The organism is Stenotrophomonas sp. YJH_SMC_127 (assembly GCF_059372445.1).
In genome coordinates, this window is sequence record NZ_JCAFVO010000011.1 from 56,112 (window position 1) to 109,557 (window position 53,446).

58 protein-coding genes and 1 pseudogene (2 of these 59 only partly in view) are annotated in these 53,446 nt (G+C 67.3%); 23 read left to right on the forward strand and 36 right to left on the reverse strand.

Annotated elements, in window-relative coordinates; all coding sequences use genetic code 11:
• Window positions 1-435, reverse strand: the 5' portion of a protein-coding gene (locus AC5QAB_RS18835; protein WP_495233555.1) for a hypothetical protein. Its footprint begins 129 nt before the window's first position; 435 of the gene's 564 nt are visible here — the first part of the coding sequence; the start codon lies at window positions 433-435; the stop codon falls past the left edge of the window.
• Window positions 436-487: 52 nt separating this feature from the next.
• Window positions 488-895 (reverse strand): hypothetical protein, encoded by a 408-nt coding sequence (locus tag AC5QAB_RS18840; protein WP_206631860.1) that lies wholly within the window; start codon window positions 893-895, stop codon window positions 488-490.
• A gap of 566 nt (window positions 896-1,461) precedes the next feature.
• Here AC5QAB_RS18840 and AC5QAB_RS18845 point away from each other — a divergent pair.
• Window positions 1,462-1,842 (forward strand): tautomerase family protein, encoded by a 381-nt coding sequence (locus AC5QAB_RS18845; protein ID WP_150827622.1) that lies wholly within the window; start codon window positions 1,462-1,464, stop codon window positions 1,840-1,842.
• A gap of 34 nt (window positions 1,843-1,876) precedes the next feature.
• Here the strand turns inward: AC5QAB_RS18845 and AC5QAB_RS18850 are convergent, their stop codons facing one another.
• Together AC5QAB_RS18850 and AC5QAB_RS18855 are read right to left on the reverse strand one after the other, a co-directional pair.
• A complete protein-coding gene (locus tag AC5QAB_RS18850) occupies window positions 1,877-2,974 on the reverse strand; it encodes an XVIPCD domain-containing protein (protein ID WP_495233556.1) in 1,098 nt (365 codons plus the stop codon).
• A gap of 40 nt (window positions 2,975-3,014) precedes the next feature.
• A complete protein-coding gene (locus AC5QAB_RS18855) occupies window positions 3,015-3,590 on the reverse strand; it encodes a hypothetical protein (RefSeq protein ID WP_495233557.1) in 576 nt (191 codons plus the stop codon).
• A gap of 241 nt (window positions 3,591-3,831) precedes the next feature.
• Between AC5QAB_RS18855 and AC5QAB_RS18860 the strand changes: the two genes are divergently transcribed.
• The 3 genes from AC5QAB_RS18860 (at window position 3,832) to AC5QAB_RS18870 (ending at window position 8,012) form a co-directional block, all read left to right on the forward strand.
• Window positions 3,832-4,227, forward strand: coding sequence for a DUF2946 family protein (locus AC5QAB_RS18860; protein WP_495233558.1), 396 nt, complete (start codon window positions 3,832-3,834; stop codon window positions 4,225-4,227).
• Window positions 4,228-4,356: 129 nt separating this feature from the next.
• Complete coding sequence (locus tag AC5QAB_RS18865) at window positions 4,357-6,495, forward strand: TonB-dependent receptor (RefSeq protein WP_495233559.1); 2,139 nt, start codon at window positions 4,357-4,359, stop codon at window positions 6,493-6,495.
• Between the two features lie 11 nt (window positions 6,496-6,506).
• Window positions 6,507-8,012 carry a PepSY domain-containing protein gene (locus AC5QAB_RS18870; RefSeq protein WP_495233560.1) on the forward strand — a complete coding sequence of 502 codons (1,506 nt, stop codon included), beginning with the start codon at window positions 6,507-6,509 and terminating at the stop codon, window positions 8,010-8,012.
• Window positions 8,013-8,021: 9 nt separating this feature from the next.
• On the opposite strand, the gene AC5QAB_RS18875 is transcribed toward AC5QAB_RS18870, so the two are convergent.
• Together AC5QAB_RS18875 and AC5QAB_RS18880 are read right to left on the reverse strand one after the other, a co-directional pair.
• Entirely contained in the window at window positions 8,022-9,155 is a 1,134-nt protein-coding gene (locus AC5QAB_RS18875; RefSeq protein WP_495233561.1) for an MFS transporter, read from the reverse strand.
• 11 nt (window positions 9,156-9,166) lie between these two features.
• Window positions 9,167-9,943 (reverse strand): DeoR/GlpR family DNA-binding transcription regulator, encoded by a 777-nt coding sequence (locus AC5QAB_RS18880; protein ID WP_032958522.1) that lies wholly within the window; start codon window positions 9,941-9,943, stop codon window positions 9,167-9,169.
• Window positions 9,944-10,105: 162 nt separating this feature from the next.
• Between AC5QAB_RS18880 and smqnr the strand changes: the two genes are divergently transcribed.
• A complete protein-coding gene (gene smqnr / locus AC5QAB_RS18885; RefSeq protein ID WP_478440142.1) occupies window positions 10,106-10,753 on the forward strand; it encodes a SmQnr family pentapeptide repeat protein in 648 nt (215 codons plus the stop codon).
• A 3-nt stretch (window positions 10,754-10,756) separates the two neighbouring features.
• Here smqnr and AC5QAB_RS18890 read toward each other — a convergent pair whose 3' ends face one another.
• Both AC5QAB_RS18890 and AC5QAB_RS18895 read right to left on the reverse strand, forming a co-directional pair.
• Window positions 10,757-11,431 carry a class I SAM-dependent methyltransferase gene (locus AC5QAB_RS18890; RefSeq protein WP_164109383.1) on the reverse strand — a complete coding sequence of 225 codons (675 nt, stop codon included), beginning with the start codon at window positions 11,429-11,431 and terminating at the stop codon, window positions 10,757-10,759.
• Between the two features lie 98 nt (window positions 11,432-11,529).
• Complete coding sequence (locus AC5QAB_RS18895) at window positions 11,530-12,909, reverse strand: aminotransferase-like domain-containing protein (RefSeq protein WP_495233562.1); 1,380 nt, start codon at window positions 12,907-12,909, stop codon at window positions 11,530-11,532.
• A 133-nt stretch (window positions 12,910-13,042) separates the two neighbouring features.
• On the opposite strand from AC5QAB_RS18895, the gene AC5QAB_RS18900 reads away from it, so the two are divergent.
• Window positions 13,043-13,906, forward strand: a complete 864-nt coding sequence (locus AC5QAB_RS18900; RefSeq protein WP_197561205.1) for a DMT family transporter — start codon at window positions 13,043-13,045, stop codon at window positions 13,904-13,906.
• A gap of 49 nt (window positions 13,907-13,955) precedes the next feature.
• Here the strand turns inward: AC5QAB_RS18900 and AC5QAB_RS18905 are convergent, their stop codons facing one another.
• Complete coding sequence (locus tag AC5QAB_RS18905; protein ID WP_495233563.1) at window positions 13,956-14,879, reverse strand: LysR family transcriptional regulator; 924 nt, start codon at window positions 14,877-14,879, stop codon at window positions 13,956-13,958.
• A 106-nt stretch (window positions 14,880-14,985) separates the two neighbouring features.
• On the opposite strand from AC5QAB_RS18905, the gene AC5QAB_RS18910 reads away from it, so the two are divergent.
• Window positions 14,986-16,503 carry an MFS transporter gene (locus AC5QAB_RS18910; RefSeq protein ID WP_495233564.1) on the forward strand — a complete coding sequence of 506 codons (1,518 nt, stop codon included), beginning with the start codon at window positions 14,986-14,988 and terminating at the stop codon, window positions 16,501-16,503.
• 278 nt (window positions 16,504-16,781) lie between these two features.
• Here the strand turns inward: AC5QAB_RS18910 and AC5QAB_RS18915 are convergent, their stop codons facing one another.
• The gene (locus AC5QAB_RS18915) at window positions 16,782-17,186 is read right to left on the reverse strand and encodes a GFA family protein (RefSeq protein WP_014646209.1); all 405 of its coding nucleotides are present in this window, start codon (window positions 17,184-17,186) and stop codon (window positions 16,782-16,784) included.
• A 171-nt stretch (window positions 17,187-17,357) separates the two neighbouring features.
• Here AC5QAB_RS18915 and AC5QAB_RS18920 point away from each other — a divergent pair, with 171 nt between their 5' ends.
• Together AC5QAB_RS18920 and AC5QAB_RS18925 are read left to right on the forward strand one after the other, a co-directional pair.
• Window positions 17,358-18,332, forward strand: coding sequence for an Lnb N-terminal periplasmic domain-containing protein (locus AC5QAB_RS18920; protein WP_014646210.1), 975 nt, complete (start codon window positions 17,358-17,360; stop codon window positions 18,330-18,332).
• Window positions 18,332-20,353 (forward strand): esterase/lipase family protein, encoded by a 2,022-nt coding sequence (locus AC5QAB_RS18925; protein ID WP_046429242.1) that lies wholly within the window; start codon window positions 18,332-18,334, stop codon window positions 20,351-20,353. Before AC5QAB_RS18920 ends, AC5QAB_RS18925 begins: the two co-directional genes overlap by 1 nt.
• Before the next feature lie 87 nt (window positions 20,354-20,440).
• Here AC5QAB_RS18925 and AC5QAB_RS18930 read toward each other — a convergent pair whose 3' ends face one another.
• Complete coding sequence (locus AC5QAB_RS18930) at window positions 20,441-21,862, reverse strand: MFS transporter (RefSeq protein WP_197561206.1); 1,422 nt, start codon at window positions 21,860-21,862, stop codon at window positions 20,441-20,443.
• Window positions 21,863-21,891: 29 nt separating this feature from the next.
• Between AC5QAB_RS18930 and soxR the strand changes: the two genes are divergently transcribed.
• A complete protein-coding gene (gene soxR / locus AC5QAB_RS18935; RefSeq protein ID WP_021202603.1) occupies window positions 21,892-22,326 on the forward strand; it encodes a redox-sensitive transcriptional activator SoxR in 435 nt (144 codons plus the stop codon).
• Window positions 22,327-22,398: 72 nt separating this feature from the next.
• On the opposite strand, the pseudogene AC5QAB_RS18940 reads toward soxR, so the two are convergent.
• Window positions 22,399-23,028 (reverse strand): annotated as a pseudogene (locus AC5QAB_RS18940) (short chain dehydrogenase); the annotation flags it as partial.
• A gap of 71 nt (window positions 23,029-23,099) precedes the next feature.
• Between AC5QAB_RS18940 and AC5QAB_RS18945 the strand changes: the two are divergent.
• Entirely contained in the window at window positions 23,100-23,975 is an 876-nt protein-coding gene (locus AC5QAB_RS18945; RefSeq protein ID WP_032958506.1) for a LysR family transcriptional regulator, read from the forward strand.
• A 59-nt stretch (window positions 23,976-24,034) separates the two neighbouring features.
• Here AC5QAB_RS18945 and proC read toward each other — a convergent pair whose 3' ends face one another.
• Window positions 24,035-24,856: a pyrroline-5-carboxylate reductase gene (gene proC, locus AC5QAB_RS18950; protein WP_032958504.1), complete on the reverse strand. Its 822-nt coding sequence runs from the start codon at window positions 24,854-24,856 to the stop codon at window positions 24,035-24,037.
• Window positions 24,857-24,874: 18 nt separating this feature from the next.
• Window positions 24,875-25,552, reverse strand: a complete 678-nt coding sequence (locus tag AC5QAB_RS18955) for a YggS family pyridoxal phosphate-dependent enzyme (protein ID WP_197556784.1) — start codon at window positions 25,550-25,552, stop codon at window positions 24,875-24,877.
• An 87-nt stretch (window positions 25,553-25,639) separates the two neighbouring features.
• Between AC5QAB_RS18955 and AC5QAB_RS18960 the strand changes: the two genes are divergently transcribed.
• The 3 genes from AC5QAB_RS18960 (at window position 25,640) to AC5QAB_RS18970 (ending at window position 29,024) form a co-directional block, all read left to right on the forward strand.
• Window positions 25,640-26,677: a type IV pilus twitching motility protein PilT gene (locus tag AC5QAB_RS18960; protein ID WP_004147099.1), complete on the forward strand. Its 1,038-nt coding sequence runs from the start codon at window positions 25,640-25,642 to the stop codon at window positions 26,675-26,677.
• A gap of 78 nt (window positions 26,678-26,755) precedes the next feature.
• Entirely contained in the window at window positions 26,756-27,919 is a 1,164-nt protein-coding gene (locus AC5QAB_RS18965) for a PilT/PilU family type 4a pilus ATPase (RefSeq protein ID WP_042358565.1), read from the forward strand.
• A gap of 121 nt (window positions 27,920-28,040) precedes the next feature.
• The gene (locus AC5QAB_RS18970) at window positions 28,041-29,024 is read left to right on the forward strand and encodes an aldo/keto reductase (protein WP_049405029.1); all 984 of its coding nucleotides are present in this window, start codon (window positions 28,041-28,043) and stop codon (window positions 29,022-29,024) included.
• 62 nt (window positions 29,025-29,086) lie between these two features.
• Here AC5QAB_RS18970 and AC5QAB_RS18975 read toward each other — a convergent pair whose 3' ends face one another.
• A complete protein-coding gene (locus AC5QAB_RS18975) occupies window positions 29,087-29,983 on the reverse strand; it encodes a LysR family transcriptional regulator (protein ID WP_049405028.1) in 897 nt (298 codons plus the stop codon).
• A gap of 298 nt (window positions 29,984-30,281) precedes the next feature.
• On the opposite strand from AC5QAB_RS18975, the gene AC5QAB_RS18980 reads away from it, so the two are divergent.
• From AC5QAB_RS18980 to AC5QAB_RS18990, 3 genes are all read left to right on the forward strand, one after another.
• Complete coding sequence (locus AC5QAB_RS18980; RefSeq protein WP_014646220.1) at window positions 30,282-30,494, forward strand: DUF4287 domain-containing protein; 213 nt, start codon at window positions 30,282-30,284, stop codon at window positions 30,492-30,494.
• 95 nt (window positions 30,495-30,589) lie between these two features.
• Window positions 30,590-31,039: a GNAT family N-acetyltransferase gene (locus AC5QAB_RS18985; RefSeq protein ID WP_032958497.1), complete on the forward strand. Its 450-nt coding sequence runs from the start codon at window positions 30,590-30,592 to the stop codon at window positions 31,037-31,039.
• 92 nt (window positions 31,040-31,131) lie between these two features.
• Window positions 31,132-31,839: a YitT family protein gene (locus AC5QAB_RS18990; protein WP_014036228.1), complete on the forward strand. Its 708-nt coding sequence runs from the start codon at window positions 31,132-31,134 to the stop codon at window positions 31,837-31,839.
• Window positions 31,840-31,899: 60 nt separating this feature from the next.
• Here AC5QAB_RS18990 and AC5QAB_RS18995 read toward each other — a convergent pair whose 3' ends face one another.
• Window positions 31,900-32,445 carry a DNA-3-methyladenine glycosylase I gene (locus AC5QAB_RS18995; protein ID WP_495233565.1) on the reverse strand — a complete coding sequence of 182 codons (546 nt, stop codon included), beginning with the start codon at window positions 32,443-32,445 and terminating at the stop codon, window positions 31,900-31,902.
• Window positions 32,442-34,229 carry a DUF4153 domain-containing protein gene (locus AC5QAB_RS19000; protein WP_495233566.1) on the reverse strand — a complete coding sequence of 596 codons (1,788 nt, stop codon included), beginning with the start codon at window positions 34,227-34,229 and terminating at the stop codon, window positions 32,442-32,444. The genes AC5QAB_RS18995 and AC5QAB_RS19000 overlap by 4 nt, the downstream gene beginning before the upstream one ends.
• A 91-nt stretch (window positions 34,230-34,320) precedes the next feature.
• Here AC5QAB_RS19000 and AC5QAB_RS19005 point away from each other — a divergent pair, with 91 nt between their 5' ends.
• The 3 genes from AC5QAB_RS19005 to AC5QAB_RS19015 are packed head-to-tail and all read left to right on the forward strand — an operon-like array spanning window position 34,321 to window position 36,340.
• A complete protein-coding gene (locus AC5QAB_RS19005; protein WP_014646224.1) occupies window positions 34,321-34,887 on the forward strand; it encodes a YqgE/AlgH family protein in 567 nt (188 codons plus the stop codon).
• A complete protein-coding gene (gene ruvX, locus AC5QAB_RS19010; RefSeq protein ID WP_046429259.1) occupies window positions 34,880-35,374 on the forward strand; it encodes a Holliday junction resolvase RuvX in 495 nt (164 codons plus the stop codon). Before AC5QAB_RS19005 ends, ruvX begins: the two co-directional genes overlap by 8 nt.
• Window positions 35,375-35,389: 15 nt before the next feature.
• Window positions 35,390-36,340: an aspartate carbamoyltransferase catalytic subunit gene (locus tag AC5QAB_RS19015; protein WP_014646226.1), complete on the forward strand. Its 951-nt coding sequence runs from the start codon at window positions 35,390-35,392 to the stop codon at window positions 36,338-36,340.
• Between the two features lie 92 nt (window positions 36,341-36,432).
• Here the strand turns inward: AC5QAB_RS19015 and AC5QAB_RS19020 are convergent, their stop codons facing one another.
• The 17 genes from AC5QAB_RS19020 to AC5QAB_RS19100 form a co-directional block, all read right to left on the reverse strand.
• Window positions 36,433-36,924: an REP-associated tyrosine transposase gene (locus AC5QAB_RS19020; protein ID WP_069117530.1), complete on the reverse strand. Its 492-nt coding sequence runs from the start codon at window positions 36,922-36,924 to the stop codon at window positions 36,433-36,435.
• 171 nt (window positions 36,925-37,095) lie between these two features.
• Window positions 37,096-37,896: a carboxylesterase family protein gene (locus tag AC5QAB_RS19025; RefSeq protein WP_180835094.1), complete on the reverse strand. Its 801-nt coding sequence runs from the start codon at window positions 37,894-37,896 to the stop codon at window positions 37,096-37,098.
• A 71-nt stretch (window positions 37,897-37,967) separates the two neighbouring features.
• Entirely contained in the window at window positions 37,968-38,234 is a 267-nt protein-coding gene (locus AC5QAB_RS19030) for a hypothetical protein (protein ID WP_495233567.1), read from the reverse strand.
• Between the two features lie 106 nt (window positions 38,235-38,340).
• Window positions 38,341-39,702, reverse strand: coding sequence for a magnesium transporter (mgtE, locus tag AC5QAB_RS19035; RefSeq protein WP_008266103.1), 1,362 nt, complete (start codon window positions 39,700-39,702; stop codon window positions 38,341-38,343).
• A gap of 228 nt (window positions 39,703-39,930) precedes the next feature.
• Entirely contained in the window at window positions 39,931-41,700 is a 1,770-nt protein-coding gene (gene ptsP / locus AC5QAB_RS19040; RefSeq protein WP_495233568.1) for a phosphoenolpyruvate--protein phosphotransferase, read from the reverse strand.
• Between the two features lie 2 nt (window positions 41,701-41,702).
• Window positions 41,703-41,972 carry an HPr family phosphocarrier protein gene (locus tag AC5QAB_RS19045; protein WP_005408385.1) on the reverse strand — a complete coding sequence of 90 codons (270 nt, stop codon included), beginning with the start codon at window positions 41,970-41,972 and terminating at the stop codon, window positions 41,703-41,705.
• On the reverse strand, window positions 41,965-42,357 hold the full coding sequence (locus AC5QAB_RS19050) for a PTS sugar transporter subunit IIA (protein ID WP_032958481.1): 393 nt from the start codon (window positions 42,355-42,357) through the stop codon (window positions 41,965-41,967). The genes AC5QAB_RS19045 and AC5QAB_RS19050 overlap by 8 nt, the downstream gene beginning before the upstream one ends.
• A 500-nt stretch (window positions 42,358-42,857) precedes the next feature.
• Window positions 42,858-43,742, reverse strand: coding sequence for an RNase adapter RapZ (rapZ, locus tag AC5QAB_RS19055; RefSeq protein WP_495233569.1), 885 nt, complete (start codon window positions 43,740-43,742; stop codon window positions 42,858-42,860).
• Between the two features lie 27 nt (window positions 43,743-43,769).
• Window positions 43,770-44,720 (reverse strand): HPr(Ser) kinase/phosphatase, encoded by a 951-nt coding sequence (hprK, locus tag AC5QAB_RS19060; RefSeq protein WP_005408388.1) that lies wholly within the window; start codon window positions 44,718-44,720, stop codon window positions 43,770-43,772.
• On the reverse strand, window positions 44,717-45,169 hold the full coding sequence (locus tag AC5QAB_RS19065; protein WP_032130191.1) for a PTS sugar transporter subunit IIA: 453 nt from the start codon (window positions 45,167-45,169) through the stop codon (window positions 44,717-44,719). Before AC5QAB_RS19065 ends, hprK begins: the two co-directional genes overlap by 4 nt.
• Window positions 45,170-45,190: 21 nt before the next feature.
• Entirely contained in the window at window positions 45,191-45,508 is a 318-nt protein-coding gene (gene hpf, locus AC5QAB_RS19070) for a ribosome hibernation-promoting factor, HPF/YfiA family (RefSeq protein WP_005415556.1), read from the reverse strand.
• Between the two features lie 58 nt (window positions 45,509-45,566).
• Window positions 45,567-46,988, reverse strand: a complete 1,422-nt coding sequence (locus AC5QAB_RS19075) for an RNA polymerase factor sigma-54 (protein ID WP_014646233.1) — start codon at window positions 46,986-46,988, stop codon at window positions 45,567-45,569.
• 40 nt (window positions 46,989-47,028) lie between these two features.
• Window positions 47,029-47,748, reverse strand: a complete 720-nt coding sequence (gene lptB, locus AC5QAB_RS19080) for an LPS export ABC transporter ATP-binding protein (RefSeq protein ID WP_005415558.1) — start codon at window positions 47,746-47,748, stop codon at window positions 47,029-47,031.
• The gene (lptA, locus tag AC5QAB_RS19085; protein ID WP_032959333.1) at window positions 47,748-48,314 is read right to left on the reverse strand and encodes a lipopolysaccharide transport periplasmic protein LptA; all 567 of its coding nucleotides are present in this window, start codon (window positions 48,312-48,314) and stop codon (window positions 47,748-47,750) included. The genes lptB and lptA overlap by 1 nt, the downstream gene beginning before the upstream one ends.
• A gap of 101 nt (window positions 48,315-48,415) precedes the next feature.
• The gene (gene lptC / locus AC5QAB_RS19090) at window positions 48,416-48,991 is read right to left on the reverse strand and encodes an LPS export ABC transporter periplasmic protein LptC (protein WP_014646235.1); all 576 of its coding nucleotides are present in this window, start codon (window positions 48,989-48,991) and stop codon (window positions 48,416-48,418) included.
• Entirely contained in the window at window positions 48,988-49,536 is a 549-nt protein-coding gene (locus tag AC5QAB_RS19095) for a KdsC family phosphatase (RefSeq protein WP_014036245.1), read from the reverse strand. The genes lptC and AC5QAB_RS19095 overlap by 4 nt, the downstream gene beginning before the upstream one ends.
• 67 nt (window positions 49,537-49,603) lie before the next feature.
• Window positions 49,604-50,605, reverse strand: coding sequence for a KpsF/GutQ family sugar-phosphate isomerase (locus tag AC5QAB_RS19100; RefSeq protein ID WP_014646236.1), 1,002 nt, complete (start codon window positions 50,603-50,605; stop codon window positions 49,604-49,606).
• 54 nt (window positions 50,606-50,659) lie between these two features.
• On the opposite strand from AC5QAB_RS19100, the gene AC5QAB_RS19105 reads away from it, so the two are divergent.
• Genes AC5QAB_RS19105 through AC5QAB_RS19115 form a run of 3 tightly spaced genes read left to right on the forward strand, consistent with a single transcriptional unit; the run spans window position 50,660 to window position 52,497 of the window.
• Window positions 50,660-50,890, forward strand: coding sequence for a BolA family protein (locus tag AC5QAB_RS19105; RefSeq protein ID WP_005408396.1), 231 nt, complete (start codon window positions 50,660-50,662; stop codon window positions 50,888-50,890).
• Window positions 50,891-50,911: 21 nt separating this feature from the next.
• Window positions 50,912-52,183: a UDP-N-acetylglucosamine 1-carboxyvinyltransferase gene (murA, locus tag AC5QAB_RS19110; protein WP_014646237.1), complete on the forward strand. Its 1,272-nt coding sequence runs from the start codon at window positions 50,912-50,914 to the stop codon at window positions 52,181-52,183.
• Complete coding sequence (locus tag AC5QAB_RS19115) at window positions 52,180-52,497, forward strand: hypothetical protein (RefSeq protein WP_032957609.1); 318 nt, start codon at window positions 52,180-52,182, stop codon at window positions 52,495-52,497. The genes murA and AC5QAB_RS19115 overlap by 4 nt, the downstream gene beginning before the upstream one ends.
• A 139-nt stretch (window positions 52,498-52,636) precedes the next feature.
• Here AC5QAB_RS19115 and AC5QAB_RS19120 read toward each other — a convergent pair whose 3' ends face one another.
• Both AC5QAB_RS19120 and AC5QAB_RS19125 read right to left on the reverse strand, forming a co-directional pair.
• Entirely contained in the window at window positions 52,637-53,320 is a 684-nt protein-coding gene (locus AC5QAB_RS19120; RefSeq protein WP_014036249.1) for a DUF3108 domain-containing protein, read from the reverse strand.
• 2 nt (window positions 53,321-53,322) lie between these two features.
• On the reverse strand, window positions 53,323-53,446 hold the 3' end of the coding sequence (locus tag AC5QAB_RS19125) for a DUF3108 domain-containing protein (protein ID WP_049405384.1). 704 nt of this gene lie beyond the right edge of the window; 124 of the gene's 828 nt are visible here — the last part of the coding sequence; its start codon lies off the right edge, out of view; its stop codon occupies window positions 53,323-53,325.

Below are 53,446 nucleotides of genomic sequence, written 5' to 3' on the forward strand. Positions count from 1 at the left end.
CATCTCGCCTTCAAAGCACAGATCGGCCAACCATTCGTGGGCCTGCTGCAGCCCGCGCTTGCGGACGCGGCGGAACTCCGCGAGCAGCTTCGCCTGGCCGGCCTCCTGCTCACCGTCGGCCAGCAGGCCGATGGCACCACCGTGCGCCGCGCGCCAGATCGCCGGCAATGGGCGACCGTTCGCGTCCACCACGTCCGGCGAGAACTGCGCGCAGTACATTTCGTAGCGCTTGCCCGCTGTGCTGCGGGGCACGATGCCGGCCTCGGCCAGCAGGCGTTCGGCTTCATCCAGTGTGCTGAACTTCAAGCGCAGCAGTGCAGGGCGGCTCAGCTGTTGTGCCAGCGCGTGCTGGTTGGCGGCTAACCAGACGTTCCAGCCCACGGTTGCGCGGCCTTCCAGTGCGGCCTTGAAGTACTCCAGGTGTTCGGCGTCCATTGCGGTCTCCTGCGCTCCCTGCGCGATTGTAGCGGGAGCGTGTCCGGGCCGGTCAGGCGTCGCCGCTGGAGAGGCAATGATGTGCCTCGCGCACCAGTTGTCGTGCGGCCACGATCAGTCCGTCGATATGGAAGGCGCCCAACTGTTCGTCCGGGCCGCCTTCGTTGCGCGCATGGTCGGCGGCCTGCAGCAGATCGAGCAACGCGCCGAGCCCAGATAGCGAGCGGCGCAACGAAGCGTGATTGCTGGCGCCGAGGGTGAGGCTGATGCACGGCTGTCCGTCATCACCGTCGGCATGGTTGATCGCATTGAGACGGGCGAAGAACGTGGCCGACTGCGTCGGAAGGTTCTGTTCGTTCAGGGCGCACTCGATCTCGCGTGCGAGGTCCCCGGGCACGTCGGCTGCGACGTCGCCGATAAGCGAATGCAGGCGGGGATGGATGGCGGTGCGGTTGGTCATGGCGAAACCCTCACTGGCGTGAAGCCACCTTCCGAAGCGAAGGTGGCGGACGGTGCGGGTTGGCGTACCAAGGCACGAAAGCTCACTGGGAGAAAAAGCCTGGCGGATCTTCCGATCCCCACGCACCGCCCGCCATGGAAGGCAGTCGGTGCATTCTCTTTGCTGCGATCAAGATCGCAACTTCCAGTAGCTTGTTCGTTTATTCGAGACGCCAATCCCGGCCAAGACGTCTTGCCTCGGCGCGGCGATCATCAAGCCGGGTAATCACATCGGTCTGTAAGGAAAGTTCGCAACTGTCCCTAGGCAGGCCAGGCGTTTCCCGTTGTGTGTCGTCCGACACCCGCGAGTAGTGCCGCCCATCACTGATGGCGCACATCGCCGCCCCTGCCGACCGTGCACATTACGACTCCGCAGGAACGCCACCATGGCGATCGCGTCACCTCGCGCAGTTCTGGCGGGAACATGTCACGGATGGAGGCAGAGGGTTCCATCCCTGCGCTGTTCCGGCGCCCAGGGCAGGCGTAGTCTCAGCCCGTTGCCGTGCCCATCCACTCTGGAGTGCCACCATGCCGCTCGCCCGCATCGATCTTCGCAAAGGTAAATCCGCCGACTACCTGCAACGCGTCGGCGAAACCATCTACCAGGCCCTGCGCGCGGTGGGCGTGCCGGAGAACGACCGCTTCCAGATCTTCCAGGAACACGCGCCGGGCACATTGATCTACGACTCCGGCTACCTGGGCGTGGACCGCACCGACGATTTCATCTGCATCCAGATCACCTGGAACGAAGGACGCACGCTGGAGCAGAAAAAGGCGTTGTACCTGGGCATCGCCGATGGACTGCATGCGGCGGTGGGCATCCGCCGCGAGGATGTGTTCATCAACCTGGTGGAGGTGAAGAAGGAGAACTGGTCGTTTGGCAATGGGCAGGCGCAGTACGTGAGTTGATGCGGGAACGGTGTCTGCGCCTGATGCGGCTGGGTCAGGCCATGCGCGGCGACGCCTGCTGTTGTGCCTGTTGCTCGTCCTGCGCCAGCCGGCTTGCGTCGCGGGATTGCTGCTGCACGTTGGCCTGCTGATACAGCGTATCCGCGTCGCCCTGCTGCGTATCGAGCAGGGACAGGCGCTGCCGATTGGCGGCAGGGTCCGGCGAGGCGGTGTCGCCGCTGCGATGCAGGAATACGTAGCCGGGTGCCTCGGCGGTGCTGTTTGAACTGAATGCCACCTGCAGCGTGTCCTTTTCGCTGAAGCCGGCCTGCACTGCCGCGTGGGTCAGATGGCCGGCCAGGCGTTCATGCTCCTGTCCGGGGGGCAGTCCCTGCTGTTCGCTGGCCTGGGCGAGTGCGGTACGCACTTTCTGGTCCAAGGCATGAAGGCTATGCCCCGGCGTGCGCGCATCCGCGGCCAGGCGCTCGCCGATGCGACCATCGACATTATCGACTTCGCTGAGCAGGTGCTGCTTCAGGGTGCGCTCGGGCAGGGGATGAGTGGTTGTGCGGTTGAGTTCACTGTTGGGGAAAGGGGGCTCAATGCTGTCCACGCCATGGATGTTGCGCAGCGGACGATAGCCGTCCTTGCCCTGTGACTGGATGCCCAGCGGAATGCGGACATCGGGCAGCAACTGGCCGACGGGGCCGCCGATGCTGTTCACGTCCAGGCTGTGCTTGCGCTGGATGCCGGCATGATTCAATGCGCCCCAGGTGAAGTCCACGCAGTTGTGACGCACGTCGGCATAGTGCTTGCTGAAGCCGTGCGCCACTGGATCGTCGCCGAACGCTCTGAGCTTGTTGTACTGAGCTTCGGTGATTTCCAGCGAGCGCGTGTAATGCGGGTTCTTGTAGGTCTTTGCATCGCTGTCTACGATGTCGCCCGGTCCGTTCATGCTGCCGTGCTCGATCGGTGCAAAGCCGTAGCTCGCCGGATCTTTTCCCGGTGCTCGCAGGACGTAGAACATGTGCCCCGGCCCGGATGTCTGCGGGGAACCATCCGGATTACGCAGCGGCTGCTGCGTTACCGGGTCGAGAAGCGGTGTTCCCGGTGCCGCAATGACGATATCGACGATGTAGCGTGGCTTGTCCATGTGCGTGTGATCCTCCTGGAAGGTGTACGAAGGCGCTGCGCTACTTGGCGAGCGGACGCGATTCGTGAATCAGTATCCTGGCGCTTGCGCCACGAAGCGGTGCGATGTCTTCAACCGTGCTGATCTGGACCCGATAGCGGCTATGCGCCTGCAACGGCAGCAACGCGACATGCAATCGGTATGCGCCATCGCCGCCCCGTTGGGTCTGGGCATAGTTCAGTCCCGCATCGCGGTGCCAGTCTGGGAGTGGCTGGCCAGATTGCGACTGTGCGATCTGGTAGGCGTCGGGGCTTGCCAGCGACTGCCACGTGCCGCCGGACCATTGCTGAAGTCCAACGCGTAAAGGAATGTGCAGGTCGCGCGGAGAAGCAGCATCTGGCGATGGGGAAACGTGCTGTAGATCCAGCTCCACCGCATAGGTACGGTAGCTGGCAAAATTGCGCGCCGTGGTTTCGAACTCGAACTGCACCTGCTGGCCCGGCGTGTCCACGGCGATGGGCTGTGAGAGTTCCAGCGGCTCTGGCGGTGGGGGCGGCCCCTTGTCGGCGCAGGCGGCGAGCAGCGCGACCAGGCCGAGCAGGCTGATGCGCAGCCGGTGTGTGATGCGAGTGGTCATGCGGATCCCTCTGGCTCCTTGCCGTGGCCATCTGAACCCTAACGTTGGCGAGGCGGGGCCTGCAAGCGTAGGGACCGCGGTGCGGTGCATTCACATGTCGCCGCTGGAGGCGAGCCCCTGCGTCACCGTGTCGCAGGGGCCAAACCCTGAACGGGGTCCAAGGTTGGCCATCGCCCCGTAGAATGGCGGCGTGCGCCGTTGTGCTCTCCACCGCCGGTTCCAGGCCCTGGCATGGCTTGCCATGCTGCTGGTGCTGCTCGCCCCGCTGGTGAGCCGCTGGCTGGCGCATGGTCACGTGGCTGCCGCTGCGCCGGTGGCGGCCATGGACCACGTAATGCACGCAGAGCATGCGCTGCACGCGATGGACGGGCAGCACGACCATCACGCGATGGCGATGCCGCACGGCGAGGCCGCAAAGAAGCCGCCCGCCGATCCACATGCCGATCATAAGATGGGTGTGGACTGCGATTACTGCCTGATCGCTGCACGGCTGATCACCCTGCTGGTGGCGGCCGTGCTGCTGTTGGCGCCGATGGCGCCGGTGTGCCGCGCACTGCGCGGCGCGGTGCGGGCGTTGCCGCAACGGATCAGCGGCACATTGGGCGCGCGTGGGCCGCCGGCACTGATGGCCGCCTGAGCCGCACGCGCGCTGCATTGAACGTTCTTCCATGAGGTTGCCGGCCACGGCCGGTGCCCGCACGCGCGTGTCTGTCCCTTTCTGATTGCTGCCCTGCCATTGCGGGGTGGCCTTGCATGCCGTGAAAAAATGAAAACGAACCCCAACTCCGCGCGCCTGCGCCGAGCGACGCTGCCTGTCCTGTGCGCGTTGCTCCTGCACACCGCCCCCGTACTTGCCGCTGACGCGGCCCCACCGACCACGCTGGATACCGTGCGGGTGGTCGATACCCGCAGCGGTGAACTGTCGTCCACCGCCAGCGCGGGCTCTGCGTTGGGCCTGAGCGTGTTGCAGACACCGGCCAGCCTGACGGTAATTTCGCGCGAGCAGCTGGAGCAGCGCGGCGACAGCAACCTCAACGATGCGATCAGCCGAGCGGGTGCGATCAGTGCCATGCCGCATCCGGGCAATGGCCTGAGTGCGCTGTCCAGCCGCGGCTTCACCGACGGTGCCTCGGTGATGCGGCTGTACGATGGGCTGCGCCAGTACGGCGGCGTGGGCATCACGTTCCCGTTCGATACCTGGTCGATCGAGCGCATCGAAGTGCTGCGCGGCCCGGCCTCGGTGATCCATGGCGACGGGGCGATCGGCGGCGTGATCAACATCGTGCCGAAGAAGCCCACGCGTGGGGCGATCGAGAACGAGATCAGCGTGACCGTGGGCAGCGAGGACACCGCGCGCTTGGGTTTCGGCAGCGGTGGCGCGCTGACGCCTGAGCTGGCCTACCGGCTGGATGTGAGTGGCAACTACAGCGGTGGCTGGGTCGACCGTGGCCGCAACAACGATGCGACGTTCTCCGGTGCGTTGCTGTGGCAGCCGCGTGCGGACCTGCAGCTGACGCTCACCCATGCGCAGGGCTACCAGCAACCGATGCGCTACTTCGGCACGCCGCTGGTCGAGGGCCGCCAGCTGGAGGCGCTGCGCCACCGCAACTACAACGTGGACGACAGCGAGATCCGCTTCCGCGACCGCTGGACCCAGGTCGATGCACTGTGGACGCCGAACGCGAACGTGGAATGGCGCACGCGCGTCTACCAGATCGACAGCCAGCGCGATTGGCGCAATGCCGAAGCCTATGTCTACAACCGCGCTACCGGCCTGATCGATCGCTCGGGCAATACCGAGATCACCCACAACCAGGACCAGACCGGACTGACCTCGACGCTGCGCATGCAGGGAACGGCGGGTGGCCTGCAGAACAACTTCGTGGTGGGCCTGGATGCCAACCGCGCGCACTTCAAGCACACCAACAACACCTATGCCGGCAGCTCGGGCCCGGTCGATCCGTTCGATCCTGTCCCGGGCCAGTTCGCGAGCGACGCGCCGAACCTGCCGCGCTACCGCAACCGTGCCGAGCAGTACGCGCTGTTCGTGGAAGACCGGCTGGCGCTGAGCGAGCGCTGGTCGGTGCTGGGTGGCCTGCGCCACGACCGCGCGCGCATTGATCGCACCGATCTGATCAGCGGCCAGAACGCGTTCTCGAAGACCTACAGCAGCACAGGCTGGCGTGCGGGTACGGTACTCGCGCTGCGGCCGACGCTGAGCCTGTATGCGCAGTATTCGCAGGCGGCGGACCCGGTCAGTGGCCTGCTGATGATCAGCCCGGCCAACGGCGCCTTTGACCTGGCCAAGGGCCGGCAGATCGAGGTTGGCCTGAAGCAGGCCTTCGACGGTGGCGAGTGGACGCTGGCGGCGTATCGCATCCGCAAGACCGGGCTGCTCAGCCGCGATCCGCTGGTGCCGGATCGCCGGGTGCAGGTGGGCGCGCAGACCTCGCGCGGTATCGAGGCGTCGCTGAACTGGAACTTCGCGCCACACTGGACGCTGGATGCCAATGCGACGGTGCTGAAGGCCGAGTTCGAGGACTTCCTGGAAACCACGGGTTCGCCGCCGATGCTGGTGTCGCGCGATGGCAACGTGCCGCCGAACGTGGCCGAGCGCCTGGCCAGTGTGTGGCTGGGCTGGCAGTTCGCGCCGGACTGGAGCGCGGCGGGTGGCGTTCGCTATGTCGGCAAGCGCTACGCCGATAATGCCAACACGCTGGAGTTGCCCGGTTACAGCACCACCGACCTCGCCCTGACCTGGCAGGCGGCACCGCACACGCGATTGTCCGCACGCCTGTTCAACGTGTTCGACAAGGCGTACTACGCCACCGCGTACTACACCAGCACGCAGTGGCTGCTGGGGGCGGACCGGCGCGTCGAATTCACCGTCGATCATCGCTTCTGAGGGCGCGGGCGATGACGCTGCGTTCCACCGCCAAGCGCTGGACCTACCTGGTGCATCGCTGGCTGGGCATCGGCGGATGCCTGCTGATGCTGCTGTGGTTCGTCAGCGGCATGGTGATGCTGTTCATTGGTTACCCGAAGCTGACACCCGGCGAGCGGCTGGCGGCGTTGCCGTTGCTGGGTGATGCCCGCGACCTGCAGGGGCTGTCGACACTGCCTGCCGCCGTGCAGGCCGAGCCGGAGGCTGTGGCATTGACCACGCTGCGTGGCGAGCCGGCGTATGTGGTGCGCAGTGGCAGCAACGTGGGCGCCTGGTCTGCCGTGACCGGCCAGGCGCTGCTGCCGGTGTCGGCACAGCGCGCCGAAGCATCCGCTGCGCAGTTCGCGGGCGGCCAGGCCTTCGTGGGTGCGATGCGCGTGAATGAGGATCGTTGGACGCATTCGCGTGCACTGGACGCGCATCGGCCGCTGTATAGGGTGGAGGTGGGTGGTGCGCAGCCGGGCGACCTGTATGTGTCCTCGCGTACCGGTGAAGTGGTGCTGGACGCTCCGCATGTGCAGCAGCGCTGGAACTATGTGGGCGCCTGGCTGCACTGGCTGTACTTCCTGCGCATGCAGTCGGTCGACCCGGTGTGGACGTGGGTGGTGATCGTGCTGTCCGCACTGTGCACGGTGGCGGCGATCAGCGGCATCGTGGTGGGCGTATGGCGCTGGCGTTTCCGTGGGCACTATCGTTCCGGTGCGAAGACGCCGTACGTGGAGTCGTGGATGCGCTGGCACCATCTGCTTGGCCTGATGGCGTCCGCCTTCGTGTTCACCTGGATCTTCAGCGGGCTGATGTCGATGAACCCGTTGGGTGTCTTCAGCAGTACGGGTGAAGCGATCGATGTTGAGCACTACCGTGGCGGCGCGGTGGCGGTGGATGGTGCGCTGGGTGATCCTGCGAAGCTTCTGGCGATGGCCGAAGCTGCGCGCTTCCAGCCGGTGGAGATCCAGTGGCGACGGATCGGTGGTGAGCTGTTCGCGGTGTTGCTGGACGGGCAGGGTGATACGCGCATCGTGTCCGGCGGCAATGGGCACCTGCATGTCGCACGGTGGCTGCCGACCGCGTGGTTGCAGCAGAGGGCACGTGCGCTGTCCGCTACACCCATGCAGGGTTTCGTGGTGCAGCATGCAGCGGATGCGTACTTCTACCCGCGTGCGCCCGAGGCCATGAATGGTGCAGCGGTACGTCGCTTCCCGGTGGCAGTGGTGGATTTCGGTGATGCCGAGGCGACACGCCTCTATCTCGATCTGGCGACCGGCGATCCGTTGCTGACGATGGGGCATCGTGAGCGGGTGGGGCGCTGGCTGTTCTACTTCCTGCATAGCTGGGACCTGCCGGTGATGCTGCGCCAGGAAGGTGCCCGGTTGGTGGTGTTGCTGCTGCTGAGCGCTGCCGGCACCGCGTTGTGTGCCACGGCGACAGTGATCGGCTATCGGCGATTGCGGATGAAGCTGCGGCGCAGGCGGCGCTGATGCCCTGGGCTACACCCGCAGCCAACGCGTGGACATCGCCACCAGCAACAAGGCCGTGGCCACGCCGATGAATGCAGCGATCAGGCCGAAGTGGTTGGCGGCAAAACCGATCAGTGCCGGGCCAGCAAGGATGCCGGCAAAGCCCAGCGTGGAAACGGCGGTGATGGCCAGCGCGCCGGGCATGCGGGTCTGGTGGCCAGCCAGCGAGAACAGCGCCGGTGCGATGTTGGCGCAGCCGAGGCCGACCAGCACATAGCCGATCAGCGACGCCTGCCACGGCGTGACCAGGGTCAGCACCAGCACGCCCGCGGCGGCAAGCAATGCGCCGAACACGATCGCGCGCTGGCGGCCCACGCGTGCCACCAGCACATCGCCGAACAGGCGTGCGACGGTCATGGTCAGGGTGAAGGTCACATAGCCGACGCCGGCGAGGCTGGCATCGACGCGGCGCACATCGCTGAGAAACACTGCGCTCCAGTCCAGCATCGCACCTTCGCCGAGGAAGGCGACGAACGCCAGCACGCCGATGAACAGCACGATGCCGTGTGGCAGCGCTAGCATCGGTGTGTCATGCGGCATGCGTTCGCTGTGCCAGTACGACGCCGACAACAGCATCACCAGCAACATGGCGCCGACGCCGACCAGCACGGATGCCAAGGGCGGCAGCTGTGCGGACAGCAGCACGGTCATGGTGGCCGCGCCGAGGAAGCCGCCGATGCTGAAGAAGGCATGGAAGCCGGACATCATCACGCGCCGTGCTTCGCGCTCGACGATGACGGCCTGTACGTTCATCGTGCAGTCCATCGCGCCCACGGCGGCGCCGAACACGAACAGGACCAGCCCGAGTGTCCAGGCCGAACCGGCCAGCGCCAGGCCGGGCACGGTCAGGCAGATCAGCAGGCTGCTGGCCACCATCACCCGCCGGCAACCGAGGCGCGCGGCCAGCACGCCGGACAACGGCATCGTCAGCAGCGAACCGGCACCGAGGCAGAGCAGCACCAGCCCCAGCGTGGCGTCGTTGATCCCGGTGCGTGCCTTTGCGAACGGCACCAGGGTGGCCCACAGCGCGGTGGCGAAGCCGGGAATGAAGAACGCAGCGCGGGTCGCGTGCTGTTCGGCACGCGCGCGGTTGGCAACGGACATGAGCGGTACGGTCAGGGGGGAGTGGGGTGTACCGCGATGCCTGCGGCGCGGAAGCGTGCCGCCAATGCGGGCGGTGCGGTGGTGGTCAGCACCAGGTCGTCGATCTCGTCGAGGCTGGCAATCTGCCAGTTGCCGCGTGCACCCAGCTTTTCAGTCGTGGCGGCGACGATGACACGGCTGCTGCAGGCCACCATCGCGCGCTTCAGCGTGGCTTCTTCCGCATCCATTGCCCACACGCCGGTGTCGCCGTCCACCGCGCAGGGGCCGGGCAGGTACACATCGGCGCGCAGGCGCTGCACCTGGGCCAGTGCTTCGGCGCCGACCGCGCCGCCACCGCTGGCCAGGCGCCCGCCGATCAGCTGCACCGAGGTGCCTTCAAGCAGGCTGGCGGCCGTGGCGATCTGTGGCGCGTTGGTGATCACCGTCAAGCCGAGGGCGGCCGGCAACTGCTGGGCGATCACCAGGTTGGTTGAACCGGCGTCGAGCAGTATGACCTGGCCGGGTTGCAGCAACGCGCAGACGCGGGCGGCCAGCTCGGCCTTGTCGCCGCGGTCGCGGGTCAGCCGCTCGCGCAGCGGGCGTTCCTTGGGCGGTGGCAGCACGGCGCCACCGTAGACGCGCTGGCACAGGCCCTGCGCGGCCAGCTCGCGCAGGTCGCGGCGGATCGAATCTTCGGACACGGCATAGCGGCGCGCCAGCTCGGCGGCAACCACGCGGCCCTGCTGGCGCAGTTCCTCCAGAATCTGCCGGGTGCGCTGGGCGGGGAGGGGGCTGGGATCGGAGCTCATGCTGCAAGTCTGCACGTTCGTGCATTAACGTGCAACAACGTGCATGCTGCGTTTGGGCGGGGCACAGGGCGGCTGGACTGCCGGTGAATCCGCCCGCGCCCACGTCTATGGATCGCCCTCGCGGCCCGGCATGATGGCGGGGCACCTGGCATGGAATCCCTGATGTCCCCCACCGTTCACCGCAAGCTGCGCATCGGCGCGGACCAGTACACCGGCCACAAAGTGGTCGAGCAGCAGTTCCATGAGTGCGATTTTTCCGGTGCCGACCTGACCGCCACCGAGTTCATCAACTGCAGCTTCTACGATGCCGACAGCCGCAGCGGCTGCCGCTTCAATGGCGCCACATTGAAGGAGGCCAGCTTCCGCAGCTGCGACATCAGCATGTGCCACTTCAACTTCATCAAGGCGCTGGGCCTGGAGATCAGCGAGTGCCGCGCGCAGGGTGCGGATTTCAGCAACGCCAGCTTCATGAACCAGATCACCACGCGCAGCTGGTTCTGCAGCGCCTTCATCAAGAAGTCGAACCTGCGCTATGCCAATTTCTCGCGGGTCACGCTGGAGAAATGCGAACTGTGGGAGAACCGCTGGGACGGTGCAAACGTCAGCGGCGCCAGCTTTGCCGGCTCGGACCTGTCCGGTGGCCAGTTCGAGGGAATCGACTGGAACAGCGCCAACTTCACCGACTGCGACCTGACCAATTCCGATCTGGGCGAGCTGGACCTGCGCAGCACCAACCTGCGTGGCGCCACGCTGGATGTCCAGCAGGTGGCGCTGTTGATGCAGCGCATCGGCATCACGGTGGTGCCGTAGGCATCAGCCGGCGTACGCCACCCAGCCCTTGAAGCTGAAGCCCGCATAGAACAGCTCCACATCGTCGAAGCCGGCCTCCTGCAGCAGGGCGACCTCCTGTTCGGGGGCCAGCAGCGGCAGCCGCTCGGCAATGGCGTCGATCGCGCGCTGTGCATCGGCGTGGGCAACGCCGGAGGCTTCGGCGAACGCGGCGTAGCGCTGCAACCAGCGCAGCTTGCCGGCCGGATCCTGCGGCACGCTGTGGTGGGCCACCACCAGCGGCGCGCCGGGCTGCAGGCGCCTGTGCAGCTCCCGCAGCGTGTGCAGGCGCTGCGCGCCGTCGAGGAAGTGCAGGGTCAGCAGGCAGCTGGCACCATCGAAGCGCACGTCGGGGGCATCGTCGATGTAGCCTTCCAGCAACTGCACGCGCGACATCAGCTGGCCCAGTGTCTGTTCGGCCAGGGCCAGCATCGGTGCAGCCGGGTCCACGCCCAGCAGCTGCCAGCCCGGCTGCGCCTCGGCAAATGCCTTCAGCTCCAGCCCGCCACCGGCGCCCAGCACCAGCACGCGGCCCTGCGCAGGAACGTGTTCGGCCAGCAGCAGGCGACTCATCTGCTGCAACGCGAGGAAGCCCGGCACCTGGCGCAGCGGGCCCTCGGCATAGCGGGCAACGGCCTGCGGATCGGAGAACGAAGACATGCGTGCATTCCTGCAACAGGGACATACCACTGTACCGTGGCATGCAAGTGCCTTTGCCGCGGGTCGCTCCTGCCTGCGCTGACCGGCTTGCATCCAGCTCAGCGCAACGCCCGCGCCAGCACCTGCCAGATCCTCGGGTCCTGGCACTGCGAGACGTTGAAGCGCAGATAGTCGGCCGCGCGCTGCGACTGGCTGAACGCGTTGCCCGGCGCCAGCACGATGCCCTCGCGCAGGCATTGCCGCGCCAGTGCGGCGGCGTCGCGGCCGTCGGGCAGCTGGCACCACAGGAACAGGCCGGCTTCCGGCTGCAGCCACGGCGTGATGCCCAGCGCCTGCAGTTTCCGCAGTGTGTGCCGGCGTGCATCGGCCAGGCGCGAACGTATCGACTGCATGTGGCGGCGGTAACCGCTATCGGTCAGCGCGATGTGCATCAACTGCGCGGCCAGATGGCCGCCGCCAAAGCTGGTCGCCAGCTTCAGGTCGGTCAGTGCTTCTATCCAGTCGTGGCGCGCAGCGATGTAGCCGCAGCGCGACGCTGCCGACAGCGTCTTGGAGAAACTGCCGACGTGGATCACCCGTGACAGTCCATCGAGCGCGGCCAGCCGCGGTGCCGGCTGCAGTTCGAAGTCGGCGAAGATGTCGTCCTCGACGATGATCAACTCGCTGCGTTCGGCCAGGCCCAGCAGGCGGTGCGCGGTGTTGGCCGAAAGCACCGCGCCGGTCGGGTTGTGCAGGCCGGAATTGGTGATGTACAGCCGCGGCGAATGCGCCTGCAGGGCTTGCGCGAACGCCTCCAGGTCCGGGCCGCTGTGCGTGTACGGCACGCCGATGGCCTGCACCTGGTGCGCCTTGAGCAGCGCGTGGTAATTGAAGTAGCTCGGGTCATCGACCAGCACGCAGTCGCCGGGCTTGAGCAGGAAACGGCAGAGCAGATCGACCGCGTGCGTACCGGATTCGGTCAGCAGGATCTGCTCCATCGGTGCATCGATGCCAAGCGTGGCGCTGCGCCTTTGCAGCAGCTGGCGCAACGCGGGCAGCCCGAGCGGACCGGCGTAGTCCACCAGTTGCATGGCATCGGCACGCGACAGCCGGCGCAGGCCGCGGCGCACGCCATCGTGATACAGCCAGTCACTGGGCATCCAGCCGCACCCTGGCTTGAGATCGCCCGCGGGCGTTTCCAGCGATTGCCGTGACACCCACAGCGGATCCACCGCGCGATCCAGCCGCGGCTCCATTTCGGCCAGCGCCAGCGGTGCGGCCGGGCCACTGACGTAGAAGCCCGAGCCTGCGCGCGCACTGATCAGGCCTTCGGCCGCCAGGCGCTCGTAGGCCTCGACCACGGTGGAGACTGAAACCCCCATGGTCGCCGCCTGCGCACGTACCGAAGGCAGGCGGGAGCCGGGGCCATCCACCCGTGCACTGATGCGGGTGCGGACGGTCTGGATGACCGATTCGACGCGGGTGAGCGGGCGCGGCATGGTGGAACCGTAGTGGAAGTGTGGGCAGTACAGTTACTTGCGGCTGTACTGGATTGTAGCTGGGGTCGTTCCGCGCCGGATGCTTCCATACAGGTGCAGCCGGGCATCGTCCGGCACCTTCAGGAGTACAGGCGTGGAACGGTCGGCGAGTGGTTGGATCAATGGCTTCATCGGTGTGGTGATCTTCGCCGGCTCATTGCCGGCCACCCGCCTGGCGGTGCTGCAGCTGGATGCCGGGTTCGTCACCGCCGCACGCGCCACCATCGCCGCGGTGCTCGGTCTGGGGCTGCTGCTTCTGCTGCGCCAGCCATGGCCGCGGCGCGGCGACCTGCCGGGGCTGGTGGTGGTCAGCCTCGGCGTTGTGGTCGGCTTCCCGCTGCTGACCGCGCTCGCGCTGCGTCACGCGTCGTCGGCGCACACCATCGTGTTCCTTGGCCTGCTGCCGTTGAGTACAGCGGTGTTCGGCGTGCTGCGCGGTGGCGATCGGCCGCGCCCGGCGTTCTGGCTGTTCTCGTTGCTGGGCAGTGCCTGCGTGGTCGGCTATGCCGCGCGCAACGGAATCGAAGCCTCGTTGCAGGCCGACCTGCTGATGCTGGCGGCGATCGTGGTGTGCGGGCTGGGCTACGCGGAAGGTGGTCGGCTCGCCCGTCATCTGGGCGGCTGGCAGGTGATCAGCTGGGCACTGCTGCTGGCGTTGCCGGTGATGCTGCCGTTGACGGTGCTGATGCGCCCGGCCTCGTTCACTGCGGTCGGTGCCTCGGCGTGGTGGGCACTGGGCTACGTGGCAGTGTTCAGCATGCTGATCGGCTTCTTGTTCTGGTACCGCGGGCTGGCCCAGGGCGGCATCGCTGCCGTCGGCCAGCTGCAGCTGCTGCAGCCGTTCTTCGGCCTGGCCCTGGCCGCGCTGCTGCTGCACGAATCGGTCAGCCTCAGCATGGTGCTGGTGACCGTGGTCGCGGTGATCTGCGTCGCCGGCGCGCGCCGCTTCAGCCGCTAGGAAAAAGGGGACGGAGGGGATTAAGTCGTTTCAGGCACAGCAGGACCAATTACGACTTAATCCCCTCCGTCCCCTTTTCCGGCGGGCTGCGGAAAAGGTGCGCAACGGCATAGTCGATGAACACCCGCAGGCGTGCACTGGGATGGCGCCCGCCGGGCCACAGCAGCGAGAACTGCCCCTGGTGCGTGGGCAGTGTGGGCAGCACCTGTTGCAGGCGGCCATCGGCCAGCGCGTCAGCGGCGAGGAAGTCAGGCATCCAGGCCAGGCCCATGCATCCGATCGCAGCGGCCAGCACGGCCTCCATGTTGTTGCAGGTCATCGCCGTGGGAAGGCGCGCCCCGGCGTCGCCTTCGATGCCGGGCAGCTGCCACGGATGCAGCTTTCCGGTGGTGGGGTAACGGAAGCGCAGCGCGGTATGTATGCGCAGGTCGCCCACATCGCCGGGCGTTCCATGCATCTGCAGATAGCCCGGCGCCGCACAGAGGATGAAACGAAAACCCCCCAGCCGCCGTGCGGTCAGGCTGGAATCAGCCAGTTCGCCACTGCGTATCACCGCATCCAGGCCTTCGCTGACCACATCGACGATGCGGTCGTTGAAGTCCAGTTCCAGCTGCACCTGCGGATAGCGTTGCTGGAAGCCGGGCAGCACCGGCAGCAGGAAGCGGTAGCCGATGGTGGGCAGGCCGATGCGCAGCAGCCCGCTGGGGGCGTGCTGTCGCTGCGCCAGGTCCGCCTGTGCTTCGGAAAGCTCATCCAGCGCACGCCGGCAGCGTTGCAGCAGCAGTTCGCCTTCGTCGGTGAGATGCACGCGGCGGGTGGTGCGCTGGAACAGGCGCGTGCCGAGTTCCTGTTCAAGCCGGGCGATGCGCTTGCCGACGGCCGAGGCTGACAGGCCGAGTACGCGGGCGGCACCGACAATGCTGCCTGACTCCGCGGTGCGGACGAAGGCGAGCAGGGCGGAGATGGAGTCCATGCTTGGATGATTGCGGAACATCTGGCCGCAATCAACATCCACCGAGCCTGTTTTTCTGGAATAGCGGCCTGTCCATCATCAATGCCCCTGATGGATGGAGGCCCGCATGGCCCCGGATTCGATGCTCCCTGTACCTGTCCGCGCGCAGCAGCGCTGGGCGCTGCTTGCGGTCTGCCTGGCCGCGCTGGCGTTGCCGTTGTCCTTCTCTGCCGGTGCAGTCGCGGTGCCGGCGCTGGCCCGTTCCGCGGCGGCATCGCCCACCGCGCTGGCCTGGGTGACCAACGCCTTCATGCTCACCTTCGGCAGTCTGTTGCTCGCTGCGGGCGGCTTGGCCGATCGATATGGCCGTCGGCGGCTGTTCCTGCTGGGCACGGCGGGCTTCACCACCGCCACCGCCGCCGTCTGCCTTGCTCGCACGCTGCTATGGCTGGATCTGGCGCGCGGGTTGCAGGGCGTTGCCGCGGCGGCGGCGCTGGCATCCGGCACGGCGCTGCTGGCACAGGCCTGGCAGGGGCCGGCGCGTGCCCGTGTCTTCGCCCTGCTGGGCACCACGTTCGGCATGGGGCTGGCGCTGGGGCCCCTGCTCGCGGGCCTGCTGCTGCAGACCTTGGGATGGCGCAGCGTGTTCGCCGCGGGCGGTGTGCTCACGTTGGTGGCCTTCGGCCTGGGGGCACGCGCGTTGCCTGAAAGTCATGGCGAGCGCCGACCACTGGATATCGGCGGCATGCTGAGTTTCAGCCTGACGCTGGCGACGTTGACCCTGGCGCTGCTGTGGCTGGGCGAGTGCGGCCTGCATGCCGCGCGCGTGCGGCTGGCGCTGCTGGTGACGCTGCTGTTGGGCGGGGTGTTCGTCTTCATCGAACGGCGGCACCCCTCACCGTTGCTGGACCTCTCACTGTTCTCACAACCGGCGTTCCTCGGTGTCCAGCTGCTGCCGGTGGCGACCTGCTTCGGCTACGTGGTGCTGCTGGTCGTGTTACCTCTGCAACTGCTGGGCGTGCATGGCCAGAGCGCGACGCTGGTGGGACTGCAGATGCTGGCGCTGTCCGCGCCGATGCTGGTCCTGCCGATGCTGGCCGCGCGTTGGGCGGACCGCGTGGGAAGTGCGCGGTTGTGCACGCTGGGTCTGCTGGTGTGCGCCGCCGGCCTGTACCTGTTGTCGCGGCAGGCGTCGCACCCGTCGCCCGCGCAGTGGGTGCCGCTGCTGATGCTGGTCGGCGCAGGCACGGCTTTGCCGTGGGGGCTGATGGATGGACTGTCGGTGAGCGTGGTACCGGTGCAACGTGCCGGCATGGCCGCAGGCATATTCGGAACCGTGCGGGTGGCCGGCGAAGGCATCGCGTTGGCCGCAGTCACTGCCTTGCTTGCGCTGCTGATCGGCCATCAGCTGCAGGGCGCGTCGCCGGCATCGCTGGTGCGTGCCGGTGCCTATCTGGCCACGGGGGCGCGGGAACAGGCGCAGGCACTGCTACCGACGATGAGCCGCATGCAGCTGCAGCACGCCAGTAGTGAGGCGCTGGCGACACTGCTGCGTGTACTGGCGCTGCTGACCGCCGCCTGTGCCGCCGTGTTGCGCCTGTTGCTGCGGAAACGCACAGGTGCCTTGGTCGGGGACATGGTGTAGCAGGCTCATCGCCGCCTCCGCCGTCATCCCGCTGTCGTGTCCCGCTCACGCCGCCTATGCCCACCCGGGCCTAGTGTTGATCGTCCCCGTCCCCCACGGAGACCCGCCATGTGGCTGCTCGACCATCTCTGGCCCAGCCGTCGACCCCTTCCTCCCCCGGTCGAGGACGCGCCACAGGCACCGTCACGCCGGCCCTGGCTGAAACGCCCGGCGCGGGCCGGGCGCAGCGGCATGGCGCCCTGGCAGAAGGTGGCCACGCCACCGCGGCGCACGCGTCACTAGCCGGTGCGGTCTGATGGGTGGTTGACCCCGTCGCTGACCGGGATCACCCCAAGCGCGAACGGGTCGATGCCCTCCAGGCAGGCCACGTTGTAGCCGTACTGGTCGGGGTTGGAGCGGCGCCGGTGATGGGTGTAGATGCCGCACACCCCGCAGAAGTAGTGCTCGGCCACATGGGTGTTGAACTGGTACTTCTGCAGGTGATGCTGCCCGCGCACCACCTGCAGGCCCTGGCGGGGGACGCTGGCGGCGATGGCACCCCGGCGCCGGCACATCGAGCAGTCGCAGCGGCGCGGGTCGACGATGCCGTCCGGGAGGTCCAGCAACAGCTCGACCGTGCCGCAGTGGCAGGTGGCGCGGTGCTGGGGTTGGACCGGAACGCCGGCCACGGAAGTGATGCCCATCGTTGCTCCTGTGAGGTGAACCTGGCCGCATGGACCGCCGCAGACGGTGCGCCGCGGTCCCTGAACGGGCCGTAGATGCCACGGTGAACCCGCTTGTGGCTAACTATGCGGCTTCGGGACCGCGACAGGATGCCAGTGAGAGCCGCAGGACGTTGGATGACAGGAAGTGCCATGGCGCTGGCAGCGTTGTGGGTGACCGGGCTGCTGGCCTATCAGATGCCGGGGCCGGGCTGGCTGGCCAATGGCATTGCGGTGCTGTGGCTGCTGGTTGCGCTGTGGGCGTCGTGGCAGGTCGCGCGTGGCCGTGGCCATCGTCGCCTGGGCATGGCGTTCGGCGCGTCGCTGGCGCTGGCCGGCCTGTGGTGGCTGCTGCTCACCCCGCGCCAGGACCGCGTCTGGGCCGATGACGTGGCCCAGCGCCTGCACGTGGTGTCCTTCGACGGGCGCCACGTGGTGCTCGACAACGTGCGTGATTTCACCTGGCGCAGCGAGACCGACTACGACGCGCACTGGGTGCGCCGCGCGTACGACCTGGACCAACTCCGCTCGGCCGATCTGGTGCTGTCGTACTGGATGGGCCCGGCGATCGCCCACACCCTGATCTCGTTCGGTTTCGAGGATGGGCGCCACGTGGTGTTCTCGCTGGAGATCCGCAAGGAACGCGGCGAATCGTTCTCGGCGCTGGGCGGCTTCTTCCGCAAATTCGAGATGACCCTGGTGGCCGCGGAGGAGACCGACATCATCCGCACCCGCACCAACGCGCGTGGCGAGGATGTCTACCTGTACCGCCTGCACGGCATGGACCAGGCGCAACTGAAGCAACTGTTCGCCGCGTACATCGCGCAGGCGCGCGAACTGGATGCGAAGCCGGGCTTCTACAACACGCTCACCAGCAACTGCACCACCATCGTCTTCGATCTGGCCCGCCACATCGCGCCGCGCCTGCCGCTGGACTACCGCCTGCTGCTGTCCGGCTACCTGGCCGAATACGCACAGGAGGTCGGCGCGCTCACGCCGGGCGTGCCTTATGCCGAACTGCATGACAAGGGCCGCATCACCCAGCGTGCGCTGGACCTGGGCAGCGGCGACCACTTCTCCACCGTGATCCGCCAGGGCGTGCCCGGCACCGAGCAGGACCCGCAGTAATGACCCGACTCTTCCTGATCCGCTGGCAGCGCGTGCTGCCGGTGTTGTTCGCCGCCTTCCTGCTGCTGGGCAGCAGCGGCTGCGCGATGGTGACTGTCAAGCAGGTCAAGTCCAGCGATTCGCTGGTGAACAAGCGCGCCGATGTGCTCAACACCGGCAAGCTCAGCCCGGCCGCGCGCGAGACGCTCAGCGCGGCGGGCCTGGATGAGTCGCAGTGCGAGAAGGACTTCCTGGTCTGCCGCAGCACGTTGTTGATGACCGATGACCTCAATGTCGAGCAGCGGCTGTCGGCGCTGTCCGAACTGTGGGTGAAGGCCGCGCTGGCGCTGACGCCGAAGAAGACCGCCGCCGGCGATCCGCCGATGAGCGATGCGGCGCTGGATGCCTGGCTGGAAGCCGCGCGCTATGCCTATGCCTACCTGTTCTACAGCGGCCGCTCGCCGTCCGACCGCGCCTTCGAGGACCGGCAGACGCAGGTGCGCGACTACTACAACTACGCCGCCGAGAAGGCGGCGGTGGTGCTGTTCGTACGCGCGCGTGCAGCGGCACTGGCCGGCGAGGACTATACGAAGCCGATCTCGGTCGGCAGCTGGTCGCTGGCCTCCAACTACCAGCAGTTGAACCTGAAGAGCATTCCGGCGCAGTTGGTGCCGGCCGGCACGGTCAGCTTCGTCGGCCTGCGCAGCACCTATCGCCGCGATGGCTTCGGTGCCGAGCTGGTGATGGTGATGGACCCGCCCAAGCTGGTCGCGCCGGTGATCGCGGGCGATGGGCCGAAGGCGGAAACAGCGGCGGATGATGCTGACGACGAGCGCCGTGGCCGCCGCCATCGGCATGACGATTCGGTGCCGGAATTCAGCGAGATGTCCTCGATCAACGTCACCGCGCTGCTGCGTTTCGAAGGCAGCAGCCTGGAAGACGTGATGCGCACGCGCCGGGTCGAGCTGGACGCCTATTCGCCGGAGGCCACTGAACGCATCACCCTGCACGGCGAACAGGTGCCGCTGGCCGGCAATTTCACCGCTGCCTACGGCCTGTGGCTGGCGCAGAGTGGCTTCGCCCGGCAGTCACTGCGCACCCTGTTCGGCATGAGTGAGGGCATCGGCGAACCGCACATCTACCTGATGCAGCCGTGGGACCCGAACCGCCGCATCATCTTCATGCTGCACGGCCTGGCCAGCAGCCCGGAAGCCTGGGTGAACCTGGCCAACGAGATCATGGGCGACCCCGAGCTGCGCCAGCAGTTCCAGGTGTGGCAGGTCTACTACCCGACCAATGCACCGATCGCGCTGAACCGCTACGAGATCGCCAACGCGTTCAATGACACGCTCAAGCACTTCGACCCCAACGGCAGCACGCGCGCATCGAAGGACATGGTCTATATCGGCCACAGCATGGGCGGCGTGCTCGCGCGGCTGCTGGTGAGCGACTCGGGTGATGTGCTGTGGGATGACCTGCTGGCCAACTATGACCTGAAGGGTGAGCGGCTGAAGCGGGTGCAGGCCAAGCTGGGGCCACTGCTGCATTTCAAGGCGCAGCCGAACGTGGAACGCGCGATCTTCATCGCCGCGCCGCACCAGGGCACGGATATCGCCGGCAACAAGGTCGGGCGGCTGATCGGGCGCCTGGTACGCCTGCCGCTGACCATTCTCGGCAAGTTCGAGGACGTGTTCATGGCGCTGGCACAGGCCGAGCAGCAGGTCGACGGCACCGCCAAGCCGAAGATTCCCAACAGCATCGACAACCTCAAGGCCAGCGATCCGTTCGTGAAGGCCGCCGCACAGCTGCCGATCGAAGCGGGCCTGAAGTACCACTCGATCATCGCCCAGCGCAAGCCGGAGCTGCCGGTGGAGAAGTCCGATGACGGGCTGGTGCCGTACTGGAGCGCGCATCTGCCGGGCGCGCTGTCGGAGAAGGTGATCATTTCCGGCCACAGCGTGCAGGAGACCCCGCAGGCCGTGCTGGAAGTGCGCCGCATCCTGCATCGGGATATCGATGATGTGGGGGCCGGTACACGGTAATGCCGGCCTCTGGCCGTCGCCATCATGGGATTCCCGCGTGCGCGGAGGTTGCCGGCCAGCGGCCGGCACTACCGGAATCCGGCGGCGCTACACCCGCCGCGCGATCACTGCGGCCAGCACCGCCAGACCGAAGGTGATGGCCAGGCACAGCAGGTAGCCGGTGTGCGGCGCGCTTTCCACGAACATGGCGAACAACGCGCCGGACACCGCCAGCGCGGTGGTCACCGAAAACGCCTCGCTCAGCTGCAGCGCCGAGGTATTGGCACCCTGCTCATGCGGTGCTGACAGCGACAGGGTCAGCACCGACAGGCTGGCGTAGATCATGCCCATGCCGAAGCCGGTCACGGCCCAGCCGACCAGCGCGACCGGCAGCGGCATCGGGTTGAACAGCACCGACAGCGTTGCGGCGATGCCGACCGTCATCATCACCGTGCCAACGCGCAGCAGCTGCTGGCGTGACCAGCCACGCTGCTGGTGGCCCTGCAGCCATGAACCGGCGAACCAGCCCAGCGCACCGAGGCTGAGCACGGCGCCGGCCCAGCTGGGCGAAAGCCCGCGTTCGCGCTGCAGCAGCAGGGGCAGATAGGCCTCGCAGGCGAAGAACGCCGCTGCAGCGATGCCGCGCAACGCGATCACGCTGGGCAGGCCGCGGCGCAGGATCAGGGTTCCGGCCGGCAGCAGCCGATGCACGCAGAACAGCAGCGCCAGCATCGCCACGCCGATGCAGAGCAGGGCGGCCATGCCCTGTTGCTGGCCGCCGACGTAGAGCAGTAGTGCGGCCAGTGAGGCGCCAGAGGCCCAGCGCACCACGTTGCTGCGCTCGCCATCGTTGCAGACCGCAACAGGAGGTTGCATGCGCGCCAGTGCCGGGCGCAGCAGCAGTGCGGCCGGTATCGCCAGCAGTGGCACTGCCAGGAATACCCAGCGCCAGCCCAGGTGCTGCACCATCAGGCCACTCAACGCCGGGCCGACCATCGAGGGCACCACCCAGCCTGCGGAGAACGCCGCGAACACCTTCGGCCGCAGGTGTTCGGGGTAGCTGCGGCCGACCATCACGTACAGCGAGACCGAAATCGCGCCCGCGCCCAGGCCCTGCATCAGGCGCCCGGCCACCAGCATGCCCATGCGCGTCGCAAAGCCGGCCAGCAATAGGCCCAGCACGAAGCAGCCAAGGCCGTACCAGAGTGGCCGCGCGGGGCCGTGGCGATCGGCCCAGCGCCCGGCCAGGGTCATGCCGATCACACTGGTGGCTAGGGTGCCGCCAAAGGCCAGCGCGTACAGGCGCAGTCCATCGAGTGCTTCGGCCACGGTGGGCATCGCGGCCGCGACGGCCAGTGCTTCGAAGGCGTGCAGCGCGACCAGCGCGACCATGCCGATGGTCGTGGCGCGGTAGCGCGCGGACAGGATCGAGCTGTCAGCCGGCAGGTGGGTGTCGGCGGGAGAGAGGGTCGGGGTCATACGGGTCAGGTGCAGGCCGCGCTTGTCAACGGGCGGCGAAGATAGCAGCATGCCACCTCAACTGTAGTTGAGGTCAAGCAATGGCATCCCAGGAACTCAGCGTTGGCGAGGTCTCCCAGCGCAGTGGCGTGGCCGTTTCCGCACTGCATTTCTACGAGCGCAAGGGGCTGATCAGCAGCCTGCGCACCTCGGGCAACCAACGGCGTTACAGTCGGGACGTGCTGCGCCGGTTGGCGGTGATCCGCGTGGCGCAGCGGGTGGGCATGCCGCTGGAAGCAGTCGGCCGTGCCTTCGAAAGCCTGCCTGACGGACGCGCACCGACCAAAGCGGATTGGGCCAGGCTGTCCGCGCGCTGGCGCACCGAGCTGGAAGAGCGCATCCACATGCTGCAGCTGCTGCGCGACGAACTGACCGGCTGCATCGGTTGTGGCTGCCTGTCGCTGCAGCATTGCCGCCTGGCCAATCCCGGCGACGTCCTCGGCGAACGCGGCGACGGCCCGATGCGCTGGGAGTGAGCGACAAAAAGGGGACGGAGGGGATTATGTCGTTTGTGCACTTGCGACTTAATCCCCTCCGTCCCCTTTTTCTTACCATACCGTGATGGTTTCGCCGCTCTGGATGCCTTCCACCGCGCGCTGGAAGGCCAGTGCCGCGCGCTGTGCGCTTACCGCCTCGAAGCCCGGGAAGTAGGGGCCGTAGGCGGCCATCGATTCGATCAGTACGTTCGGGCTGACCACGTTGATGCGCAGGCCGCGCGGCAGCAGCTCCAGTGCGGCTGCGCGCACGAAGCCTTCCAGTGCGGCATTCACCGAGGTGGCGTTGACGCCGTCGCGGATCGGTTGTGCGCTGACGATGCCGCTGGTCAGGGTGATCGAGCCGCCGCTGTTGAGATGATGCTGCGCGGCCAGTGCCAGCCTCACCTGGCCCAGCAATTTGTCCTGCAGGCCGAGGTTGAACTGCGCCGGCGTCATCTGCTGCAGCGGGCCGAAGTGCAGCTTGCCGGCGGTGGAAATCACCGCATCGACCGGGCCGGTACGTGCGAACAGTTCGGCGACGCTGGCGTCATCGGTCAGGTCCACGCGCAGTTCGCCGCTGCTGCGGCCGGCGGCGAGAATCTGATGCTGTTGGCCGAGCTGGCGGGCGACTGCCTGGCCGAGGGTGCCGCTGGCACCAACGAGTAGGATCTTCATGGCTGTTCCTTGCGTAAGGGAGTGAGCGCAGTCTGCGCCCTCACAATGGGGTTAGGTAAGCGGCGTATGATTCGCAGATTCCTAACTAAGGATTAGTAATGGATACCCTTCGATGCATGCAGGCCTTCGTTGCCGTGGCCGAGCGTGGCAGCTTCGCCGGCGCCGCCGAACAGCTGCAGGTCTCGGCGGTGATGGTGGGCAAGTACATCCAGCAGCTGGAGGCGCATCTGGGTACCGCGCTGCTGCAACGGAACACCCGCCGCCAGCGCCTGACCGAAGCCGGCAGCGCCTATCTGGCCGGCTGCCGGCAAGTGCTGGAGCAGGTGCAGCAGGCCGAGGCCGATGTGGCCGGTCTGCAGGTACAGCCGCGTGGCCTGCTGCGGGTCAGTGCGCCGACCACCTGGGGCAGCTGCGTGCTGGCGCCGCAGCTGGCCGGCCTGCTGCGCGCGCAGCCGCAGTTGAACATCGAACTGGATCTGAGCAACCGCCGTGTGGACCTGATCGAGGACGGCTTCGACGTGGCGATCCGGGTCGGGCCGTTGCCATCGCAGGAGGTCGTGGCGCGGCCGCTGCCGCCGTATGCGATGAGCCTGTGCGCGGCGCCGTCTTACCTGCGCAGGCGCGGCACGCCACGCACGCCGGCGGACCTGCAGGGGCATGACTGCCTGAGCCATCTTGCCTGGCGTGGTGGCCATGGCTGGCAGTTGGCCAACGGTGAACAGGTGGATTGGGAGGCGCGGCTGACCTGCAACGACGGGTTCGCGCTGCGCGAAGCCGCCGTGGCCGGGGCCGGGTTGGTGCTGCAGCCGACCGCACTGCTGGCCGGCGAGATCGCGGCCGGGCGGTTGAAGCCGCTGCTGCGCGACTACCTGCCCGAACCGCGACCGATGCACCTGATCTACCTGCCCGATCGACGCCCGCGCCCGCGGCTGCAGTGCTTCGTCGATTTCGTCATGACCACATTGGGGCAATGAGCATCCACGCCATGCGTGGATGATGGTAGGTGCCGACCGTTGGTCGGCACACATCGGGATCAATCATTCGCCGCAGACAATTCCTGCCCGCGCACCTGCGCAGCACGCAGCGCGTTGTCCACCAGCACTTCGAAACCTCCGGCTTGGAAGCTCTCGATCGCGGCCTGGGTGGTGCCGTTCGGCGAGGTCACACGGCGGCGAAGCTCGGCCGGGCTTTCGCCGGCTTCATCCAGCATGCGCGAGGCGCCCAGCAGGGTCTGCACCACCAGCGTGCGCGCGGCGTCGGCCGGCAGGCCCTGGGCAATGCCCGCCGCTTCCATCGCTTCGGCCAGCAGGAACACGTAGGCCGGCCCGCTGCCGGACACGGCAGTGACCGAATCCATCAGCGCCTCGCGCTCGATCCACACGGTACGGCCGGCACTGGCCAATACGTGTTCGGCCTGCGAGCGCTGCTGTGCATCCACCGACGGCGTGGCATACAGGCCGGTCACGCCGGCGCCGAGCAGGGCCGGCGTGTTGGGCATTGCACGCACCACCGGCAGGTTGCCGCCCAGCCAGCGTTCCAGCTGCGCGCTGGTGATGCCGGCGGCGATCGACACCACCAGTGGCCGGCTTGCCTGGGCCAGTGCCTGCAGCGACTGGCAGACCTCGCGCAGCACCTGTGGCTTCACCGCCAGCAGCCAGGTGCGGCCCTGTGCGGCGGCATCGGCGGCATTGTCGTGCACCTGCACGCCGAAATCGGTGGCCAGCGACTCGCGCAGTGCTGCAACCGGTTCGGCCACGTGGATGTGTGCGGCGGGCACGCCCTGGCGGATCAGGCCGGCGATCAGGCTGCGCGCCATGTTGCCGCCGCCGATGAAGGTGATGGAATCAGCTGCCATGAAACTCTCCTTGCAAGATCAGGCCGGGCGCGGGCGCGCGCCGAACAGGGCGGTGCCGATGCGCACCAGGGTGGCGCCCTCGGCGATGGCGTCGGCGTAGTCGCTGCTCATGCCCATCGACAGCGTGTCGACCTGCGCGTGCTGGGCGGCCAGCGACTGGAAAAGTGTGCGCATGCGCACGAACGCATCCCGACGGCGTTCCGCCTCGGGCCATGGCGCGGGAATCGCCATCAGGCCACGCAGGCGCAGGGTGGGCTCGGCGGCAATCGCAGCGGCCAGCACCTCGACATCCTCCGACGCACAGCCGTGCTTGCTGGATTCATCGTCGATGTTGACCTGGATCAGCACATTCAGCGGACCACGCGCTGCCGGGCGATGGCGCGCCAGCGCCGTCACCAGCTTGGGCCGGTCCACGCTCTGCACCCAATCGAAGTGGGTGGCCACGGCCTCGGCCTTGTTCGACTGCAGGTGGCCGATCAGGTGCCACTCCAGCGCCAGGTGCTGCAGCGCCTGCATCTTGGCCAGCGCTTCCTGCACATAGTTCTCGCCGAAGGCCTGCTGGCCCTGCGCGGCCAGCGCGGCCACGGCCTCGGCCGGTTGGGTCTTGGAAACGGCCAGCAGGCGCGGATCGGGCCGGCCGGCCGCCTCGGCGGCGGCATGCAGGTTGCTCAGGATCTGGGGCAGGGGAGTGGCCACGTAACGCGTTCCGTTGAATCAGGAGGCTATACTGCCGCCCGGGGAAAGATCCTTCCAGTCGAAGCCGTTATTGGGGAGTAGCCGCTCATGGATATCGCCGAACTGCTGGCGTTTTCCGTAAAGAACAAAGCGTCCGACCTGCACCTGTCCGCAGGCCTGCCGCCGATGATCCGCGTGGACGGCGACGTTCGCCGGATCAACATCCCGGCCCTGGACCACAAGCAGGTCCATGCGCTGGTGTACGACATCATGTCCGACAAGCAGCGCCGCGATTACGAGGAATTCCTCGAAGTGGACTTCTCCTTCGAGATCCCGTCGCTGGCGCGCTTCCGTGTGAACGCGTTCAACCAGAACCGTGGCGCCGGTGCGGTGTTCCGTACCATTCCGTCCGAGGTGCTCACCCTCGAGGACCTGGCCTGCCCGCCGCTGTTCCGCGAGGTGATCCAGCAGCCGCAGGGCCTGATCCTGGTGACCGGCCCCACCGGTTCGGGCAAGTCGACCACGCTGGCGGCGATGATCGACTACATCAACAAGAACGAATACGGCCACATCCTCACCGTCGAGGATCCGATCGAATTCGTGCACACCTCGCAGAAGTGCCTGATCAACCAGCGCGAAGTGCACCGCGATACGCATGGCTTCAACGAAGCGCTGCGCTCGGCACTGCGTGAGGACCCGGACATCATCCTGGTGGGCGAACTTCGCGACCTGGAAACCATCCGCCTGGCACTGACCGCCGCGGAAACCGGCCACCTGGTGTTCGGAACCCTGCACACCAGCTCGGCGGCCAAGACCATCGACCGCATCATCGACGTGTTCCCGGCCGGCGAAAAGCCGATGGTGCGTTCGATGCTGTCCGAGTCGCTGCGTGCGGTGATCTCGCAGGCGCTGCTGAAGAAGGTTGGCGGCGGTCGTACCGCAGCGTGGGAAATCATGGTCGGCACCCCGGCCATCCGCAACCTGATCCGCGAAGACAAGGTGGCGCAGATGTACTCGGCCATCCAGACCGGCCAGCAGTACGGCATGATGACCCTGGACCAGCACCTGCAGGACCTGGTCAAGCGCAGCCTGATCACCCGCAACCAGGCCCGCGAGTACGCCAAGGACAAGCGCCTGTTCGAGTAAGGCGGGACAACCACGGGCGGCGTGCACCAGTGCGGCGCCGTCTCCGTGCCGTTTCCTCCACCGACCGTTTCCTGGTACATGCCCTCTTGGGAGCCCGCCGTGAACAGCACCGCGACCACCATCGATTTCACTTCGTTCCTCAAGCTGATGGCGCACCAGCGCGCCTCGGACCTGTTCATCACGGCCGGCATGCCGCCGGCGATGAAGGTCAACGGCAAGATCTCGCCGATCACCCAGACCCCGCTCACGCCGCAGCAGAGCCGCGACCTGGTCCTCAACGTGATGACCCCGGCGCAGCGCGAGGAATTCGAGAAGACGCACGAATGCAACTTCGCCATCGGCCTGTCCGGCGTCGGCCGCTTCCGCGTCAGCTGCTTCTACCAGCGCAACCAGGTCGGCATGGTGCTGCGTCGCATCGAGACGCGCATTCCGACCGTGGAAGAACTGAGCCTGCCGCCGATCATCAAGACGCTGGCGATGACCAAGCGCGGCATCATCCTGTTCGTCGGCGCCACCGGTACCGGTAAATCGACCTCGCTGGCAGCGATGATCGGTTACCGCAACCAGAACTCGACCGGCCACATCATCACCATCGAAGACCCGATCGAGTTCGTGCACAAGCACGAGGGCTGCATCATCACCCAGCGCGAAGTCGGCATCGATACCGACAGCTGGGAAGCCGCGCTGAAGAACACCCTGCGCCAGGCGCCGGACGTGATCATGATCGGCGAGGTGCGTACCCGCGAAGGCATGGATCACGCCATCGCGTTCGCCGAAACCGGCCACCTGGTGCTGTGCACCCTGCATGCGAACAACGCCAACCAGGCGATGGACCGCATCGTCAACTTCTTCCCGGAAGACCGCCGCAACCAGCTGCTGATGGACCTGTCGCTGAATCTCAAGGGCGTGGTCGCGCAACAGCTGGTGCCATCGCCCGATGGCCGCTCGCGCAAGGTGGCGATGGAGATCCTGCTGGGCACGCCGCTGGTGCAGGACTACATCCGCGACGGCGAGATCCACAAGCTGAAGGAAGTGATGAAGGACTCGGTCCAGCTGGGCATGAAGACCTTCGACCAGAGCCTGTTCGAGCTGTACCAAGCCGGCGAGATCAGCTACGAGGACGCGCTGCGCTACGCCGATTCGCAGAACGAGGTGCGCCTGCGCATCAAGCTCAGCCAGGGCGGCGACGCACGTACCCTGTCGCAGGGGCTGGACGGCGTGGAGATCTCGGAGATCCGTTGACCTGGCCGGCATCGGTCGTGGCTGGATTGATGAATTCCGGTCATGACCGACTGCGGCCGGGCTGGCTCAATCCAGCGCCACGACAGGCGTATCGTCATCACTCCCCCTCTGGAGCACGACGATGCAGACACGCGAACTGGGCCGCAGTGGCCTGAAGGTTTCCGCCCTCGGCCTGGGCTGCATGGGCCTGACCCATGCCTACGGTCAGCCGGTGGAGCAGGGCCAGGGCATCGCCCTGCTGCAGGCCGCCGTCGAGCGCGGCGTGACCTTCTTCGACACCGCCGAGGTGTATGGTCCGTACACCAACGAAGACCTGCTCGGCCGGGCGCTGGCGCCCTACCGCGACAGGCTGGTGATTGCCACCAAGTTCGGATTCAAGGGCGCGCGCACCGATGACGGCCTGGACAGCCGCCCCGAGAATATCCGTGCCGTTGCCGAAGCCAGCCTCAAGCGCCTGCGCACCGACCATATCGACCTGTTCTACCAGCACCGCGTCGACCCGAACGTGCCGATCGAGGATGTGGCTGGCACCGTGCGCGACCTGATCGCCGAAGGCAAGGTCGGCCACTTCGGGCTGTCCGAGGCGAGCGCTGCCACCGTGCGCCGCGCGCATGCGGTGCAGCCGGTTGCCGCCGTGCAGAGTGAGTACTCGCTGTGGTGGCGCGAACCGGAGCGCGAGTTGTTGCCGACGCTGCAGGAGCTGGGCATCGGCTTCGTGCCATTCAGCCCGCTTGGCCGCGGCTTCCTCACCGGCACGATCAACGCCGACACCACCTTCGACGCCAACGATTTCCGCAACAGCGTTCCGCGTTTCGAAGTGGAGGCGCGCCGCGCCAACCAGGCGCTGGTGGATCGCATCAGTACGATTGCCGCAGCACGGGGCGCGACGCCGGCGCAGGTGGCGCTGGCCTGGCTGCTGGCACAGGCGCCGTGGATCGTGCCGATCCCAGGCACCACCAAGATCCATCGCCTGGAAGAAAACCTGGGCGCGGCCGACCTGCAGCTGGCACCGGAGGAGCTGCAACGCATCGCACAGGCGCTGGACGAAGTGTCGATCGTCGGCGAGCGCTACAACGCGCAGCGCGCCGCCCAGGCCAAGGGCTGATCAACAGCTGGGTGCGGACCGTTGGTGGTGGGTGCGCACCGTTGGTCCGAACGCCTCGACCCTCACCCCAGCGGCCCGCGCAGCGCATCAAGCACCGTGCGCATCGCCACGGTGACGTGGCGGCGCGACGGGTAGTACGCGTAGTAGCCATCGAAGTGCGGGCACCAGTCGTCCAGCACCGACTGCAGGCGGCCATCGTCCAGCATCGGCTGCACCTGGTCTTCCGGCAGCCAGGCCAGTCCGCTGCCGGCCAGCGCAGCGGCGCGGGTCATGCCCATGGTGTTGAACGTCCATTGCCCGCCAACGCGCACACTCAGTTCGTTGCCATCCTGGCCGAAATCCCACGGCATCAGTCCCCCATGCGTAGGCAGGCGCAGGGTCACGCAGTTGTGCTTGGCCAGGTCGTCCGGATGCTGCGGCACCACGTGCTGGCGGAAGTAGCTGGGTGCACCGACCACGCGCATGCGCAGCGGCGGGCTGATCGGCACCGCGACCATGTCGCGCGCCAGGCGCTCGCCGAGGCGGATGCCGATGTCGTAGCGCTCGGCGACGATGTCGGCCAGGCCGTAGTCGGTGGTCAGTTCCACCTTCAGGTCCGGATAACGCTGCAACAACGGCGCCAGCCGCGGCCAAGCGATGTACTCGGCGGCATGGCCGGTGGCATTGATGCGGATGGTGCCGGCCGGGCGTTCGCGGTACTCGGCCAGTGCGGCCAGCCCGTCCTCGATCTCGGCCAGGCGTGGGCCCAGGGTGTCGAGCAGGCGGGCACCGGCTTCGGTGGTCGATACGCTGCGGGTGGTACGGGTCAGCAGGCGCACGCCCAGGCGCTGTTCCAGGCCGCGCATGGCATGGCTGAGCGCGGACTGGGACACGCCCAGCTGGGCGGCCGCCTTGGTGAAGCTGCCCTCGCGGGCAACGTGGACGAAGGCCTGCAGGTCGTTGAGGTTTTCGCGGGGCATGCTGGAATGATACGGCCGGGCTGCGCCCGGCACCTGCCGAAGCAACGTCAACGGCCACGTCAACTTCAAAAACTGGCTATCCGTGAGATGGCGGGGTGGGCCCGGTTGAGGGGGACGCCGTAAACCCATCCATGGGGGCTTGGTCGCGGCATCCATGCCGCTTACACCCCCTCAACCGGACCCACCCCGCCTTCGACAGTTGGCTGCGGCCTGTCGGGCGAGGCGGGGTCGGACGTTTGGGTGTGTCGATTTCTGCGTCTGTGGTTCGTCGAATGAATGACTTCAACGGGAGCTGCACATGAGCACTGACACCAAGCCGAAAGGCCCGGCCTCGTATTTCCCCTCCATCGAGAAGACCTACGGGCAGCCGGTGGCGCACTGGTTCGGGTTGCTGGCCGGGAAGAAGGGCCTGAAACACATGGAACTGGTCAGCTTCCTGAAGAGTGAACATGGCTTGGGCCATGGCCATGCCAACGCACTGGTGGCTCACCATCTGGCCGGCAAGGGCTGAGCAGGCAACCCCGCGCTGAACGGTTGTCGGCGGCCTTGCTCCACCGGATGCTGGGGCGGGCAGACTGGGCGTCCATCCCCAGGCAGGACGCCCGCATGCAGGTCACGCTGGAAGCGATCACCCCCGACAACTACGAAGCGGTGTGCGACCTCGACGTCAGCGATGCGCAGCAGGGCTTCGTGGCCAGCAATACCTGGTCGCTGGTGCAGGCGGCGTTTCATCCCGGCTACCAGACCCGCGCCATCCAGGCCGATGGCGAGCTGGTCGGGTTCTTCATGTGGGTGCCGGAGACGCCGCAGCGGATGTCGATCTGGCGCTTCATGGTCGATCAACACTGGCAGGGCCGTGGCATCGGTCGACGCGCGCTGGAACTCGCGCTGGCGCAGATCCGGGCCACGCCCGGTCTGGCCGAGATCGAGATCTGCTACAACCCGCGCAATCCGGTGGCCGGCGCCTTCTACGGCAGCTTCGGGTTCGTCGAGACCGGGATGGACGACGACGGAGAGGACATGCTGGCCGTGCTGCCTGTAGCGGTCCCGGGATAACCTGAATGGGCGAATCTGACTGAACGATTTCATCTGCAACTGTCATGCAGATCGTGTCTAATACCGCTCCCCACCCGCTGTTCCCCACCCGCATGTCCCTTCCTTCCCATGGCCCCGCGCCGTGCGACGACGCTGACGGCCACCTGGTCACCGCCGGTCCGCTGACCCCGCCGCCCGACAGTGCTGGCACCACCGCCGACGAAAAAGCGCTGCGTCACTCGATCGCCGAGGACGTGCAGGGCATGGTGCTGGCCACGATGGTGGCCTCGCTGGGCTTGGCCATCTTCGCCAAGGGCGGGCTGATGATCGGCGGCATGGCGGGCATGGCCTTCCTGCTGCACTACGCGATGGGCTGGAACTTCGGCCTGGTGTTCGTGCTGGTCAACCTGCCGTTCTACTGGGTGGCGCTGCGGCGCATGGGCTGGGAATTCACCCTGAAGACCTTCGCTGCGGTCACCGCCTGTGGCGTGCTGACCGACCTGCTGCCGCGCTGGATCGACTTCTCGCACATCAACCCGCTGTATTCGGCGATCGTCGGTGGTGCGCTGTCAGGCCTGGGCATCCTGTTCTTTATCCGCCACCGCGCCAGCCTTGGCGGCATCGGCATCCTGGCGGTGTACCTGCAGCGCACCCGAGGCTGGAGCGCCGGCAAGGTGCAGATGTCCTACGACGCCTGCCTGATGGTAGCCGCGTTTTTCGTGCTGTCGCCATCGAAGGTGCTGTACTCGGCCATCGGCGCGGTGGTGCTCAGCCTGGTGCTGATGTTCAACCACCGCCCCGGCCGTTACATGGGCGTGTGACCGTTCAACGGGGTTGCCGGCCAGCGGCCGGCACTACCGGCACCCACGCGCGGAGATCCCTCAGCGGGCGGCGGCTTGCAACCACGGCGGCGACAGCTTCAGCAGCCGCGCATGCACCGGGCAATCCTCGGCGTGCGCGCCGGGCAGGTAGCCCAGGCTCATCAGGAACTCGCCGGTGATCTCGCCACCGGTGAAGCGGAAGGTCTTCTTGAACAGCTTCACCCAGTCGGCCTTGCTGCGCGGGTGATGCGCATCCAGCCACGCCGCGAAGCTGCCATGACTGGCCCGCAGCTGCTGGATCACCTGCGCGTTGTGGATGGCGGCCAGTACCTTCAGCCGGTTGCGGATGATGCCCGCGTCCGATAGCAGGCGCTCGATGTCCTGCTCGGCATAGGCCGCCACGCGGTCGACATCGAAGCCGTCATAGGCCGCGCGGAAGCCCTCGCGCTTTTTCAGGATCGTTTCCCAGCTCAGCCCGGCCTGGTTGATTTCCAGCACCAGCCGCTCGAACAGCTCGCGCTCGTCACGCTGCGGGTAGCCGTATTCATTGGCGTGGTAGTAGTCGTGCACCGGATGGCCCGGGGCGAAGAGGCAGTAGCCGCTCATGGGGAAGACTCGCTGGATTCGGGTTCGGGATCGATGGCCACTCCGGGGCGCCCACCAATGGACAGCATCGGCCAGCGCGGCGGTTCAAGAGTGAGTTTGCCATCACGCAGCGCCTGGTTGATCGCCTCGGCCTGGCCGCTGGCGGTGCCGAACAGCGAACCGGCCCGGCGCCAGTGGGTATCCCTGCCACGTGCGTACAGCACGCAGTCCGGCCCACGGATGGTGTACAGCTCGCACAGCAGCACGTCGGTGTTCCCGTCGCCATCCAGATCGCGATGCACGATCAGGCAGTCGCGCTCGCTCTGGGCGCAGGATTCGCCATCGATCGCGCGCGTGGCCAGTGCCTGCCACCAGTCGTCCGGTGGCGAGCTGGATCCCTTGGCCAGCTTCAACGCGCGCTGCAGGGCGACGACGTCCTGCGGCCCCTTGTCGAGGCGCTGGCCGTCATCCCAGCGCGAGGTACGTGCCAGCGCGGCAGCGATCACCTGTGGCGCGTTGGCATCGGCGGTGATGGCTGGATCACGCTGCAGTTCGCGCAGCGCCCGCACGCCGCGGTGGCCAAGATCGAAGCGCAGCACGTTGACGTCACTGCTGGTGATCGCGGGCGGGTCGGCACGCAGGCGCGCCAGCTGGCTGGACAGGGCAAGCCGCACCGGGTCCAGCAGCGGCGAATTGCCCAGCAACGCCAGTGCCAGCACCGCCCAGCACATCCAGCGGTTGACCGGCTCCAGCATCTGCAACCAGCGGCGCTGCCGGCGCAGCACCGCCAGCGCGTAGCCCACGGCATAGCCGGCCACGGCCACTGCGACGAGTACCGCCCAGAACCGGTCCAGGGTCCAGCCGTACTGCACCACGCGCAGCCCCAGTGCGTACAGCGCCAGTGCGGCGTAGACCGGCAGCGCCAGCAGGCTGGCTTCAACCAGCCGGCGCAGCAGCAGCGGGTAGGGGGCGCTGTCTTCCCCCTGCTGGTAGACCGCGTTGGTGAACGTCACCAGCAGCAGTGACAGCACCAGCAGCAGGCCGGCGGCCGAGCGGGTCTTCCACAACGGTTCCAGCCCGGTAAACGGCAGGCTCAGCACGAACAATACGGCGATGAACGAGAGCAGCGGCAACAGCCCACGGCAGATCGCGAACAGCACCTGGCGGGTGATCTGGATGGCGCGGTGCTGGGTGCGCCCGATCAGTACGCCGAACCCGGCCAGGCTGCCGGTGGCCAGTGCGATGAACGCATCCTGCCGGAACAGGTCGCGGAAGACGGTCACGTCGAGCAGCTGGAACAGCGCCGACCACAGCCACAACAGCAGCCAGGTCAGCCCGGTGAACAGTGCCGCCAGAGCCAGGGTCAGACCATTCTGCCAGGCGCGCTCGAACAGCTCGGGGTAACTGGCACGCCAGTGCCCGTGCTGCAGCTGGAACTGCCACCAGGGCAGGACCACGAACACCGCAACGGCCATGCCCAGGGTCAACGGAAGCTGCAACGCGCCCGATTCCAGTGCGGTCTCGCCATTGAGGTTCCAGCCGATCCAGGCGGCCAGCGCCAGCACCACCGTCGAGCCGAGCACGGCCTGCAGCCACAGGCGGCGCTGGCCCAGCTCCACCAGGCTCAGCGCCACCGCGCTGGGAATGGCCAGCACCCAGGCGTACCAGCAGTAGCGCCAGCCGATATCGCGGAACGGCCACGCATCGGACAGTTCCTGCGCGGCATACAGCATCAGACCCTGCAGCAGGGCAATCAGGACGATGGCGCCGCGTGCCGGCAGGGTCAGGGGCGATGAAGACTGCATCGATGACCTTCCATGGCAAAGCACCATCCTAGCCCATCGCGGTTCGCCGCCTTTGCGCGACCATCCCGCCCCCAGCAGGTAGAATGGGACCATGCCTGTAACGCCGACCTCCCTCGCCGATCACCTCCTCGTCGCGCTGCCGTCGCTGCTCGACGCGACCTTTGCCCGCAGCGTCGCGCTGATCTGCCAGCACGACGAGAACGGGGCGATGGGCGTGCTGGTCAACCAGCCTTCCGAGTACACGCTGGGTGAAGTGCTTGCCCAGATGGACATCACCACCGGTGACGGCGACCTGCAGGCGCGCATGGTGCTCAACGGCGGCCCGGTGCATCCCGAGCGCGGCTTCGTCATCCATGACGACGCGCGGGCGTGGGATTCCAGCCTGATCGTGGGTGACGGCCTGTACCTGACCACTTCGCGCGACATCCTTGAAGCGATGGCGCGTGGCGAAGGCCCGGCCAATGCCGTGGTCACCCTCGGGTGTGCCGGTTGGGGCGCAGGGCAGCTGGAAAGCGAGCTGTCCGAGAACAGCTGGCTGACCGTGCCGGCCGATGCCGAGCTGGTGTTCCAGCTGCCACTGGAGCAGCGCTGGCAGGGTGCGGCCTCGCGCATCGGCGTGGACCTGTTCCGGCTGACCGACTACAGCGGCCATGTCTGAGCCGGCCACGCCCGTACCGGCTCCTGCTGTCCCGGCGATCCGCCGTGACGGCACCGTTCTGGGTTTCGACGTCGGCTCGCGGCGGATCGGCGTGGCCATCGGCAGTGCCTTCGCTGCGCATGCGCGCGCGGTGGCGGTGGTCGATGTGCACGGCAATGGCCCGGACTGGACCGCGATCGAACGCCTGCTCAAGGAATGGAAGCCCGACGGCCTGGTGGTCGGCGACCCGCTGACCCTGGACGGCCAGGACCAACCCAACCGCAAGCGCGCGCAGGGCTTCGCCCGCCAGCTGCGGGAACGTTTCAAACTGCCGGTGGTGATGATCGACGAGCGTTCCAGCTCGGTCGAGGCCGCCCGCCGCTTCGCCGTCGAGCGCGCCGAAGGGCGCAAGCGCCGCCGTGATGCGGCCGCCCTCGATGCCGTGGCCGCGGCGGTGATCATCGACCGCTGGCTGTCGTCCCCCGACGACGCCACCCCCATTCCCTGACTGCCCGACACCGCCATGACCGCCCAGCAAATCGATGCCTCCGGACGCCTGCGCCACCTGCTGACCTTGGAGGGCCTGCCGCGCGGGACCCTGCTGCAGCTGCTTGACCGGGCAGGTCAGATCCGCGATGCCGCAGTCGGCCGCGTCGGCAACAAGCGCCACGTGCTGGCCGGTTCGGCGGTGTGCACGCTGTTCTTCGAGCCGTCCACGCGCACCCGCAGCTCATTCCAGCTGGCCGCGCAGCGCCTGGGCGCCGATGTGCTCAACTTCGATGCCTCGACCTCGTCCACCCGCAAGGGCGAAACCGCCTGCGATACGCTGCGCAACCTGGAAGCGATGGGCGTGCGCGGCTTCGTGGTGCGCCACCCGGAGGATGGCGCGGTAGCCGCACTGGCAGAAGCGGCGGGCGAGGGCACCGCACTGATCAACGCCGGTGACGGCCGCAGCGCGCACCCGACCCAGGGCCTGCTGGACATGCTGACCCTGCGCCAGGCCAAGGGCCCGGATTTCTCGAAGATGAAAGTGGTGATCGTCGGCGACGTGAAGCACTCGCGCGTGGCCCGCACCGACCTGCATGCGCTGCGCACGCTGGGCGTGGGTGAGATCCGCGTGTGCGGCCCGCAGTCGCTGCTGCCGGACGATGAGACCCTGAAGGGCTGCGTGGTCGGCGATGATTTCGACGCGATGCTGGAAGGCGTCGACGCGCTGATGATGCTGCGCCTGCAGCGCGAGCGAATGGAAGAAGGCCTGGTGCCGTCGCTGGAGCAGTACCACGCCCAGTACGGCCTGACCCGCGAGCGCCTGGCGCGCGCCGGCAAGGACGCCGCGGTGCTGCACCCGGGCCCGATCAACCGCGGCGTGGAAGTGACCGACGACGTGGCCGACGGCCCGCAGTCGTGGGTGCTGCGCCAGGTCGCCAACGGCGTCGCCGTGCGCATGGCCGTGCTGGAAACCCTGCTGGGCTGACCACCCGCTCTGGTAGGTGTCAACCTTGGTTGACACACTTGCCGCGCGGCTTGTCCGCGCACCGCTCTGGTAGATGCCAACCTTGGTTGGCACTATCCATCCGCGCCCAAGTTGTCGAGCGGATCACACGAAGCCCCAAGCTCCCATTCGCACCATGCATGGGGATATTGCCCAAGCCGCGTCGCCAGCCCGGCCCTGATCGGATTTCCCATCAGGTACATCGCATGCCGGTGCAACGATTCGTCAGAGCGGATCGCATGATCGTGATAGCAGGCCTGCCAGAAGCGCCCGACTCGCCCCAGCAACCGGTTTGCCTGCTGGGCTGTGCGCGACTTGAAACGCTTCATGACGGTTTCCAGCGTTCCCGCACGTAGTTCGACCAGCCAGTGGATGTGGTCGGGCATGACCACGTACGCAATCGAGCGGGTGAAGCCTTCCTGATCCAGTCGCTGGAATTCGCGGACTGCCAAGGCGGCCGCTGCGGCGTTGGTGAAGAGCGGCGCGCGGTCATGGACGACGGTGGTGAGGATATAGCTGAGGCCGATGCTGGAGCGACGACCGAGCAGGAGACGTGTGTTCTGCATGGAGCAAGCATGGACGGGCCTGCTTCCAGTGAACATCGGGGAATGGGTTGGTTTCAGGTAGGCCAGTGCCAACCAAGGTTGGCAACTACCAGGGCAGTCAGTGCCAACCAAGGTTGGCAACTACCAGGGCAGTCAATGCCAACCAAGGTTGGCAACTACTGAAGCTGCGGCTCAGCGCTTCTGCGCGAACAGCCATGCCCACATCGCCGGGTCGGCATAGGTGGCGTCCCAGGCGTTGTGGTTGCCTTCCGGGTACTCGGTGTAGCGCACGTCGCGTGCAGCGGCGCTCCGGAATGCGGCGTGCAGTCTGCGATCGTCGTCCGGTGGCACCACATCATCCAGCGCACCGTGGAAGATCCAGATCGGCGTGCCTCTCAGGCGCTGGGCGATGGCCGCATACGGATCGGTTTCCTGGGCGACCTGCTCGACGAACAGGGTCGGGCGCACCGCGCGTGGCGCCAGCACCGCGCCGCACACGGGCACGATCGCGGCGAAGCGCCCGGGGTCATCCAGCGCGATGTTCCAGCTCCCATAGCCGCCCATCGACATCCCGGTCAGGTACTGCCGTGAGGGATCGGCACCGAACTCGGCGATGGTGGCGTCCAGGGCGGCCAGCGCAACGCGGTTGTTGCGCCCGCTCCATTCCTGGTGGCCCGGCACCTGGGGGAATACGGCCAATGCGGGGAAGTCGGCCGCGTGCCTGCGCAGGTGCGGCCCCAGCCCCGCATGGGTCTGCTTGACACCGTCGCCGCCACGCTCGCCGGAGCCGTGCAGGAACAGGATGACCGGGAGTCTGGTGGGAGCGGTGGCCTGAACGCCGGCCGGAATGAACACCTGGTAGTAGGCGGTCTCGCCGTCCACCTTCACTGCGCGGCCCTCGAAGCGGCCGCGCGCGCTGTCCGGCAGCGAAGTGCAACCGCTCATCATCAGAAAGGCCAGCAGCGGCAGCCAGCGCGACATCGATCGGACCATGGGATTTCCCGGGGCGGCAGGGTCAGCTGCATCCTAGCCCGCCGCAGGTCAACGCGGCATCGTGCGGCGCGTCACTCCGGTCGCGGGAAACTGGCAATGATGTCCAGCTGCTCCTGCGCTTCGGCATTGCCCTCGGCGGCGGCCGCCTGCACCTGCGCGATGTCCGGATGCAGCACCACCAGCAGCGGGTTCTCGCAGACCGGGCAGGCGTACTCGGTGGCGTCCTCGTCCAGCTCCATCTCCATGGCACGCGAGCTGCCCTTCCATTCGCAGGCCGGGCAGGTGTGCTGCTGGTCGCGCCAGCTGGGCTGGAAATAGTTTTCGATCGTGGTGGCCATGGGTGTCCAGTTGGAAACGGGTCAGAGCCCCGCGCAGCGGGAGATCCGACCCTGGGTTTTGGCGTGGGTCGGAACTCCGCGCGGCGGGGATCGGACCCTGCAGGGTTCAGTGCAGCAGCACCAGCGTGGCAAGGCCGAGGAAGGTGAAGAAGCCCATCGAGTCGGTCACGGCGGTCAGGAAGATGCCGCTGGCCAGCGCCGGGTCGAAGCCGAAGCGTTTCAGGGTCAGTGGCACCAGCACGCCGGCCAGTGCGGCGAACAGCAGGTTGCAGGTCAGCGCGATGGCGATCACCGCCGACAGCCCGGGCGAGTGGAACCAGGCCAGCACGATCAGCCCCAGCACGGAACCCAGCATCACGCCGTTCAACAAGGCGACCCGCACCTCCTTCCACAGCAGCGTGCGCGCGTTGGACGCGCCCACCTGGCCCAGTGCCAGGCCGCGCACCATCAGCGCCAGCACCTGGGTACCGGCATTGCCGCCCAGGCCCGCCACGATCGGCATCAGCACGGCCAGCGCCACCAGCTTGTCGATCGTGCCTTCGAAGTGGCCGACCACGCTGGAGGCCAGGAAGGCGGTGCACAGGTTCACCGACAGCCACATCAAGCGCCGGCGCATGGCGCGCCAGACCGGGCTGAACAGGTCTTCGTCCTCGTCCAGGCCGGCGGCGCCCAGTGCCTGGTGCTCGGCCTGGCCACGGATGATGTCGACCACGTCATCGATGGTGATGCGGCCGATCAGGATGTTGTTGTCGTCCACCACCGGCGCGGAGATCCAGTCATGGTCGGAGAACTGGCGGGCGACCTCCTGGTCGCTCTCGCCGACGTCAATGGCCGGCTGCTCGTCGTCGATCAGGCGGTTGATCGGGGTGGTGTCCTCGTGGGTCACCAGTGCCGCCAGCGACACCCGGCCGAGGTACTGATGGCGCCGGCTGACCACGAACAGGTGATCGGTATGGTCCGGCAGTTCGCCGCGCAGGCGCAGGTAGCGCAGCACCACGTCGACATTGACGTCGGCGCGCACGGTCACCACGTCCGGGTTCATCAGGCGGCCGGCGCTGTCCTCGGGATAGGACAGCACCTGCTCCAGGCGCTCGCGGTTCTCGCGGTCCATCGACTTGAGGACCTCGTCGATGACCGTATCGGGCAGGTCTTCGACCAGGTCGGCCAGGTCGTCGATGTCCAGGTCTTCGACCGCGGCGATGATCTCGTCCGGGTCCATGTCCGCGAGCAGGCTCTCGCGCACGTCTTCGCCGACGTGGACCAGCACCTCGCCGTCATCTTCCGGATCAACCAGGCCCCACACCACCTCGCGCTTGCCCGGCGGCAGCGATTCAAGCAGGTTGCCGATCTCGGCCGGGGCCAGGGTGTTGACCAGCCGACGTACCGGGCCCAGCCGGCCGCTGTCCAGTGCATCGGACAACATCCGCAGTTGGCGCGCAGTCTTGTCGTGGCGTACAGCTTCAGCCATCGCAGCTCCCGCGGGATAAGAAAAGCCGCGATCCCGGCAAGGATGCGGCAACAGGGGTGTTCAGCGCGTCATTATCGCAAGGGGATGTTTCAGCGCATAGCCGCCGGGTGGCGGTAGTGCCGGCCGCTGGCCGGCAACCTCTTTGCCTTCGAGACGGGGTCAGATCCCTTTTCCACAGGAAAAGGGATCTGACCCCGCACGTGCATGCCCGGCGAATCAGCAGGGCGCTCAGGGCGTATCGGCCACCAGCGCCAGCCAGCGTTCGATGGCGCGGCGGTCGCGCGCGGCCAGCAGCTTCGGGGCACGGGCGCGCAGCGCACCCAGATCGGCTTCGCGGATGGCACGGCGCACCTCCAGCAACGTACCGGGATGCAGGCTGAACTCGCTCAGGCCCAGCGCCAGCAGCAACGGGGTCATCCGCGCATCACCGGCCATCTCGCCGCAGACCGCCACCGGAATGCGGTGGCGTGCGCCGGTCTCGATCACCATCTGCAACAGCCGCAGCACCGCCGGGTGCAACGGTGAATACAACTCACCCAGCGCCTCGTTGTTGCGGTCGGCGGCCAGCAGGTACTGCACCAGGTCGTTGGTGCCGATCGACAGGAAATCGACCAGATCGATGAAACTCTCCAGCGCCAATGCCGCCGCCGGGACTTCGATCATCGCGCCCAGCGGCACGTGCTCGGACACCATATGGCCTTCGCTGCGCAGCTGTTCGCTCAGCTTGAGCATGCGCCGGCGCACCGCCAGCAGTTCCTCGCGGGTGCTGACCATCGGCACCAGCACGCGCAGCTTGCCGTAGGCCGAGGCGCGCAGGATCGCGCGCAGCTGGGTGTCGGCCACCTTGGGCCGTGCCAGCGACAGGCGCACGCCGCGCAGGCCCAGTGCCGGGTTCTCTTCGTTGCTCAGGGTCAGGCCGGTACGATCAGCCTTGTCCGCACCCAGGTCGAGCGTGCGGATGGTCACCGGCCGGCCGCTCATGCCCAGTGCGGCATCACGGTAGGTCTGGAACTGTTCTTCTTCGTCCGGCAGCTCGTTGCGCTGCAGGAACAGGAATTCGGTGCGGTACAGGCCCAGCCCCTGCGCGCCCAGCGCATGCGCCTGGGTGACGTCCTCCAGCGATTCGGCATTGGCCAGCAAGGCAATGTCGACCTGGTCGCGGGTACGGCTGGGCTTGCTGCGCAGGCGGCCAAGCTCGCGCTGCTCGCGCGCGTGTTCCTTCAGGCGTGCGCGGTAGTCACGCAGGTTGTCGGCCAGCGGGTTGACGGTGATGCTGCCGTCGGCACCGTCGATGATCAGCACGTCGCCGTCGGCGACGCGGCTGAGCAGTTGCGGCACATTGACGATCAGGGGCAGGTGCAGGCTGCGCGCCAGGATCGCGCTGTGCGACAGCGCGCTGCCGGCGGCGGTGACGATGCCGACCACGCCCTGCGCCTGCAGCTGCGCCAGTTCGGATGGGGCGATGTTGTCGCAGACCAGGATCTCGCCGGCCAGGCCCTTCATCACCGGCGGGCGTTCGGGTTGCAGGAAGGCGTGGATGCGGCCGATCACATGGTCGAGATCGTCCATGCGGCTCTTCAGGTAGGCATCGTCCATGCCATCGAAGACCTTGGCCAGGCGGTCACGCTGCAGGCGCAGCGCGTAGCCGGCACTGTACGGGCCGCTGCGGATCAGTTCGTCCAGGCCATACAGCAGCTCGGGGTCGTCCAGCAGCAACGCGTGCAGGTCGAGGAACTCGCCCACTTCCTGGTTCAGTGCGCCATGCAGGCGCTGACGCAGTTCGTGCATTTCCGTACGCGCGGCATCCAGCGCACGGTGCAGGCGGGCCAGTTCGGCCTCGACCTGGTGGGCGGCCACGCGTTGCTCGGCCACTTCCAGTGCATGCGGCAGCCGCACGCGCGCCCGGCCCATCGCCGTTCCGCGCGCCGCGCCATGGGCGGCCAACAGCTGTACCGGCCGTTGGCCGGAAGGGAGCTGGCCGGCGCGTGCGCGTGGCACGCTCAGCTGTCCTCGTCGAAGCGGCGTTCGAACAGGCCCACCACCGCCTCCATCGCGGCGGCTTCATCTTCGCCGTTGATGCGCACGGTGACCGGAGTGCCCTGGCCGGCGGCCAGCAGCATCACGCCCATGATGCTCTTGGCGTTGATCTCACGGCCCTTGGCGGCCATGGTCACGTTGCAGCGGAACGGCGCCAGGGTCTGCACCAGCTTGGCGGTGGCCCGGGCATGCAGGCCCAGGCGGTTGCTGACGGTGAGTTCTCGTTCAAGCATCGTCGACTATCGCTCCATTACGGGTACCCGCCGCGGCTGTGGCGGGCAGTTGATCCAGTCCCTGTTCCGGATAATTCATCACCCGCAGCAACATCGGCAGGCTCAGCGCCGACACCCGGCGAACCGGGGTTCCCAGCCGGGCCAGCTGCCCTGCAAGGTTGGCGGGGCTGGCGCCGTACAGGTCGGTCAGGATCAGCACGCCCTCACCACTGTCGACCCGCCGCAGGGCGGCCGAGGCGAGCGGGAGCAGGGCGTCCATGTCTGCGTCGAACGGTACTTCGAAAGCTTCGGTTTTCAGCGGCAATTGCCGCAGGAGCCGGGTCGCCACGTCAAGCAGGGCGGTCCCGACCCCGGGATGTGTTACGAGGAGAATGCCACAGGTCATTACTGCACGTTAACAGGTCAAGGTGAATCGGCGATAGCAGCAGATGAGGGGCACTGTGTCCCGTATTCAGCGTTATCGGGGTCAGAGCCCTTTTCCCCTGGAAAAGGGATCCGACCCCATGCGTTTTTCGATGCCTGGCAGCGATTCATCCAGGCATGGTGTGGATCCATCGATCCATCGTGTCGACCAAGGTCGACACCTACCAACAGCGCACGGAATCTGTCAGAGGCGGGGCGGTGTGGGTAGGCAGGACCGTTGGCGCCATCGAGCCCCCATGGGTGAGGGCGCTTTGCTTGCGAAGCACTGCTTCGCAAGCGCCCGAACGCCCAGCCGCCAGCGGCTGGGCCGGACCCCGGAGGGGGGTTCACGGCGTGTCCTGCCTACCCACCGCCCCGCCATCCCACGGGATGCCGCTTTTGCTGTTGCTGTTGCTGTTGCTGTTGCTGTTGCCGGCCAGCGGCCGGCACTACCGGCGGGTGCCGGGCGCAGCCCGGCCACCCTCAATCCTGTTCGCGGTGGTACGTCGCCACGTCCTGCCAGCCCATCTCGCGGGCATGCCGGGCCATGCGCTCGGCCAGGAACACCGAGCGGTGCTTGCCGCCGGTGCAGCCGAACGCCACGGTCACATAGCTGCGGGTGCCATCACCCAGTTTCGGCAGCCAGGTATCGAGGAAGTCCATCAGCTGGGCCAGGTAGCGCTGCACGTCCGGTTGCGCTTCCAGGTAGTCGCGTACACCCGGTTCGCGGCCGCTGAGCGCACGCAGGTCCGGATCCCAGTGTGGATTGGGCAGCACCCGCGCATCGAACACGAAGTCCGCCTCGGCGGGTACACCGCGCTTGTAGGCGAATGATTCGAACAGCAGCGACAGGCCGGTGGCATGGTCCATCGCGAACTCGGTGATGATCCGCCGCCGCAGTTGGTGCACGTTGAGGTTGCTGGTATCGATCACCGCATCGGCCTCGCGGCGCAATGGCGCGGTCAGCTCGCGCTCGCGGGCGATCGCCTCGGGCAATGACAGGCCCAGCTGGCTCAGCGGATGGCGGCGGCGGGTGTCGGCATAGCGCTTGAGCACCGTTTCGTCGCTGGCCTCGAAGAACAGCACCTTCACTTCCACGCCGGCGTCGGTGGCCAGCTGCCGCCAGTCGCCCAGCTGGCTCAGGTCGGCCTGGCCGCGCACGTCGATGCCCACCGCCAGCAGGCGCGGCGCGCTGCCGTCGTGGTTGGCCAGCAGGCTGCGCACGAAGTCCGGCAGCAGGTGGATCGGCAGGTTGTCCGAGCAGTAGTAGTCCTGATCCTCGAAGGTCTTCAGGGCGACGGATTTACCCGAGCCGGACAGGCCGCTGACGATGATCAGGGTCGGGGCGGAGGGGGTGGCGGTGCTCATGGACAGGCTCTTCGAGGGGCAGGGGAATCAGGGTGTTCGCCGTTCCAGCAGATTGCTGTGGCGGGCGATGAACATCGCTGCCGGATCAATGCCCTTGGTGCGCAGGATGTGCAGGCGGGTGGCGGCTTCGGTCAGCACGGCCAGGTTGCGGCCGGGCATCACCGGCAGGGTGATCAGCGGAACGTCGAGGTCCAGCACATGGCGGGTGCCCGAGTCGCCGGTCAGGCGCTCGTAGCCATGCGGGGTGGGTTCGGTCATCGGCTTGGTCAGGTGGACGATCAGCCGAAGGTACTTGTTCTTCTTTACAGCCGTGTCGCCGAACATCTCGCGCACATTCAGCACGCCCAGGCCGCGCACTTCCAGCAGGTCCTGCAGCAGTTCGGGGCAGGTGCCGTCGAGCACGTCCGGGGCGATCTGGGTGAATTCGGGCGCATCGTCGGCCACCAGGCGATGGCCGCGGCTTAGCAGCTCCAGCGCCAGCTCGCTCTTGCCCGACCCGGCCTCACCGGTGATCAGCACGCCGATGGAATAGATCTCCATGAACACGCCATGCAGGATCACCCGCGGCGCCAGCGTGCGCGCCAGGTGGTAGGACAGGTGGTTGAGCAGTTCGTGGCCGCGCTTGGGCGACAGCCACAGTGGTGTACCGGATTCATCGGCGGCCGCGCGCAGGTCTTCCGGGCACGCCTGGTTGCGGGTCAGCACCAGCGCCAGCGGATGCGACTGCATGATCTTCTCGATGGTCTCCCAACGCTGGCGGGGTTCCAGCGCGTCCAGCCAGGACAGTTCCTCGGTGCCCAGGATCTGCACCTTGTTGGGATAGATCGCATTGAGGTAGCCGGCCAGTGACGGACGCCGCGAGACCGTGTTGCCGGCCTCCAGCTCGCGTTTCTCACCGGATTTGCCAGCGGCCCAGCGCAGCCCCAGCCGCTCGCGCTGCTGTTCGAACAGTTCACGGGCGGTGATGCTGGTATTCATGCGGCACTCGCAGGTGGGGTCATGTCCAGCGCCTCGCGCAGCGCCCGGGCATCGCCGGCTTCGCGCAGGGCCTGGCGGATGTCCGGTGCGGAAAACAGCTCGGCCAGCTCGGACAGCAGCATCAGGTGCTGGTGGGTGTAGTGGGCGGGGACGGCCATCGCGAACACCAGGTCCACCGGTTCGTCGCCGCCGAAATCGACCGGGGTCGCCAGTCGCAGCAGGGCGCCACGGGGGCGGTCCAGGGTCGGCGCGCGGCCGTGGGGGATGGCGATGCCGTGGCCGATCGCGGTGCTGCCCAGGGCTTCGCGCTGGCACAGGTTCAGATAGATCTGTTCGGCGTTGGCCTGGCGGCAGGCCAGCAACCCGGCGGCGGCCTGCAGGACGCTGTCACGGTCGGTGGCCGTGCAGAGCTGGGTCTGCACGGCCGCCAGGAGGTCAGTCAGGGGCATGTCTGCGGGGAACGGTGGCGATCAGCCACCATTGTCGCCCACCGGCAGCGGTGCGTGCTGCTGTTTTTTCTCCTTGTGCTTGATGACCAGGCGGTCAAGCTTGTCCGCGAGCAGGTCGATCGCGGCATACATGGTCTGGCCGCCGGCCTCGGCGTGCAGGGTCTGCCCCGGAATGTTGAGGCTGGCGTCGACGTGGTGTTCGGTCTTCTGCAGCTTGAGGGTCACCCGCGCTTCGCAGTGCTGGTCGAAGTGTTTTCCGATCCGGGCCAGCTTCTCCTCTACATAGGACTGCAGGGCCGGGGTGACTTCGACGTCTTTGCCAAACGTTTCGATGCGCATCGGGTTTCTCCTGTGTTCGGATGTGCCAATGAACCTCTCCGCCGGGCGCGGCGGCGCGTCAAGCGATTCTGACCCTTTCGTGCGAGGCGGAAATGTTCATGGCTTCACGATACTTCGCCACGGTGCGTCGCGCTACTGGAATTCCCGACGATTTGAGCAGGTCAGCCAGCTTGGCGTCAGAAAGCGGCTTGCGCGGGTTCTCGTCGTCGATCAGGCGGCGGATCATCGCCTGGATGGCCGTGCTGGACGCCTCGCCACCGCCTTCGGTATCGATACCCGAGGCGAAGAAGGCGCGCAGCGGCAGGGTGCCGCGCGGCGTGCGCACGTGCTTGCGGGCGATCGCGCGCGACACCGTGGATTCGTGCAGGCCCAGCTCGGCGGCGATCTCGCGCAGGGTCAGCGGGCGCAGCGCCTGCTCGCCGAATTCGAGGAAGCCGGCCTGTTGCAGGATCAGGCTGCGCACCACCCGCAGCAGGGTTTCGCCGCGCTGCTGCAGGCCCTTCAGCAGCCAGCGCGCCTCCTGCAGCTGGCCGCGCAGGTAGCCGGCGTCGGCCTCGCCACAGCGGCGGATCAGCTGTTCGTAGCCACGGTGGATCACCACCTTCGGCCCGGCATGGGCCGCCAGCGCTGCGCGCCAGATGCCGTTCTGCCGCCACACCACCACGTCGGGCACCACATAGGTGTCCTGCGACAGCGGCGCGATCTGCGTGCCCGGACGCGGGTCCAGCGAGCGCAGCAGCGCGACCGCCGTCTCGACCTCGTCCAGCGGCTGTTTCAGTTCATGCGCCAGCCCGGAGACGCCACTGCGCGGCAGCCGTTCCAGCGGGCCTGCGGCAATCTGTCGCGCCAGCGCCAGCCCCGGCGTGTCGGCAGGCAACACGTCCAGCTGCAGCTGCAGGCACTCGCCGAGCGTGCGCGCGGCAACGCCGACCGGGTCGAAACGCTGGATGCGATGCAGCACCGCGAGGATTTCATCCTCACCGGCATGGACCGCCGGCAGCAGGGTTTCGGCGATGGTGGCCAGCGGTTCGCGCAGGTAACCATCGTCGTCCAGCGCATCGATCAGTGCAGCGCCGATGCTGCGGTCATGCGTGGAAAGATGCGACAGGTGCAGCTGCCACAGCAGGTGGTCGGCCAGCGTCTCGGTTTCCGCCACGCGCTCGGCGGCACTGCCGGTGTCATCGTCATCGTCGAAGCTGCCACCACTGCCGGCGGCACTCCAGTCGAGTTCGGCCGGCGCCCAGTCGTCGCCGTTGTCGGTGCGTTCGGCGGGCGCGTCGGCATCGGTGCTGTCGCTGGCCTCATTGGCGGCACTGCTGTCGTTGCTGTCGGCCCAGTCCAGCAGCGGATTGCTCTCCACGGCCTGGGCGATTTCAAGCTCCAGCTCGGTCGTGGACATCTGCAGCAGCTTGATCGCCTGCTGCAGCTGGGGCGTGAGCACCAGCTGTTGTCCCAACGATGTCTGCAGCCGAGTCTTCATGCCTGTGCCGAACGGAAGGAAAGGGACCCGGCGCCTGCGGTCACAGCTTGAAGGAATCCCCAAGGTAGACGCGACGTACGTCGGCGTTGTCCAGGATCGCCTCCGGCGAGCCCTGGGCCAGCACGGTGCCCTCGGCGAGGATATACGCGCGGTCGCAGATTCCCAAGGTCTCGCGCACGTTGTGGTCGGTGATCAGCACGCCGATGCCACGCTGCTTGAGATGGGTGACGATGCGCTGGATTTCACCCACCGAGATCGGGTCGACACCGGCAAACGGTTCGTCGAGCAGGATCAGGCGCGGCTGCGCGGCCAGTGCGCGGGCGATCTCGCAGCGACGACGTTCGCCACCGGACAGACTGGCGCCGAGCTGGTCGGCCACATGGCCCAGCTGCAGTTCGTCGAGCAGGCTGTTCAATTCGCGTTCGCGGCCGGCCGAATCCAGGTCTTCGCGAAGCTCCAGTACCAGGCGGAGGTTGTCGGCCACCGTCAGCTTGCGGAACACCGACGGCTCCTGCGGCAGGTAGCCCACGCCCTGCTTGGCACGGGTGTACATCGGATCGCTGGTGATGTCCTTGCCGTCGAGCACGATGCTGCCGGCATCGGCGGCGACCAGGCCGACGATCATGTAGAAGCAGGTGGTCTTGCCGGCACCGTTGGGGCCGAGCAGGCCCACCACTTCACCGGCGTCGAGGGTCAGCCCGAAGTCCTTCACGACTTCGCGCTGCTTGTAGCGCTTGCGCAGGCCCTTGGCGACGAGCATTACTTCTTGCTCCCGGCCGGCTTGGCCGACGTGCTGGCCGGCGCCGCCGCCTTGGGCGTGGCCGCCGGCTGTGCCGCCGCGTTCTTGTTCTTCGGCGGAATGACGGTGCGCACGCGGCTGCCATCGCCACCGGAATTCATTTCGCCGCTACGGGTGTTGTAGACCATGCGCTGGCCGGCATTGGTGCCGCGCGCGCTGGTGACCTTGTAGTTGCCGGTCAGGGTGATGATCTCGGTCTTGATGTCGTAGTCGATGCGATCAGCCACCGCGTCCATCCAGGTGCCATCGTCGAGCTGCTGCTTCATCGTGGCCTGCTTGCCGGTGAACACCGCACGCACGGCCTCGCCGTCCTTCAGGTAGATCTCGGCTTCGGACGAGCGGATGTCCAGCGAGCCCTGGGTGACGGTCACGCCCTGCGAGAGCACGGTCTTGCCATCGCCGGTGAGCACGCCCGACTGCGCGCCGGAGTCGATGTTCATGTTCTCGTTGCGGTCGGTGGACTTGGCAAAGGCAGCGCTGGGAACAAGGAGACCGAGCGCGAGTACGGCTGCAAAGGGAATCTTCATCGGGGTCCGTTCTACCGGTGGGGCCGCCCGGGAAACCGGGGGCGGATGGGTGGGCTGCCTGCCTTGCGCCTGTCCGGGGACGTCGCAGGAGGGCGGCGGAATCAGCGTCGGGGCGTGTAACGGCCCTTGGACTGGCTGAGGAAATGATACGTGTTGTTCTTCGAATCCACCTCGAAGCCAACGCCGGACTGTTCCATGCCGGGGCGGGTCATGGTGACCAGCGCATCGGTGCGGGCACGGTTCTCCTTCGGGAACACGTCCAGGTGGTCGGTGCGGAAGGTGGTCGGCACCACGCCCGGATCGGCCGGGCTGTCGCCGGCGACATTGCCGCGCAGCTTCATCTGGTCGCCCTTGGCGCTGAGCCAGCCGGTCTCGGCACGCAGGGTCCAGTGCTTGCCATCCTTGTCCGGCATCTCGAACAGCGGCGTGGCGATGTTGATGGTCTGGTCGCCACGCTGGCGCTCCAGCAACGGTGCGCGCAGGGTGGTCGATTCCTTGCCGTGCTCATCCAGGGCGACGACCTGGAAGTCGTGCAGGACGTAGTCCACGCCGACATCTTGGCCGGCAGTGGCCGGACCCTTGTCGCGGTTGCGCAGGGCCGCCCAGCTGCTGAGCAGGGCCGCCAGCAGCAGGCCGATGCCGAGCAGGGTGCGCCAGTTCAGGCTCGGCAGGTTCATGCGCCGAACCTCGCCAGGACCGCGTCCACATGTCCCTGCGCGGCCAGCAGGATGTCACACAGCTCACGGGCTGCACCACGTCCGCCATCGGCGCGGGTCTGCCAATGCACGCGCTCGGCGATCCACGGGTGGGCGTTGGCCGGCGCCACCGCCAGGCCGACCGCGCCCAGCGGTGCCAGGTCAGGCAGGTCGTCGCCCATGAAGGCCACCTGCTCCAGGCCGATGCCGTGCTGCGCACACAGCGCCTGCACGCTGGCCAGCTTGTCGCCCACGGCGATCTGGGTATCGATGCCGAGGTCGGCGCCGCGCCTGAGCGCGGACTGGCTGTTGCGCGCGGTGATCAGCACGGGGTGGATGCCGTGCTGCTGCAGCAGTTTCAGGCCCAGGCCATCCTGCACGAAGTACGCCTTGCTCTCGTTGCCGTCCTTGTCGTAGTACAGCCGACCGTCGGTGAGGGTGCCGTCCACGTCGAAGCAGGCCAGGCGGACGCGGGCCGCGGCGGCATGCAGGTGGGCGGGGAAGGCGGGCAGGGGGGACCAGGGCATCAGGGTGGCAGGCTCGGTGGATTCGGGTTGGGACGGTACAGACTGAATGGGGTCTACGGACTGTCGGTTAAACCACCCGGGCCCGCAACAGGTCATGAATGTTCAGGGCACCGACCGCCCGGCCCTGGTCGTCAACCACGATCAGGCCCGTGATCTTGTGGGTCTCCATCAGCCGGGCAGCCTCCACCGCCAGCTGGTCGGCGCCGATGGTACGTGGGTTGCGGGTCATCACATCGGCGATCTTCGCGGTGCGCACGTCCAGCGCGCTGTCCAGCGCCCGGCGCAGGTCACCGTCGGTGAACAGGCCGATCAGCACACCGTCGGCATCGACCACGGCGGTCATGCCCAGCCGCTTGCGGCTCATTTCGACCAGCGCCTCGCTGAGGCTGGCGTCGGCCCCCACGCTGGGCAGGTCCTCCCCGGTGTGCATGACGTCGGTGATATGCAGCAGCAGGCGGCGGCCGAGGCTGCCGGCCGGGTGCGAGCGGGCGAAATCGTCGGCGGTGAAGCCGCGTGCGTCGAGCAGGGCCACGGCCAGCGCATCGCCCATCGCCAGCGAGGCGGTGGTGCTGGAGGTCGGCGCCAGCGCCAGCGGGCAGGCCTCGGCCGGCACGCTGACGTCCAGGTGGATATCGGCGGCGGTGGCCAGGCTGGACTGCGGGCGGCCGGTCATGGAAATCAGCACGTTGCCCTGGCGCTTGAGCACCGGCAGCAGCATCAGCACTTCGTCCGATTCGCCCGAATAGGACAGGGCCAGCACCACGTCGGCCTCGGTGATCATGCCCAGGTCACCATGGCCGGCTTCGCCCGGATGCACGTAGAACGCGGGAGTGCCGGTGGAGGCCAGCGTAGCGGCGATCTTGCGGGCGATGTGCCCGGACTTGCCCATGCCGGTGGCGACCACCCGGCCGCGGCTGGCCAGGATCGCCTGGCAAGCCTGCTGGAAGGCCTCGCCGAGGCGGTCGGCCACGGCATCCAGCGCCTGCCGCTCGATCTCGAAGACGCGGCGGCCGCTGGCGACCAGGCCGGCAGGGTCGACGGAACGGGGGGGCAACAGGGATTCGGCCATGCGGACGCCACGCAGCGGAAGTAGAATGGAGGCACATTTTATTAGGAAAGCCCGTTGGACGCCGACACCATCCGCAACCTGATCGAAACCGGCCTGCCCGGCGCCCGCGCCGACGTGCAGGGCGACGATGGCGTGCATTTCGAAGCGACCGTGGTCTGCGAGGCCTTTGCCGGCAAGATGCCGCTGGCCCGCCACCGGATGGTCTATGCCACCCTGGGCGACCTGATGGGCGGCGCGATCCACGCGCTGGCGCTGAAAACCGTGACCCCGGCCGAAGCCGGCTGAACCGCAGAAGATCCCGAATACATGGCCAAGATCGTTGTGACCGGCGGCGCTGCGCTGCACGGTGAAGTGAGCATCTCCGGCGCCAAGAACGCCGTCCTCCCCATTCTCTGCGCGACCCTGCTGGCCGATGCGCCGGTGGAGATCACCAACGTGCCGCACCTGCACGATGTGGTCACCACGGTGAAGCTGCTGGGTGAACTGGGTGCCAAGGTCACCATCGACCAGGGCACGCTGTCGCGCGGCAGTGCGATCGTGGTCGACCCGCGTCCGGTCAACCAGCATGTCGCCCCGTACGAGCTGGTCAAGACCATGCGCGCCTCGATCCTGGTGCTGGGCCCGCTGCTGGCCCGCTTCGGCGCGGCGGAAGTGTCGCTGCCCGGCGGCTGCGCGATCGGCTCGCGTCCGGTCGACCAGCACATCAAGGGCCTGCAGGCGCTGGGCGCCGAGATCGTGGTCGAGAACGGCTTCATCAAGGCCACGGCCAAGCGCCTGAAGGGCGGCCATTTCACCTTCGACATGGTCAGCGTTACCGGCACCGAGAACGTGCTGATGGGCGCGGTACTGGCCGAAGGCACCACCATCCTCGACAACTGTGCGATGGAACCGGAAGTGACCGATCTGGCGCATTGCCTGATCGCGCTGGGCGCGAAGATCGAAGGCCTGGGCACTGCCCGCCTGGTCATCGAAGGCGTCGAGCGCCTGTCCGGCGGCCGCCATGAAGTGCTGCCCGACCGCATCGAGACCGGCACCTTCCTGGTGGCTGCGGCGATGACCGGCGGCAAGGTCACGGTCAACCGTGCGCGCCCGAACACCATGGACGCGGTGCTGTCCAAGCTGGTCGAAGCCGGTGCGAAGATCGAGACCACCGACGACACCATCACCCTGGACATGCAGGGCAAGCGGCCGAAGGCGGTCAACCTGACCACTGCGCCGTACCCGGCGTTCCCGACCGACATGCAGGCGCAGTTCATGGCGCTCAACTGCGTGGCCGACGGCGTCGGCGTGATCAACGAAACGATCTTCGAAAACCGTTTCATGCACGTCAACGAGTTGCTGCGCCTGGGCGCGGACATCCAGGTCGAAGGCCACACCGCCATCGTGCGGGGCAGCGAGCACCTGAGTGGCGCACCGGTGATGGCCACCGACCTGCGTGCCTCGGCCTCGCTGATCCTGGCCGGCCTGATGGCCAGCGGCGAGACCACCATCGACCGCATCTACCACCTTGACCGTGGCTACGAGAACATCGAAGAGAAGCTGTCTTCGCTCGGTGCCACCATCCGGCGCGTGCCATGATCCTGCGCGGCAAGTTCAGCCCGCGTCGCAAGGCGCTGCTGGCGCTGGTGCTGATCGTGCTGGCGTGGCTGGGCTACGCCTGGTACGCCAACATCGCCATCACCCAGGGCATCGAGCAGAAGGACATGGACTGGAATGGCGATGGCACGGTCTCGCGCGACGAGATCATCGAGTCGTTCTATGCGGTTGCGGTGAATGACAGCCAGGACGGCAACCGCCATTGCCGCACCTTCGTCTGGCGCAGCACCGGCGAGCAGATCCGCGTGGACTGCCGTACCGAGTTCAAGCCGGCGGCGGCCGAAGAAAAGAAGTAAGAAAAACGCCCGCGAAAGCGGGCGTTTTCTTTTCGCGGGGCCCGGGGTCGGATCCCTTTCCATCGGAAAGGGCTCCGACCCCAGCCACACAACCGGGGTCAGAGCCCATCCCCGAGGGGATGGGATCCGACCCCGGCACTCAGTTCATCGCCTTGATGGTCAGGTCCAGGGCATCGCGGTCGTTCTCCCGCTGCAGCATGCGCGCCGGCACCGGGAACTCCGGCACGATCCAGGCGATCAGCTCCTTGTTGCCGTCGGCACGCGAGACCTTGGTCGCTTCGTAGCTCTTGCCGCCCACGGTGATCGACTCCTTGCCGATCACGCGGTAGGTCATGTTCTTGATGCGGCCTTCGTCGACCATGCGATAGGTCAGCGGCTTGCCGGCGGCGAGGTCACGGGCGATCGCCAGGTTGATCAGCAGCGCGTCCATGTCACCGGATTTCAGTGCGATAGGTCCAGCGCGGTCCGGCTTGATGTCGCCGGTCCAGGTGGCCTGGTTGCTGGTCCAGTTGTAGTTGGCCTGCACGTTGCGCTTCTTCACCAGCAGCGCCGAACGGTCCTGGCTGCTGAGCGGGCGCAGCTGGCCGCGCACTTCTTCGAACACGGTGCTCTGGCTCAGGTCGGCCAGCTGGTTCTTCACCTGCAGCGTGTAGCGCCACTTGTTGGCACCCTCGCTGCTCAGCGTCATGCTGCCATTGGCCTGCATGCCCATGTAGCTGGCCAGGTAATCGGCCTTGAACGGCTGCAGGGCCATGGCCGGCAGGCTGGCCACCGACAGCGCGGCTGCAGCGATCCAGGTGAGGGGGCGGGTCAGGGTGCTCATGCTCAGACTCCTTGGTATTCGATCAGGCGCAGATCGACGCGGTCTTCGCCGTCTTCGCGTTGCAGGATGCGCACCGGGGTGGGGACACCGTTGGCGATCCAGAGGATGGTTTCGTTGTTGCCGCCG

Bases quoted from the DNA above. Each gene is read 5' to 3' on its own strand.
- AC5QAB_RS18840 (WP_206631860.1), bottom strand. From the start codon at position 895: ATGACCAACCGCACCGCCATCCATCCCCGCCTGCATTCGCTTATCGGC.
- AC5QAB_RS18845 (WP_150827622.1), top strand. From the start codon at position 1,462: ATGCCGCTCGCCCGCATCGATCTTCGCAAAGGTAAATCCGCCGACTAC.
- AC5QAB_RS18850 (WP_495233556.1), bottom strand. From the start codon at position 2,974: ATGGACAAGCCACGCTACATCGTCGATATCGTCATTGCGGCACCGGGA.
- AC5QAB_RS18855 (WP_495233557.1), bottom strand. From the start codon at position 3,590: ATGACCACTCGCATCACACACCGGCTGCGCATCAGCCTGCTCGGCCTG.
- AC5QAB_RS18860 (WP_495233558.1), top strand. From the start codon at position 3,832: ATGCTGCTGGTGCTGCTCGCCCCGCTGGTGAGCCGCTGGCTGGCGCAT.
- AC5QAB_RS18865 (WP_495233559.1), top strand. From the start codon at position 4,357: ATGAAAACGAACCCCAACTCCGCGCGCCTGCGCCGAGCGACGCTGCCT.
- AC5QAB_RS18870 (WP_495233560.1), top strand. From the start codon at position 6,507: ATGACGCTGCGTTCCACCGCCAAGCGCTGGACCTACCTGGTGCATCGC.
- AC5QAB_RS18875 (WP_495233561.1), bottom strand. From the start codon at position 9,155: ATGTCCGTTGCCAACCGCGCGCGTGCCGAACAGCACGCGACCCGCGCT.
- AC5QAB_RS18880 (WP_032958522.1), bottom strand. From the start codon at position 9,943: ATGAGCTCCGATCCCAGCCCCCTCCCCGCCCAGCGCACCCGGCAGATT.
- smqnr (WP_478440142.1), top strand. From the start codon at position 10,106: ATGTCCCCCACCGTTCACCGCAAGCTGCGCATCGGCGCGGACCAGTAC.
- AC5QAB_RS18890 (WP_164109383.1), bottom strand. From the start codon at position 11,431: ATGTCTTCGTTCTCCGATCCGCAGGCCGTTGCCCGCTATGCCGAGGGC.
- AC5QAB_RS18895 (WP_495233562.1), bottom strand. From the start codon at position 12,909: ATGCCGCGCCCGCTCACCCGCGTCGAATCGGTCATCCAGACCGTCCGC.
- AC5QAB_RS18905 (WP_495233563.1), bottom strand. From the start codon at position 14,879: ATGGACTCCATCTCCGCCCTGCTCGCCTTCGTCCGCACCGCGGAGTCA.
- AC5QAB_RS18910 (WP_495233564.1), top strand. From the start codon at position 14,986: ATGGCCCCGGATTCGATGCTCCCTGTACCTGTCCGCGCGCAGCAGCGC.
- AC5QAB_RS18915 (WP_014646209.1), bottom strand. From the start codon at position 17,186: ATGGGCATCACTTCCGTGGCCGGCGTTCCGGTCCAACCCCAGCACCGC.
- AC5QAB_RS18920 (WP_014646210.1), top strand. From the start codon at position 17,358: ATGGCGCTGGCAGCGTTGTGGGTGACCGGGCTGCTGGCCTATCAGATG.
- AC5QAB_RS18925 (WP_046429242.1), top strand. From the start codon at position 18,332: ATGACCCGACTCTTCCTGATCCGCTGGCAGCGCGTGCTGCCGGTGTTG.
- AC5QAB_RS18930 (WP_197561206.1), bottom strand. From the start codon at position 21,862: ATGCTGCTATCTTCGCCGCCCGTTGACAAGCGCGGCCTGCACCTGACC.
- soxR (WP_021202603.1), top strand. From the start codon at position 21,892: ATGGCATCCCAGGAACTCAGCGTTGGCGAGGTCTCCCAGCGCAGTGGC.
- AC5QAB_RS18945 (WP_032958506.1), top strand. From the start codon at position 23,100: ATGGATACCCTTCGATGCATGCAGGCCTTCGTTGCCGTGGCCGAGCGT.
- proC (WP_032958504.1), bottom strand. From the start codon at position 24,856: ATGGCAGCTGATTCCATCACCTTCATCGGCGGCGGCAACATGGCGCGC.
- AC5QAB_RS18960 (WP_004147099.1), top strand. From the start codon at position 25,640: ATGGATATCGCCGAACTGCTGGCGTTTTCCGTAAAGAACAAAGCGTCC.
- AC5QAB_RS18965 (WP_042358565.1), top strand. From the start codon at position 26,756: ATGCCCTCTTGGGAGCCCGCCGTGAACAGCACCGCGACCACCATCGAT.
- AC5QAB_RS18970 (WP_049405029.1), top strand. From the start codon at position 28,041: ATGCAGACACGCGAACTGGGCCGCAGTGGCCTGAAGGTTTCCGCCCTC.
- AC5QAB_RS18975 (WP_049405028.1), bottom strand. From the start codon at position 29,983: ATGCCCCGCGAAAACCTCAACGACCTGCAGGCCTTCGTCCACGTTGCC.
- AC5QAB_RS18980 (WP_014646220.1), top strand. From the start codon at position 30,282: ATGAGCACTGACACCAAGCCGAAAGGCCCGGCCTCGTATTTCCCCTCC.
- AC5QAB_RS18985 (WP_032958497.1), top strand. From the start codon at position 30,590: ATGCAGGTCACGCTGGAAGCGATCACCCCCGACAACTACGAAGCGGTG.
- AC5QAB_RS18990 (WP_014036228.1), top strand. From the start codon at position 31,132: ATGTCCCTTCCTTCCCATGGCCCCGCGCCGTGCGACGACGCTGACGGC.
- AC5QAB_RS18995 (WP_495233565.1), bottom strand. From the start codon at position 32,445: ATGAGCGGCTACTGCCTCTTCGCCCCGGGCCATCCGGTGCACGACTAC.
- AC5QAB_RS19000 (WP_495233566.1), bottom strand. From the start codon at position 34,229: ATGCAGTCTTCATCGCCCCTGACCCTGCCGGCACGCGGCGCCATCGTC.
- AC5QAB_RS19005 (WP_014646224.1), top strand. From the start codon at position 34,321: ATGCCTGTAACGCCGACCTCCCTCGCCGATCACCTCCTCGTCGCGCTG.
- ruvX (WP_046429259.1), top strand. From the start codon at position 34,880: ATGTCTGAGCCGGCCACGCCCGTACCGGCTCCTGCTGTCCCGGCGATC.
- AC5QAB_RS19015 (WP_014646226.1), top strand. From the start codon at position 35,390: ATGACCGCCCAGCAAATCGATGCCTCCGGACGCCTGCGCCACCTGCTG.
- AC5QAB_RS19020 (WP_069117530.1), bottom strand. From the start codon at position 36,924: ATGCAGAACACACGTCTCCTGCTCGGTCGTCGCTCCAGCATCGGCCTC.
- AC5QAB_RS19025 (WP_180835094.1), bottom strand. From the start codon at position 37,896: ATGGTCCGATCGATGTCGCGCTGGCTGCCGCTGCTGGCCTTTCTGATG.
- AC5QAB_RS19030 (WP_495233567.1), bottom strand. From the start codon at position 38,234: ATGGCCACCACGATCGAAAACTATTTCCAGCCCAGCTGGCGCGACCAG.
- mgtE (WP_008266103.1), bottom strand. From the start codon at position 39,702: ATGGCTGAAGCTGTACGCCACGACAAGACTGCGCGCCAACTGCGGATG.
- AC5QAB_RS19045 (WP_005408385.1), bottom strand. From the start codon at position 41,972: ATGCTTGAACGAGAACTCACCGTCAGCAACCGCCTGGGCCTGCATGCC.
- AC5QAB_RS19050 (WP_032958481.1), bottom strand. From the start codon at position 42,357: ATGACCTGTGGCATTCTCCTCGTAACACATCCCGGGGTCGGGACCGCC.
- rapZ (WP_495233569.1), bottom strand. From the start codon at position 43,742: ATGAGCACCGCCACCCCCTCCGCCCCGACCCTGATCATCGTCAGCGGC.
- hprK (WP_005408388.1), bottom strand. From the start codon at position 44,720: ATGAATACCAGCATCACCGCCCGTGAACTGTTCGAACAGCAGCGCGAG.
- AC5QAB_RS19065 (WP_032130191.1), bottom strand. From the start codon at position 45,169: ATGCCCCTGACTGACCTCCTGGCGGCCGTGCAGACCCAGCTCTGCACG.
- hpf (WP_005415556.1), bottom strand. From the start codon at position 45,508: ATGCGCATCGAAACGTTTGGCAAAGACGTCGAAGTCACCCCGGCCCTG.
- AC5QAB_RS19075 (WP_014646233.1), bottom strand. From the start codon at position 46,988: ATGAAGACTCGGCTGCAGACATCGTTGGGACAACAGCTGGTGCTCACG.
- lptB (WP_005415558.1), bottom strand. From the start codon at position 47,748: ATGCTCGTCGCCAAGGGCCTGCGCAAGCGCTACAAGCAGCGCGAAGTC.
- lptA (WP_032959333.1), bottom strand. From the start codon at position 48,314: ATGAAGATTCCCTTTGCAGCCGTACTCGCGCTCGGTCTCCTTGTTCCC.
- lptC (WP_014646235.1), bottom strand. From the start codon at position 48,991: ATGAACCTGCCGAGCCTGAACTGGCGCACCCTGCTCGGCATCGGCCTG.
- AC5QAB_RS19095 (WP_014036245.1), bottom strand. From the start codon at position 49,536: ATGCCCTGGTCCCCCCTGCCCGCCTTCCCCGCCCACCTGCATGCCGCC.
- AC5QAB_RS19100 (WP_014646236.1), bottom strand. From the start codon at position 50,605: ATGGCCGAATCCCTGTTGCCCCCCCGTTCCGTCGACCCTGCCGGCCTG.
- murA (WP_014646237.1), top strand. From the start codon at position 50,912: ATGGCCAAGATCGTTGTGACCGGCGGCGCTGCGCTGCACGGTGAAGTG.
- AC5QAB_RS19115 (WP_032957609.1), top strand. From the start codon at position 52,180: ATGATCCTGCGCGGCAAGTTCAGCCCGCGTCGCAAGGCGCTGCTGGCG.
- AC5QAB_RS19120 (WP_014036249.1), bottom strand. From the start codon at position 53,320: ATGAGCACCCTGACCCGCCCCCTCACCTGGATCGCTGCAGCCGCGCTG.